Origin of the sequence: Candidatus Electronema sp. JM (assembly GCF_048287415.1) — a bacterium.
In the GTDB taxonomy this organism is placed as follows: Bacteria; Desulfobacterota; Desulfobulbia; order Desulfobulbales; family Desulfobulbaceae; genus Electronema.
In genome coordinates this window covers 1-57079 of sequence record NZ_JBLWEN010000007.1, presented here as the reverse complement: position 1 = coordinate 57079, position 57079 = coordinate 1, and the positions used below count along the sequence as shown (strand labels likewise).

The window sequence follows — 57079 nt, the reverse complement described above, 5'->3', positions numbered from 1 at the left end:
CGTAATTTTAATGCCGTCCCCGCATGTCAGGCCAGAACAGTTTTTGAAGCGCAAGAATAACACATCCCGCCGAACCCTGACAATGAGCCGAGCAGCTCATTCTTCTGGGCATCTGACCTTACGGCTTGGGCAAAATCCTATTCCTTCAGCTTCAGCCGCAGCTCGCCCTCCCGCACCTGAAGGCTTTCCACGCCTGCGCCCAAACTCTGCCAAAAACCAGGCTTGCCGCCAAATTCCCGCATCAGATCAATATGTTTTATTCCGCCCAGCCACGCATTGGGCAGCGGCACTCCCATCAGGGATACACCTTTCAAGATCACCACAGGCCGCCCGTCGCGATAGGCGAGTTCAGCGCCGGCCCGCAGCCGCAGCGTTTTGCCACCCAGCACCGGAAAATCAGGATCAAGCGGCAGCAGCAGGCGCAGGCTGACTAAATTTTCGGCGAAATCCACCGCCAGCTTTTCGGCCAAATCGGTGTTTTTCGCCAGCAGCCCGTTGATTTCCCGTTCGCTGAACACAATTTCTCGGCCTGCACCTTCCTCAGAGTATGGCTGAGGCTGAAGCGGGCCATGTTCTGCATTTTCAAACGGAGCAGCAACAGCCCCAAGTTGTTCCAGCTTCCTTTCCAGCTGCTGCGTTTCTTGTCCGCTGAGTTTCACCGGCTTGAAGGGTTGAGGAAAAAGCCAAATTTTAATAACAAGGGCTGCACCAACGGCAGTGAGCAGCATCACGCCGACGGCGACGGCCAGCAATTGTTTGAACGTGAATCTTTTTTCGGGCGCAGAATTCATTCAGGCTGTCCTCGATGATGGTAATTTATGAGTGACAAAACGAACCGCACTTGAACATAAAAAAGCTGTGCGATGTCTAAAGAGAAATTCTTTGAATAGTTCAAAGAAAAAAGAAGAATTACTGCTGCGGAATGGCGGATAATTGACGGACTTCTTTATGAAGGGCAGGAATTGCGATATTTTTAAAAAACTTCAGAGCTATGCAAAAAAATCAAGGAAGTTATGGCGAAAAAAACAGAGAACAAAAAAATTATAGAGGCTGACGAAATGCGAACATCTGTCGTAAATAAAGAAAACTGCATATGGCTTGCTGCTGAAAAACTGCCCTGTCTTACAGAGAGATATACCCTATAAAAAAGAGAGGATGCCAGAACTGTCGTGTATCATGACATCATATCAGGAAGCTGAAACGAAACTTTTTCCTCATCACCGGCCATCTCAGTCACGCTGACCGCGCCGTGCTGCCGCAGCCAAGAGATTGTTTCTGTGACCAGATGCTCTGGCGCAGAGGCTCCGGCAGTCAGGCCGATCCGCCGCACTCCGTTCAGCCACGCTGAATCAATCTCGTGCGCATCATCAATCAGATAGGCTGGAATGCCTTGACTTTTCGCCACTTCACGCAGGCGATTGGAATTGGAGCTGCTTTTTGAGCCGACCACCAACACCAGTCCAACCATGCCCGCCAGCCGCCGCACCGCTTTTTGGCGGTTGGTGGTGGCAAAGCAGATATCTGTCCGTTCCGGCTCGGCAATAGCCGGAAACCGCCGCCGAATTGCGGCGAGAATTTCCGCTGTGTCATCAAGACTGAGAGTGGTCTGGGTCACGCAGCCAACCTTGGCCGGGTCGGTCACGGTCAGCGTCTCCACTTCCTCAGGCGAAGAAAGCACTTGCACTGCGCCGTCAGCATGGCCGCAGGTGCCTTCCACCTCAGGATGGCCTTTATGGCCGATCACCAGCACATCATAATTTTTTTGATTCAAGGCGATGACACGGCGATGCACTTGGGCCACCAGCGGACAGGTCGCGTCAATCGTGCGTAGTCCAAGCATGGCGGCCCGCTCAACGACAGCGCGGGACACGCCGTGCGCACTGAAAATCGTGACCGAACCGGCAGGCACATCCTCAAGCTGCTCGACAAAAACTGCGCCGTTGGCGGTCAGCTCATTGATGACATGCGTGTTATGCACAATTTCATGCAGCACGTAAACTGGCGCGCCGTGCAGCTCCAAGGCCCTGCTGACTATGCTGATTGCCCGCTTGACTCCAGCGCAAAAACCGCGCGGACGGGCCAGCACTATCTCCATCAGAGCACCATTTTCACTGCCGGATGTCCGGCCAGCGCGAGATGCAGGCTGCGCCGCTGCTCATCGCTGTCCACGCTGACCTCAAGGTTCATGCTGAGGTATTTGCCGCCGCCTGATTGGCGGGAGTCAGACAGCGAATACGGGGCATCGCCAAGCTGGGCCGCGACAGCAGCCTGCAAGGCCTGCCGGTCTGCGCCGATCAGTTTGTACTGCCAGACGCAGGGGTAATCAATCTGCGCTTTGCAGCGTGCAAAAGCATCCATGCTGCATCAATTCCCGGACGGACCGGTCTGACCTGCCGCCGCTGTTGGCTGGAATTGCACCTGATGCGCTGCGGCAGAATGCGCCCGTGTCTCCGCCGGGGGAATTGCCGCATCCAGCTCTGGCGCAGGCGAAAGCTGCGCCGCCGGAGCCTGCTCGCGGTGCAGGAAAAAAGAGAACGGATTCCAGCCGGTATAGAGGCAGAATCCGGTAAGGAACAGACCGATCAGCAAAAAAATCAGAAAGACCAAGCTCAGGGCAGAGAGATGGGCAGGTTCGGCGAGTTTTTTAGCGGATATTGAACAGGTTTTGCCGCTTTTCTGCTCGTTGAGCTGCTGATACCGCTCGCGTTCAGCAATAAATTTTGCCGCTGCCTCAGCCCCGTCTGTGCCAAGCAGCTTGGCGTAAATAGCCACTTGCCCCCGGATGAAGGTGTTGGCGGGCAGATCGGCATAATTTTCATGCTCGATGGCCACAAGATTGGAAGCGGAGATGTTGGTCTCCTTGGCCGCGTCGCGGATGGTGATGCCTTTTTCTTGGCGGAGCTGGCGCAGCATCGCCCCGACTGTGCTGTGCTCCGTCTTCCGCACTTGCTGCTCACCGCTGGCGGCGGCCTGTTTCTCCGGGCCGCCCTGCTCTTGCTTGTTCATGAAATTCTGCTGAGGGTTATGGTGATTGCTCTGCGCCGTGCCGTTATAATATCTTGATATAGGCACTGCTGCGGATTTCCTCAATCCACTTTTTGTAGCGCGCCTCCAGCTCCTGCTTGCGCAGGATGTCTTGAATTTCTCCTCGAACCGACTCATACGGAGCCTTGGCCGCGTCTTGGCCAGACGACAGGAGCTTGAACAGCATGAAGCTGTCCTGCGTTTCCACCACCGGACTGATGCCGCCGGGCTGGAGCGGCAGCACAGCCTCCCGCATGTACGGAGCCATTTCCTCGGCCTTAAACACGCCGATGTCGCCGCCGTCCGCCGCTGAAGGCAGCTCGGAACGCTGTTTGGCCAAGGCTTGGAAATCTTGACCGGAAAGAGCCAGCCGCCGCGCCTCGTCAGCCTTTTGTTTGGCGGCCAGCTTTGAGCTGCCGAAGGCAAAACCTAGTTGCAGGAGATGATAACCGGATGCCTTGGCGGTGTATTTTTTTTCGTAATACTCCCGAATTTTTTCTTCCGGCACCACCACCTTGGAGCGCACCGCGTAGCCGATCAGCTTGGAGCTGAGTATCTGCTCTTTCAGATTTTCCCGGTACTGCTGCTCGGTCAGGCCCATCTTGGTCAGCTCGGCCTTGAACTCCTCCTCGCCTGCGCCGCTGCGCTCCAGGATATCCTTCCGGGCCGCCTCGATTTCCGCGTTGCTGATAGAAATTTTCATCTGCTCGGCCTGCTGGAGAATCAGATGCTTTTCGATCAGCTTGTCAATTGCGCTCCGCCGGGCTTGGCGCATGGCTTCGTCCCGCTGACTGACCGGCACTTCCGCCTTGATCCGTTCAAGAACCGGCCTGAGCATTGCCTCGACTTCAGACACGGTGATGACATCCTGATTGACCACGGCGGCGCAGGAATCTACCACCTCGCCAGCCCCGGACGGCATGGCCCGTAGGAGAAAACACAAAGCCAGCACGACGCACAAACGCCTCATCATTTTGCCACCTCCTGTATCAGCGCGAAGCCAGCCGGGGCAATCCCGGCAGCTCAGATTGTTTCCTCTTCCAGCACCGCCTTCCGGCTCAAACGGATGCGGCCCCGGCTGTCAACTTCCAGCACCTTGACTTTGACCTTGTCGCCCTCTTTAAGGACATTCTCAACCTTGGCGACCCGGTGCGAAGCCAGCTCAGAGATATGCACCATGCCGTCCACGCCGGGCAGAATTTCAACAAAGGCTCCGAAATCCTTGATCGTTTTCACGGTGCCGTCATAGACCCTGCCGACCTCTGGCATCGCAGTCATGCCCTCAATGCGGGCGAGCAGAGCGGCGGCGGACTCGTTGCTCTTGGCGAAAATTTTCACCGTGCCGTCGTCGTCCACGTCAATTTTCGCGTCAAACTCCAAGGTCAGCTCGCGGATGATCTTGCCGCCCGGCCCGATGATGTCACGGATCTTGTCCTGACTGATCTTGGTGGTCACGTATTTGGGCGCATGGTCGGCGATTTCCTTGCGCGGCACACCGATGACCTCCTGCATTTTCTCCAAAATATGCAGACGGCCCGCCTTGGCCTGCGCCAGAGCGTTGCCCATGATTTCGCGATCCACACCGTCAATCTTGATGTCCATCTGGAGCGAGGCGATGCCCTGGCTGGTGCCGACCACCTTGAAGTCCATGTCGCCGAGATGATCTTCGTCGCCAAGAATGTCGGTCAGCACGACAACTTTGCCGCCTTCTTTGATCAGGCCCATCGCCACGCCGGAAACCGGAGCCTTGATCGGCACGCCTGCGTCCATCAAGGCTAAACTGCCGCCGCAGACCGTGGCCATTGAGGAAGAGCCGTTGGATTCCAGCACCTCGGAGGTGAGGCGCAGGGTGTAAGGAAAGCCCGCCGGATCAGGCAGCACCGCTTCTATGCCGCGCCGGGCCAAGGTGCCGTGACCGATGTCGCGGCGGCTGGGGCCGCGCAGGGCGCGCACTTCGCCGACGCAGAACGGCTGGAAGTTGTAATGGAGCATGAAGCGGCGGTACACATCGCCGCTCAGGCCCTCCACGTGCAGCTCGTCGCGCTCGGAACCCAGCGTGGCCACCACCAGTGCCTGGGTTTCGCCGCGTGTGAACAGGGCCGAGCCGTGCGCCTTGGGCAGCACGCCAACCTCGCAGCTGATGGGCCGCACCTCGTCATGACGGCGGCCATCCAAGCGGATGCCCTGCTCGACGATGCGGTCGCGCATCACCTTTTTCTTGTATTCATCGAGCAGCTCGGTCACTGCATTTTTGCTGTGCTGCTCCAGATCAATCCCAGCCAGCACCTCGTCCACCAACGCGTCGTAGCGGCTGTAGCGCGCCATTTTCTCCCGCGTGGCAACGACTTCCTCCATGCCTGCGGCGGCCAGCTGCTCGACCTTGGCTTTCAGCTCCTCATTGACCGCAGGCGGAGTCACGCTGCGTTTCGGCTTGCCTGCCGCCGCCTGCAATTCTTTCTGCGCGGCGATCAGCGGCTGCACCTCGCGATGGACGAAGAAAATAGCGTCCAGCACCAGCTCCTCGCTCACTTCCTGACTGCGGCCTTCCACCATGACCACAGCGGTTTCCGTGCAGGCGACGACCATATTGAGCACGGAGCGTGCCATCTGGCTTTTGCCGGGATTGAGGACGTATGCGCCGTCCACATAACCGACGCGGGCGGCGGCCACCGGCCCGGCCCAGGGCACATCCGACAGAGCCAAGGCGGCGGACGCGCCGTTCATGGCTAAAATGTCGGGATCAACCTCCGGCTCCGCTGAAAACACGGTGGCGATCACCTGGGTTTCCGCCCGCCAATTTTGCAGAAAAAGAGGCCGCATCGGGCGGTCAATCAGACGGCTGGTGAGGATTTCTTTTTCCGAAGGCCTACCGATCTCACGGCGGAAATAGTTGCCTGGAATCCGGCCTGCGGCGTAGAGCCGCTCCTGATATTCCACGGTCAGGGGCATGAAGCCGATGTCATCTTTGGCTTTTTTTTCCGCCACTGCCGTGACCAGCACCATTGTGTCCCCGCAGGAAACCACCACCGAGCCGCTGGCCTGCTTGGCCAGCTTGCCGGTTTCAAAGGCCATGCTCCGACCGCCGACTGCAACCTCTATCCTTTTGTACATGCAAACTCCTTTGCGTTCAACGTCATCCCGGACTGCTGGCCGGGTCTTTTTTCTTTCTGTGACAAGATCAATTTTCTGCGTCTGGCACTGCGTCCTTCTGCTTAAAGAGCAGCGAGGCGGCCACACCGGCGATGAGCGCGGCGGCGATGATGCCGAGCGACAAGCTGGTCGGGATGGGATAATGATGGGAAAGTATCATTTTCACGCCGACATAAGCAAGGACAAAGACCAGACTGATTTTCAAGTAATGGAACATGCCGATCATGGCGGCCAAGGCGAAATACAGCGAGCGCAGGCCGAGTATGGCAAAAACGTTCGAGGTGAAGACAATGAACGGATCGGTGGTGACGGCGAAAATGGCGGGAATAGAATCCACGGCAAAGAGCACGTCGGTGCTTTCAACAATCAAAAGCACGAGAAACATCGGCGTGATCGCTTTTCTGCCGTCAGCAAGCACGGTGAAAAATTTTTCGCCTTCAAAATTTGGCGAGACTGGAAATATCTTTCTCGCCACTTTGATCAGGATATTTTTCTCAGGATCAATCTCTTCGTCACCAGAAAAAAGCATCTTGCCTGCGGTGAGAATCAAGAAGCCGCCGAAAACGTAAATCATCCAGCTGAAGGTCTGAATCAGAGCAGTTCCAGCAAGTATCATCGCCCCGCGCAGAATCAAGGCACCTAAAATGCCCCAGAACAGCACCCGGTGCTGATATTTCCCCTCCACTTTAAAGTAAGAGAAAATCATCGCGATGACAAAAATATTGTCTAAGCTGAGGGATTTTTCAATGATGTAACCGGTAAAAAATTTCAGAGCCGCATCTTTCCCGGATTTCAGAGCCGATTCGTTAAGACCAATGCCCAGCCAATTGCGGCTGTAGGCGTAATAAATAAAAACGTTGAAAATTAAAGCAATAATTACCCAAAATCCTGTCCACAGCAGGGCTTCCTTCGCGGAAATGACCTTATCTTCTTTATGGAAAACGCCCAGGTCGAGAAAAAGCAGGGACAAAATCAGCAGGATGAAGAGGAACCAAGGAAGTATCGTCATAGAAAAGATATGGTAATCTGTTACAGAGTCCTCCTTCATCTGCCGTATTATGGCAGATGAAGGAGGACTGAATGAAGCGTCCTACTTCCTGATGCCCAAAGCCTGAATCACGGTGCGGTAGCGGCTGATGTCCTTCTTCCGCAGATATTGCAGCAGGCTGCGCCGCTGGCCGACCAGCTTGAGCAGACCCCGGCGGGAATGATGATCCTTGGCGTGGGTCTGGAAATGCTCGGTCAGATAGGCGATCCGGTCGGAAATCAGGGCGATCTGCACTTCCGGCGAGCCGGTGTCGCCTTCGTGGGCCGCAAATTTGCCGATGATTTCTTTTTTCTTTGCTGTGTCTTGCGCCATGATTGGTCTCCGAGAAGGTGCGTCCTTCCGCTGTCGGCAAAGCCTGTTGTTCCTCAGCCTCGCCGGAGTCTGGATACATAATGCCTGCGGTTCCGCATCCGAGGAATGAGTTGCGGCAGGCAACGCTGCTCCGCCCTTTGCGGAACAGCTGTCTTGTCGAACTGAACGAAGAATTTTTCGTCTCTACGCTGTCTTGGATAGAGCCTGCTCCACCGGCAGCATTTTGTCACGCACTGCGGCCAGCACATCTTCATCGCCAGAAAAAAGCCGCGCTCCGTCCACTGCCTCCTCCACGGCAAAACTGCTGCTGCCAGTGCGACGGAGCGCGGCCAAATGCGCTCCGCAGCCGATTCTGCGGCCTATGTCCGCCGCCAAAACCCGGATGTAAGTGCCTCGGCTGCACGAAACTGTCACCGCCAGCCGGGCCGCCGCCGCATCATACCCGTTCAGGTCAAGGCTGTAAATTTCAATCGGCTTGGCTTCTTTTTCAATCGTGATGCCTTGGCGGGCGTAATGATACAAAGGCTTGCCCTGATGCTTGGCCGCTGAATATGCCGGAGGTGCCTGCATCTGCGGGCCGAGAAATTCTTTCAGCATGGCCGCAAGCCTGTCGTTGTCCAGCTCCGGCACCGGCCTCACCGCTGTCACTTGGCCTTCCGGGTCGAGAGTGTCGGTCTCCTGCCCCAGCTGAAGGACGGCCTGATAGGTCTTCCGGCCCGTCATGAAGCGGTCAATGTGCTTGGTCGCCTCCCGCCCGACGCAGAGCAGCAGCAGGCCGCTGGCAAAAGGGTCAAGCGTGCCCGCATGGCCGATTTTTTTTACGCCCAGCAGACGGCGCAGCTTCTGCACTATGGCAAAAGAAGTCGGGCCGACAGGCTTGTCAATCAGGACAACTCCACCGACAGCGACGGCGGCAGATTCGGCCCCGCTCACTGCGCCAAGGCCTTTTCCAGCACCGGCAGGAGCAGATCGCGCACCTGCTCCATGCTTTGCCCATGCAGGCGGAATCCCGCCGCATTTTTATGGCCGCCGCCGCCGAACTGGGCCGCCGCCTGCGCCACGTCACAGTCGCCCTTGGCGCGGATGCTCACCGAAATCTCGCCGTCCTCGCGCTCCTTGAGGAAAACTGCCGCCCGCACCCCTTTGATCGAGCGGGGAAAATCAATCAGACTGCCGCAGTCCTCATAATCCGTGCCGGTGGTTTCCAGCATTTTGCGGGAAACTTGAATCACCGCCACCTGGTCGTCGAAAAAGGTCTGGAGAGTGGAGAGCACAAGCTGCATGAGCTGGAGGCTGCCGAAAGAGGCGTTGTCATACAGCCGCTGGCTGATGACGGCGGGCCGCACTCCTCTGTTCAGCAGCCGTCCGGCGACAGCGAAGGTGTGCGCCGTGGTGCTGTCGTACTGAAACGAGCCAGTGTCGGTGACAAGGGCGGTGTAGAGGCATTCAGCCGCCTCGAAGGACAAATTTTCGGCAGCTCCCAGCTCGACCGCCAGATCATAGACCATCTCGCCGGTGGAGGAGCGGCCCGGCTCGATCCAGTGCAGATCGCCGAAGCCTTCGTTGCTTTGGTGATGGTCAATCACCGCAAAGGGCCTGATCTCGCGCAGCGCAGGCCCGTTTTTGCCTAAGCGGGCCATGTCGCCGCAGTCCAGACAGATGCCCATGATGTCCGCGCCACAAGCCTGAACAACGGCGCGGACGCGCTCTATATCCGTCTCAAGGCGCAAACCTGCACCGAGCACGCTGTGCAGCTCCGGCGGCGGCTCTTCCAAATAGCAAAGGGCCTGTTTGCCCAGCCCGGTAAGAATTCTGGCCAAGCCGAAGAGCGAGCCGAGCGCGTCGCCGTCCGGGCGGACATGCGTGGCCAGCACGAAATTCCCTGCCGCCTGAATCGCTTGCGCAATCGCCTTTTTACCCACGTTCGCCGCTGTCCTCCGCGCTGGTCTGCTCGTCATGGCTGCGCAGTTCCCTGAAAATACGCTCCAACCGCTCGGCCTCCTCGCTCTGCCGGTCATGATAGAAGAGCAGATCGGGCGTGCGGCGCAGGTTCAGGGTTTTGGCGAGATGGGAGCGGAAAAAGCCGCTGGCGTGCTGCAAGGCCTTGAGCGCGGCGGCGGCATTGGCCTCCTCCGGCACTGTGAACCAAATTTTGGCCAGCTTCAGGTCAGGCGAGACCTGCGCTCTGGAAAAAGAAACTCGCTGGAGCCGGACATCGCCCGCCTCCTGGCGCAGGAGCATGGCCAGCTCCTGCGTGACCGCTTCAGCTATCCGGTCTGGGCGCGAGCTTTTCGGCTTGCCCAGTCCGGGCAGGGTGAAATTGAATTCCTGCCTCATCGCGCAGTCCTGCTCAGGTTAGAGGGTGGCGGCGATTTTGTCCACATGGAAGGCTTCCAGCGTGTCGCCGACTTTGACATCATTGAATTTCTCGATGCCGATGCCGCATTCGTAGCCAGCCGCGACATCTTTTATGTCGTCCTTGAAGCGGCGCAGCGAGGCGATCTTGCCGGTGTAGATCACCACCGACTCACGCAGCACCCGGACATGCGCGCTGCGCTCGATTTTGCCCTCGCTGACAAGGCAGCCCGCGATAGTGCCGATCTTGGGCACGGAGAATATCTCGCGCACCTCGGCAGAACCGATGACCCGCTCGCGCAGCTCAGGATCGAGCATTCCGGCCATCGCCTTCTCAATGTCCTCAAGGGCGTGGTAGATGACATCGTAGGTGCGGATGTCCACGCCTTCGCGCTCGGCCATGTCCTTGACTTTCGCCGTGGGCCGGATGTTGAAGCCGATGATCACCGCATCTGAGGCCGAGGCCAGCAGAATGTCGTTCTCAGTGATCGCGCCCGCGCCCTCATGGAGCACGCGCACCCGCACCGCCTCGGTGGAGAGATTTTCCGCCGCCTGACCAAAGGCCTGCAAGGTGCCCTGCACGTCGGCGCGCAGCACCACCTTCAGCTCCTTCACGGTCTGCTCGGCCATCTTCGCAAAGAGGTTGTCGAGCGAAACCTTGGTGGCTGAGGCCAGCTCAGACTCGCGAACCTTGAGCTGACGGGCATCAGAGAGGGCTTTCGCCATCTTCTCGTCCTTGAGCACCATGAATTCGTCGCCCGCCTGCGGCACGCCGGACAAGCCCTGCACTTCGACCGGAATGGACGGCCCGGCCTCAGTAATCAGCTCGCCGCGCTCGTTCATCAGGCTGCGCACCTTGCCGCTGTACTGTCCGGCGATGAACCACTCGCCCACCCGCAGCGTGCCTTCTTGCACCAGCACTGTGGCCACCGGCCCCCGGCCCTTGTGTAGCTGGGCCTCGATGACCGTGCCCCGCGCCTTGCGCTTGGGATCAGCAGTCAGTTCAAGGATTTCCGCCTGCAATTGGATGCTTTCGAGCAGTTCGGCAATGCCGATGCCTTTTTTGGCTGCGGTCTCGCAGAAAATCGTGCTGCCGCCCCAAGCCTCCGGGATCAGGCCGAAATCGCCCAGTTCGCGGATGACTCGGGCTGGGTCGGCGTTGTCCTTGTCAATTTTGTTAATCGCCACCACAATCGGCACCTCAGCGGCCTGCGCGTGGGCGATGGCCTCCTTGGTCTGCTCCATCACGCCGTCATCCGCTGCAACCACCAGCACGACGATGTCCGTGACCTTGGCGCCGCGCGCCCGCATCTCGGTGAAAGCGGCATGGCCTGGCGTGTCAACAAAGGTGATGTCGCCGGACGGAGCCTGCACGTGGTAGGCACCGATGTGCTGGGTGATGCCGCCTGCCTCGCCTGCGGCCACGTCCGTGCGGCGGATTGCGTCGAGTATTGAGGTCTTGCCGTGGTCAACATGGCCCATGACCGTGACCACCGGGAAGCGGGGCACACGCTCGCCGCCAGTCTCCTCGGCCTGCAAAGCCTCCACGCCCAGCTCCTCGGTCATACCCTGCTCGACCTCGTAGCCGAAATCAGCGGCGACCAGCGCGGCGGTGTCCACATCCAAGGACTGATTGAGCGTGGCCAGCACACCCAGCTTCATCAGCTTGGCAATGACCTCGCCCGCTTTGGTGCCCATCCGTTTGGCCAGCTCGCCAACGGTGATGGTCTCAAACACCGTGATCCGCCGCTTGATGGCCTTGGTCTCGCCCACCGGCGGCGGCAGCGGCTTGCTTTTGGGCCGTCTTTCTTTTTTGCGGCGGCCCTGATAGGGCATATCATCACCCGTGCCAATGTACGCCATCGGCTGACGGCCACCACCGCCACCTCCGCCGCTTTTGCTCCGGCTGCCGCCCTTGCCGCTTTTCGCACGATTTTCCTCTTCAGCAGAGCCGCCGCGCCTGCCGCCGCCGCTTTTCTTGGCAGAGGCTGCGCCGCCTCTGCGGGCCGGATCAGATGCTGGAGCCGGAGCGGCAGCCGCGCTGGCCGCCGCTGGCCGGACTGGTCTGGACGAAGAAGAGGACTGCGGACGAGCCGCGCCACCGCCTTGCCCCTGCGGCCTGCCGCCACCGCCTGAACCGCCGCCCGGGCGACCGCCGGAGCCGGAACGTCTCGGCTCCTCGGTCGGCACAGGAATCACCACTTGGCCGATAATCCGGGCCAGCCCTTTGGCCCGTTTCGGTGGCTGGGGATTCTGCGGCCTTTCGCCTGCCCCTGCTTCCCGGCGCGGTTTATCGGCTGCTGGAGCAGTTCCGGGCGCAGCGCCCGGCTCCGATCCCGCAGCGTGCCGTTCCTCTTCCGCCTTTTTCTTTGCTGTCTGCTCCGCCGCTCTGGCCGCCGCATCTTCAGCCTGTTTGGCCAAATGCTCTTTCTGATCGCGGGACCTGCGCCGGACTACCGACGCGCCGCCCTTGTCTGGCATATCCGCACCTCTGTGTTTTGCGCCGATGGGTTTCTCCGTCATCTCAGCCGTCGCTTTGCCCAAGACCTTGCGGCGGATGTCGGCAGCCATGTCATCATCAACTGTGGAACTGGCACTCTTGATCGGATAACCCATTGCCGCCAGCTTGTCTGCCAGATCTTTGCTTTTGAGACCGGCTTCTTTCGCCAGATCGTAGATGCGGATCCTGCTCATCAATTGCTCCCGTAACCTTGCTTGCCCGTAGTATAACTGCAATTCGCAGCGGCTTAAAGACGAAACGCCCGTCTCAAGCCTTTTTTGTTCTTCTCCAGCCGGAGGCGGCACACGCCGCCCGGACAGCACCAAACCCCGCGCCCTGGCAGGCATCTGCCGCTGTCCTCAGTCACGCCGCCGTCCGCAGCCAGCGTCAGGCGGATCAGCTCCCCTGCCGGACGCTTCTGTCCGCAGCCTTTGCAGGTGCGGATCGGGACATGTCCCCGCCGCATGGCCGGATCAGTCTTCTGTCTCGTCCTGCGGCAGGCCGGAGACCGGCTCCGCTTCTCCCGCCTTCGGCTGCTTCTGTCCGGCCTCAGCGGCCTGAATTTTCAGCAGCGCGGCCTGATCCTCGTCCATGCCGGTCAGCCTGACGATCTCCGCCAGCGGCGCGGCAGCCAGCTTTTCGGCTGAATCAAAGCCAGCGTCGGCCAGCCGCTCGGCCTCGTCCTCGTCAATCCCGTCCAGCTCCAAAAGGCTCTGATAGCCCGGACTGCTCATTTTGCCGAAATGCTTCTCGCTTTTCACGTCAATCCGCCAGCTCAGGAGGCGGGCGGCCAAGCGCACGTTCTGTCCCTGCCGACCAATGGCCAAAGAAAGCTGATCATCTGGCACGATTGCCAGCAAGGAGTGATTCTCCTCGTCAACCATGACCTTGGTCACTTCAGCCGGAGCCAGCGCGTTGGCCACGTAGCGGGCTGGATCAGGACTCCACGGCACGATGTCAATCCGCTCGCCCTGCAATTCCTGCACCACGTTCTGCACCCGCGCTCCCCGCACGCCGACACAGGCACCGACCGGATCCACATCCGACTCGCTGGAGGTCACGGAAATTTTTGCCCGGAAGCCCGGCTCACGCGAAGCCCCCATGATCTTGACGATGCCTTCGGCAATCTCCGGCACTTCGAGTTCAAAGAGCTTGATCAGAAACTCGTTGCAGGTGCGGCTGAGAAGCAGCTGCGAGTCGCGGGCATCATGGCGGACTTCCTGCAAATAGGCCCGGATGCGGTCGCCCTGCTTGTAGGAACGCTTCGGTATCTGCCCCTCGCGCGGCAGCACTGCGTCCGTGCGGCCCAAGTTGATGATCATCTTGCCGCGCTCGAAGCGCTGAACGATGCCATCCACGATGGTGCCTTCGCGGTCGCGGTACATGTCGAAGACCACTTCGCGTTCCGCGTCGCGCATTTTGTGAATGATCACCTGCTTGGCGGACTGGGCGGCGATGCGGCCCAGCTCGGCGACGTTGTCCAGCTTTTCGCCGAGGTCTTCCTCCAGCTCAATGTCCGGTGCCAGCTTGCGGGCCTCGTCAATATGAATCTCCGATTCCTCGTCCCAGACATCATCCACCACCGTGCGGTAGCGGAAGACCTCAATCTCGCCCAGCGTGTCGTTGAACTGCACCTCCACGTCGCGCTTGCCGCCGTATTTTTTCCGCACCGCCGAGCGCACGGCCTCTTCGATCGCCTCAATCACCAGAGTGCGGTCTATGCCTTTGTCGCGGCAGATCTGATCCAGTATCTTTTTTAATTCTGACATGTCCTCTCCTCTCGGCCAGCCGCCCGCTACAGGCAGAGCCTGGCCCTGGCCACTGCGTCCAGCTCAATCGTCATCGGCCCGCCCTGTTCGGCAGCCAGCGTGATCTGCTGTTGTTCCGTGTCTGCCGCTGCCAGCGTGCCGAAAAAGGCATACTCGCCGTTGACCGGCTCCTTGAGTTTTATTTTGACCCGGCGGCCTGTGAAGCGGATGAAATCCTCAATCCGTTTGAGCGGACGTTCAGCTCCGGGCGAGGAAACCTCCAGCGTGTAGGCATGGCTGATGACATCCTCGGCCTCCAAGCGCGCCGCAAGCTGGCGGCTCACCGAGGCGCAGTCGTCAATGCCCACGCCGCCTTCGGCGCGGTCAATAAACAGCCGCAGCACCCAGCCGCCGGATTCCTGCCGAAACTGCGTCTCGACCAGCTCCAGCCCCATTTCTTCCGCAATCGGACGGGCAAACTCCTCTGCCGCCTTGACAACCCGGTCTCCGCTCACAAGCCGCCTTCCTTTCTCCGCCAGCCTTTTTGGGCAATACCAATAAAAAAAGCGGGCCAAGCCCACTTTCACAAAACCTCAGCGATGCGTCCGTTTCCGCCGCAAGGCAGAAACGGCGGGCTGACACGTCTGCGAACATGGAGCGGGTAACGGGGTTCGAACCCGTGGCCCCAAGCTTGGGAAGCTTGTGCTCTGCCAGCTGAGCTACACCCGCTCATCACATCCAGCACGCATTTTGGGCAGCGGCAGTCCGAAAAAAGAGCCTGCCAAGCTGTCCGAAACTGTCAGCCTGTTTGGACAGTGCTTTATATAGCCAATATCTTTTTTTCTGTCAAGCGGCAATGCGCAAAGACGGCACATTGACTGCCCGGCAGCGGCGCGGTATCCTTGGTGCAGACAGCAACCTTTTTCCGGTGCATCCTCATGACCCGCATTGTCAAAATTGCCGTTCTGACTGTTTGGCTGCTTCTCCTGCTTGGTCTTGCGCGGCGGGATTTTTTCATCGCCCGGCTGGACAGCGGCGAGCAGACCGCTGTGCTTCAAGCGGCAAAATATCAGCAATATTATGGCGTTCATCTCAACGGCAAGCGCATCGGCTGGGTGATGGAAGACGTGCGGCCCAGCAGCAGCGGCTTCAGCATCCGCCAGCAGGCCGCGCTCAAGCTGAAAGTGCTTCAAACCGTCCAGCCGGTGAACATGGACCTCAGCGCGGAGTTAGACAGCGGCATGCGGCTGAAAACCTTCCAGTTCACATTTTCCTCGGCCTTCTACAGCACCAAGGCGGAAGGCCGTACAGAAGGGAAAAAAGTCTTTTTCGCCTTGAACACAGGCCGGACTGTCATCAAAGATGCCGTCACCCTGCCAGACACGCCCTTTTTGCCGCTCAACCAGCGCGGCTATCTCTTAGCCAAGATGACCAGAAAAGGAGACAGGGTAAAACATGCGTTTATTGAGCCGATGACGTTGACTCCGCATGAATCCGTCATCACGTACAACGGGCGAAACAAAGAACTGATCGGCGGGCGAGTGTATAATCTCCATGAATTCACTGAAACATATTCCGGCATGAAAACTCGCTTCTGGATGGATGACAAAGGAAAAATCATCAAAGAAGAATCGCCTGCCGGTTTTGTCTATGAGGCCGAAGCGAAGTTCAAGGCGATGGATATTCAAGACAGCGGTGATGAGCTGCTGGCTGCGGTTGCGGTGCAGTATTCCGGCAGCCTGCTGCCCGAAGGCAGCAAAACCGCCGCCTACCGCCTGCGCTTTCCGCCGGAAGCGCAGGTGGAGCTGAACGGCGGGCGGCAGCAGTTTGCTGAGGGCAAACTGCGCATCAGCAGAGATGTCTTTCCCCCTGCCTTGCCCGCTTCTCCAGATGCCGCCTGCGCCGAGAAGAAGTACCTGAAGCCCAGCCGCTATGTGCAGGCCGATGATCCGAAAATTGTCGCCAAAGCGAAAGAAATCGTTGGCACAACAACAGACCCGGCGCAGCAGGTCAGGCTGCTGACCGACTGGGTGTATGAACATATTGAAAAACGGCCCGTGATTGGCCTGCCTGACGCGCTGACCACTCTCGACAGCCGTCTGGGCGACTGCAACGAGCACGCGGCCCTGTTTGCGGCTCTGAGCCGAAGCCTTGGTCTGCCCACCGCCATTGCCGCCGGAGTCACGATGCAGCGCAATGCCTTTTATTATCACGCCTGGAATGAGGTCTGCCTTGGCGGCCAGTGGGTCAGCGTGGACACCACGACCCGGCAGCTGCCCGCTGATCTGTACCACATCCGCTTCACCCGCGCCGATGTCGAAGGGCAGATCGCCATCGGCGGGCTGCTCGGCAAGCTGGAAATTGAGATTTTGCCGCCACAGTGACCAGCCCGGGCGATTTTTTTTCGCCCTTGCTGGCACTATTTTCCTTCCGGCAGCTTCAGCTCTTTCACCTCAGCCGCCAGCAGGTCTTTGAACGGCTCCAGATTTTTGCCAGTCGCGGCCAAAAGCTGATGCTGGGCCTGACAATAGGCGACGATGGCCTGGGCCAGCCTGCCGTGGGTGGCGGTCAAATCACGCTGGGCCTCGTTGAGCGTGGTCAGCGAAGCGGCTCCGGCCTCGTACTGGCTTTGCGCCAGCTTGCGGTTTTCTTTGACTAACTCAACGCTTTCCTGCTGGAGGCGCACCTGCCTGCCCGCTGCGGCCAGCAGCGTCGCACCTTGGCGGATTTCTGCGGCAATGCTGTTGCGCAGGTCGGCGTACCCATAGGCCGCTTCCCGCTTCGCCTGCCGCGCTTCCGCCGCCGCTGCTTCAACTGCGCCGCCGGAATAAAGATTCCAGCTCAGGCCCAAGGACAAGGCCGCATTCAAGTCGCCGCTTTCCGGCAGCAATTCTTTTTGACTGAGTGCGCCAGCTTGGCCGGTGAGCCGCACTTTCGGCGCATTCTGCGCTTCCGCCATATTCACTCCGGCTGCAGCCGCCTTCACCTGCAAAGTCAGCCGCTTGAGATCAGGCCGGGTCTTCAGAGCCTCACGGATCATCGCCTCCGTGTCCGCCGTCAGGCTCTCATCTGAGGGAGAAAAATTTTTCTCCAGCTCGGCCAGTTCAGGCAAGGCGGCATCTTCAAGACCGAGCAGGGCGGCAAGGCCATAGCGGGCCGCCTCATGCTGCCGACGGGCGGAAATGACATTGTTTTTAGCCGTATTGACCTGCACCTTAATGTTCAGGACATCGCCCCACGAACCAGTGCCCGCCTCAAAGCGATGCTGGGCATCTTTGAGCTGCTGCTCATAAAATTCCTGATCCGCCGTTGCAATGTCCAACGAGGCCTTGGCAAGCTGGGCATTAAAAAAGGCATCGGCCACCGCAGCGGCCAGCAGACGCTGACTGTTCCGCTTGGCTTCCACGGAAGATTTTTCGCCGTACTCAGCCTGCTCCTGCTGGAATTTTCGGGCATAGCCGTCAAAGAGCAGCCACGAGCCTTGCAGGCCGATGGTGCTGTTTTTGCCCAGCTCGTCCGCATCCTTCTGCCCCTGCACGCCAACATTGGCAATTGCGTCCAGAGCAGGCCGCTGCGTGGCAATGACCTGCTGAATTTTCGCCTTGGCCTGCTCAATTCTGGCCTGCGCCGCGCCGATGCCGGGATTGCCCTGCAAGGCCATGCGCTGGGCGTTGGCCAAATCCAGGGTCTTGGCGTTGACTTCAGCAGGTGCGGCAGCGGCAGGAGCCGCAGGCGGAGTGGTCTCCGCCGCTGGAGCAGACTCAGGCTGCTGCGCCGCCGCCTTTTTTTCTTCCGCAGGCGGTTTTTTAGCCGTCTTTTCTTTGCTCCACGCTGGGCTGACGGTCAAACAGACCGCAAGGGCGGAAAGAACTATTTGTTTTTTCATATCTTCTCCGGGTGCTCTTCTCAGACGGTGTGATTGTGGGGAAGTTCTGGGCTGATCTGTGCGCTGCAACCGCAGTCTTCCTCTAGAGGAGGGCTGTTATGCGGAGCGCAGGCGGCAAAAGCCAGCGACAGCAGCAGTGCTGCAAGAATTTTCTTCATAATATGTTCTCCTTGGCAGATTGGCGTTGATTTAAACAACAGGAGGCCGTTCGCCTCTTCGCCTAAGGATACCGTCTCCGCTTTCTTCTGTCCATGCTGTTCTTGACTGCGGTCGGTTTTGCCGCTCAGACCTGCTCCAGCACGCCATCTGCCGAGCTGACCAAGTACAGACTCACCGGCAGACCAGAGCACTGCTCCGCATACTGCTTGGCCCGCAGGCAGACCGCCCGCACCAAGTCCGTCCTGCCCTGCGCTTGCAAGAGCTGCAAAATTTCTCTGGAGGTGTTGGCAAGAGCTAATTGGGCCGCAGTTTCTTGCTCTACGCCAAGCTGGGCCAACAGCTCGGCCGCCTGCCGCATGGCCAAGGCACCATGCCGGACATGGGTTTGCGGAATGCCGAGAGCGCATTTGACGATTTTCCCCCACATCCCGGCAAGATGAATGCGCCTGAAGCCGTGCTGCCGCGCCGCGTTGAGCGCATATTCCAAATAATCGCCCATCATCACCTGCGCCTCGTCCGGCAAAGCAAGCAGCCGCTGCGCCGCCGCCTCAGAAGTGCGGCCCGTGGAAAGCAGCACCTCGTCCAGTCCAGCGGCACGGGCGACATTCATCGCCGCCTCAATGGTCGCTGTCCACGCCTCAGCAGAAACCGGGCGGACGATGCCCGTCGTGCCGAGAATCGAAAGCCCTCCAATGATGCCCAGCCGTCGGTTGAGGGTTTTTTCGGCCAGCCGCTCGCCATCGCGCACGCTGATGGTGACAGTCAGGCGCAGGTCGGGGCTGTCTGCCTCGCACAAGGCCTCCAGCACAGCGTCTCGAATCATCTGCCGGGGCACCGGGTTGATCGCTGGTTCACCAACCGCCACTGACAAGCCGGGCTTGGTCACCGTGCCCACCCCATGCCCTGCTTGAATGGCAATCGTTTCGCCTGCGCCACCGGATTCCTGCATCGTGACCAAGGCAATAATTTCCGCGCCGTTAGTCACATCGGGATCATCCCCCGCATCCTTGAGGATTGAGGCGGAAGCGCAACCGCTCTGCGCCGAACAGCTATGCAAAGGAAAACTGCGGCGCGTATGGTCAGGAAAGGGAATTTCCACAGCAGCAGATGTTTGGCCGCGCAGCAAGACCATGACCGCGCCCTTGGCGGCGGCGGCGGCACAAGCACCTGTGGTGAAGCCGGAACGGAGGCGGGACATTTGATGCAGATCAGTGAGCCTGCAACATTACAAGCTAATCCAAGCAGGAAAAAAGATCATCCAGCGCAACCGAAAATCCGGCAAGCAGGACAGACTGCACTGCGCCGCGTTCTTCAGCCTCCTGATGCAGCTGAAATTTTTTGCCGCTGGTGCAATAGACTTCCATGCTTCGCCGTTCAGGATCAACAATCCAATATTCCTGCACGCCAGCCCGTTCATACGCCCGGAACTTGGTGCGCAGATCGTGATAGGCTGATGACGGCGACAGCACTTCAACGACAAGATCAGGAGCGCCCTCGATGATTTTCTTGCCGATAATTCCCAAATTTTCCTGGCGAATAAAGAGAATGTCCGGCTGAACGACATGATCGTCGTCAAGGGCGACATCAAGAGGCGCGCTGAAAACTCGGCCTGCTTTCTTCTCTTTGACGAAGCGCAGCAACTGCAAGGACAATTCCAGAATAATGGCCTGATGCAGAGGAATAGGCGACGGACTCATGATGATTTCTCCGGCAAGAAGCTGACAAGGAGTGCCTTCAGGCAGGCTGAAAAACTGCTCGCGCACCGTCTGGCGTTGTTCATGCTGGCTGCTGCTGCGCTGACGGGCCGCATCTGGCAGTGACTTGGTGGGCGTTTTTCGGAGTTCTGGCCGCATGGAAAACTGAGGCATCTCAAAATAGGTCTTCCGGTGCATCTTCTGTCTCAGGAAAATCATCGTCAAGCGGCTTCCATTGCGGCCAGCAAAGCCGCAATGCAGCCCTGACAACCTCTGTTCCTTGCAGCTCAAACTCACGCAGAATGCGAACAGCTTGGCTGCGTCCGTTGCGGAACAAGCGGACACGTCGTTCTGGCTGCATGTTTTGTCTCCTGCTTTCGGTGCGCTGGAGTCTGAAGCCATTTGCCCTTGCAGAAGTGCTCCATATATATGAGCCTTCTTCACTATTAATCCGCAGCGGCTTAGAGATGGGATTGCGCAGAACGTATGCAGCAAGAGGGTACAATATCGGCAAAAAGAAAATTTTGCCAGAGAAAACTGAGCAACAGGCGGGAATTCCAGCGTGGATCACTTGCGGCAGAACGCCGCCACCTCATCATATCGACAACCGCTGCCGCCGAAGATGTCCAGCGCGCTGCCGACAGTCGCATCAATCCTGCCTTGACCAACGCGCCGGATCAGCTCCAGATCAGCCATGCTGCTCACCCCGCCCGCGTAGGTGATCGGCGCTGGCGCATCAGCTTCGGCGAGCAAGGCCAGCAGCCGCTCGTCCACGCCCATGCACTTGCCTTCCACATCCACCGCATGAATGAGGAATTCGGCGCAGCTTGCCGCCAGCTCGGCCAGCAGCTCCGTGCTGACGCGCAGCCGCGTGAATTTCTGCCAGCGGTCAGTGACGACATAATAGCCGTCCTCACGCCAGCGGCAGCTCAGATCCAGCACTAACCGCTCTTTGCCAATCAACTGACGCAGGTTTTCTAATCGCCCGAAGTCAAGCTGGCCGTCATGGAAGACGTAAGAAGTGACGATGACGTGCGAGGCTCCGGCCTCCAGCCACTGCCCGGCATTGGCCGCTGTGATGCCGCCGCCAAGCTGCAAGCCGCCTGGCCAGGCCGCCAGCGCGTCCAGAGCCGCCGCCTCATTGCCGGGGCCAAGCATGATGACATGGCCGCCAGGCAAGTTGTCGCGCTGATAGAGCTTGGCATACCACGACGCAGGCAGTTCAGAAGAGAAGTTGGTGCGCAGGTCAGCGGCGGCAGTGTCGCTGAGGGTGGAGCCGACGATTTGTTTGACCTTGCCTTGGTGCAGGTCGATGCAGGGACGGAAACGCATGGCGGGAAGGAAGGATCGGCGAAGGTACGAGAAACCTTCGCCGACGGAACAGATTTGGCTCGGTTATGCCTGCTTGACCATCATGGTGGCAGGATCAAGGCAGAGGTGGCTGCTCTCCGCCGCCTTGCTGCCCTTGTCGCGGAGGATTTGCAGCGCGACATGATCCTGCTCCGGCTTGAGCAGGATGACGTTCTCAAAAAGATCGTCCAGCTCATGACAGGGCGCGGGCACGCCGGACGGCGAAACGCGGGCATCGTCGCGGTGGCTGGTGGCGGAGAACCAGGTTTGCAGCTTCAGCTCCGCCATCAGCGCCCGGATGCCTTGCAGCTTGGCGTGATCCGTGGCGGCGAAATCAAAGCCGTCAATCACCACGCAGTCCGGCGTGAAGATGTTCTGCTGGATCAGATCGTGCAGCCGCTCCTCCAGCCGCTCGCGGTCAAAGGCGCCGACCTTGAAGGTCATGATCATCCGGTGCTGCCGGACCAGGTCAATCAGCTCGTGCGGCCTGGCCACCGGGCATTCATGCAGCACCGCCTGCAGCATGTCGTCGTACCAGAGCTTGGTCTTGTCCAAGCTCTCGCCGATGCTGATGTGCAGCACCCGGTTGCCGCGCAGGATGGAGTCCAGCGCGATCTGCACCAGCAGGGCCGTCTTGCCCAGGCCGGTGCGGGCCATGATCAGGCCCATCTTTCTGTCGTTGCCCAGCTTCAGCGCCCGCAGGGGGTTCTGCTTGACTAACGGTTCATATCCCATGATGCACCTCTTCTTGGTTGTCAGTTCTTCTTGGAGGCCTCAAAGTCCTTGATCAGCTGCTCGGCCACGCCCTTCGGCACCTGCCGGTAGGCGGCGAACTCCATCGTGAACTCGGCCTTGCCCTGAGTGAGCGAGCGGAGGACGGTGGAGTAGCCGAACATCTCGGACAGCGGCATCTCCGCCTCAACCACGGTGTAGTTCGCTTCCTCCGTGGTGCCGATGATCATGCCGCGCCGCTGGTTGAGGCTGCCCATGATCGAGCCTTGGAATTCGGACGGCCCTTCCACAGCCACCTTCATGATCGGCTCCATGATCACCGCGCCGGCCTTGCGGTAGGCCTCTTTGAACGCGCCTTTCGCCGCCTGCTGGAAGGCCATGTCCGAGGAGTCAACCGTGTGGTAGCTGCCGTCGTTGATCACCATGCGCACGCCGTTGATCGGCGCGCCGATGAGCAGGCCCTTGTCCATCGAAGCCTGGAAACCCTTGTCGCACGAAGGGATGAACTCGCGGGGAATCGAGCCGCCGACGATCTCGTCCACAAACTCGTAGTTGCCCTCTTCCAGCGGCTCCATGTAGCCTGCCACCCGTCCGAACTGGCCGGAGCCGCCGGTCTGCTTCTTGTGGGTGTAGTCGAAGTCCGCCCGCTGAGTGATGGCCTCGCGATAGGCGACGCGCGGCGCGCCGACTTCCACTTCCGCCTTGTACTCGCGCTTCATCCGCTCGATGTACACATCCAAGTGCAGCTCGCCCATGCCGGAGATGATGGTCTCGCCGGTCTCATGATCGACAAAGGATTTGAAGGTCGGGTCTTCCTTGCAGAAGCGGTTCAATGCCTTGGAGATGTTGTCCTGGGCCTTGGTGTCCTTCGGCTTGATCGCCAAAGAAATAACCGGAGCCGGAATATGCATCGAGGTCATGGACCAGTTGATGTCGCCGCCGCAGAAGGTGTCGCCGGAGGCGCACTCTACGCCGAAGAGGGCGATGATGTCGCCGGAACCAGCCTCGTCGATCTCCTCCATCTCGTTGGCGTGCATCCGCACTAAACGGCCCACTTTGACCTTTTTGCCGGTGCGGGTGTTGACGATGAAGTCGCCTTTCTTGATCTCGCCCTGATAGGTGCGGACATAGGTGAGCTGGCCGTAGCGTCCGTCCTCCAGCTTGAAGGCCAGTGCTACCAGCGGATCAGCCGGGTTGTTGCTGACTTTGACCTCAGCCTCGTTGTTGTCAAGGTCAAGGGCGATGTTCTCCACCTCAGTCGGGCTGGGCAGATACATGTTCACGCCGTCAAGCAGCTCCTGCACGCCCTTGTTCTTGTAGGCGGAACCCATCATCACCGGAGCCAATTGCAGAGACAGGGTGCCCTTGCGGATCGCGTCGTGGATCAGCTGCACGGGAATGTCGCCCTCTTCCAGCATGGCTTCCATCAGCTCGTCGGAGAACATGGACACCGCATCCAGCAGCTCCTCACGCTTGGCCTTGGCCTGATCGAGCAGATGAGCCGGGATTTCGGCGCGGCGGATGTCACGGCCCTGCTCGCCCTCAAAATACACCGCCTCCATCGTCACCAAGTCCACCACGCCGTCGAGATCGTTCTCAAGGCCGATGGGAATCTGGAGCATCACCGCGTTCAGATTCAGCTTCTCGCGCAGCTGGCGGACAACGCGCTCCGGGTTCGCGCCGGTGCGATCGCACTTGTTGATGAAAGCGATGCGCGGGACGTTGTAGCGGGTCATCTGCCGGTCAACCGTGATCGACTGCGACTGCACGCCGCCCACTGAGCAGAGGACAAGAATTGCGCCGTCCAGCACGCGCAGGGCGCGCTCCACCTCAACCGTGAAATCCACGTGGCCGGGGGTGTCAATGATGTTGATGCTGGTGTCCTTCCACGAGCAGTAGGTGGCGGCGGACTGAATGGTGATGCCGCGCTCCCGCTCCAGCTCCATCGAGTCCATGGTCGCGCCCACGCCGTCCTTGCCGCGCACCTCGTGGATGGCGTGGATGCGCTGGGTGTAGAAAAGGATGCGCTCGGTGAGCGTGGTCTTGCCCGAATCGATATGGGCACTGATGCCGATGTTCCGCACGAACTTCAAATCTTTGTTCATCTCTGGTTCCTCTGCCTCCTGACCGCTGCCCGGCCTGCCCTGGACGGAACGCAGCCGTCTGACTGCAAACGTCAGTTGAAAAATAAAAAAGGAGTCACAGTATCCCCTGCAACCCCTTGACACGTTTCCTCATGCCATGCTGCCGGGCCGACAGCAGCAGCAGACAACAACAACCCTGCGACGCAGGGTTAGACAGCACCTGCTTGGAAAAAATACGTTTATATACACTGAATCGGACGGCCATGCAAGCCAAAACCAGCACGGGCGGGCCAGGAAAATGCAGCGGGCTGGGAATGGGGCGGCAGGTGGGCGTTAGAGTGTTTCAGCTTTTCGTTACGCCGCGCCTGATGGCACATTGCCGATTATCAGCGCAGCAGGTAGGGGCGAAAAATTTTTCACCCCTGCATCAAGCAGATGCTTGCATGACTTTTTCCTGTTCGTTAAATCCTTCGACAGCCTCACGACACCCAGTCAACCAGCCGCTGGATCAGCTCTGGCTGCTGCGCTGCCGCTGATCAGCTCTTCGAGAATTTGCTTGTACCGGGCCAGCGTCAGCGCGTTGCCAAACTGGCCTTCGAGCAGGCGGGCCTCGCAGAAATGCCGCCACCGCTCCTGTTCTTTCGCATCCAGAGACTCCGGCCAATTGCGCGCCCGCCAGCGGAACAAAATTTCAGATTAGAAATTTTTAATGCAAAATATACAATTTTTGCTTGACAGCAATATATGGGGGGGGGGTAAATTTAATCCTTAAAAAATCTTTTTTTATTCATCAACAGAATAAAGTGGAGGTTATCATGAAATGGTCTTTTGCAGTCATCAGTTTAGCTTGCTTGCTGATTCCAAGATATGCGACAGCCAAAGGATATAGCGATCAAGTAAAGGCGCAGCTTGCTTTAGTCAAGCTTGCTGGAAGCACCGCTGACTTCGAAGAAACCCATAATGACAAGTTCGATAATATGAGAGACGGAGAAGAGGACTCGTTCAGTTTTACACTAAGAAAAGGTATGCAATATAAAATAGTCTCAGCTTGCGATGAAGATTGCTCAGATCTTGATCTGGCAATGTACGACGACAATGATGAAAAAGTTAGTGATGACTTAAAAGATGACAGCCTTCCTGTTGTCAGTGTGACCCCAAGAAGGACTGGAAAATTCACGCTTAAAGTGAAAATGGTTTCATGCAAATCGAATCCTTGCTATTACGGAATAAGCATTCTTGGCAAATGAATTCAGGCGGAATTTGACTTGGGCATGTCATGAATATGCGCCTACCCAAATGGATAGGCATATCCATAAGTTGCCTTGGTCAAATTCTGATTTTTGGACAGCCTCACGACACCCAGTCAACCAGCCGCTGGATCAGCTCTGGCTGCTGCTCTGCCGCGCCGCCGCTGATCAGCTCTTCGAGAATCTGCTTGTACCGGGCCAGCGTCAGCGCGTTGCCGAACTGGCCTTCGAGCAGGCGGGCCTCGCAGAAATGCCGCCACCGCTCCTGTTCTTTCGCATCCAGAGACTCCGGCCAATTGCGCGCCCGCCAGCGGAAATAGAGCGTCCGCAGGCGTTCATCGGCAAAGGGCGGCGGCTGCGCCGTAAGCTGGTCTGCGCTTTTATGCAGCAGTTCATCGCACAAGCGGCGGTCTGCGTCAGCAATCAGCCCGTCATATAAGGCTGCGTCCGCGTCCGGTGCCTGCGTGTCAGGCCGCTTTTTGCTGTACAGCAGTGCCAGCCGCTGCAGCAGCGTTTTGTCCGCCAAAAGCTGCTGCCGATGCTGCTGCGCCTGCCGCCAGTCAATCTGCCACTTCGCGGCCAATTCGGGCGTGAGCGTGCTCACCGGGGCGACAATCGGCGATTTGTTAACATGCACCCCTTTCAAGGCCAGCCGCTCGAAGCCTTCCTCCTGCTCCTCGCTGCGGGCGTAGAGGTTCGCCTCCATTTCCTCCGGGGTCATAGCCAGCAAAAGCTGCGGCGGCTGGCGCAGATCATACACAATGATCTCGCTTTTGTTGCGCGGATGCTGGAGCAGCGGAATCACCGGCGCGATGCAGCCCTTGACCGCCGGATACATCCCGCTGATATGCAGGACTATTTCCCGCTCCTTCAGGTTGAGGAGCTTGGCAGCTTCGTTTTTTTGCCGGAGATTGAAGCAGTACTCGTACAAACGCGGCTTCTGCCGTTTGAGCAGGCGGGCGAGTTCGAGCGTGGCCCGGACATCGCTTAAAGCCTCGTGGGGATCATGGGGAATGCCGTTGGCGGCTGCCAGCAGCTCGAGCCGGAAGCTGGCAGCACCATCCTGCATTGGCCAGTTGAAGTCCTCCGGGCGGAGGGCATAGGCGGTGCGAAGCAAATCAATGATATCCCAGCGCGAGCAGCCGTTCTGCCATTCGCGGGCGTAGGGATCAATAAAATTGCGGTAGAAGCCAAAGCGGGTCACTTCGTCATCAAAGCGGAGGCTGTTGTAGCCGGTGCCGCAAGTGCCGGGCCGGGCCAATTCCGCGTGGACACGGCGAAAGAATTCGGCCTCATTCAGTCCTTTTTTACTGACCTCCTGCGGGGTGATGCCGGTCAGCAGCACGGCGCGTGGATCCGGGAGCGTGTCACTTGCCAAGCGGCACCATAACACAAGCGGTTCAGCCAGTTCCTCCAGCTCAAGATTCGTGCGCAGGCAAGCAAACTGGGCAGGCCGGTCATTGCGCGGATCAAGGCCCCATGTCTCGTAATCGTGCCACAGCAGGGTGCATTCGGTCATTTGCTTCTCTTGCGTGCAACGTTATTTTTTATAAAAAAACCAAGGTGTGACCTGCAAGATACTAAATCACTCATATAGTGAGGCATCATCTTTATCCGAAAGCGCATCGCATCAGCATTCAGTGTGATTAAATAAATATTTTCTTTTTATCTGGACTTACGGCATTAAAAAACTATTTTGCAGGCCCAACTTGGGTAAACAGACAACCGCAGGAACAGGCAGGGGAGACCTGCCCCCTGCGATTGTCTGAAATACGGTTTTAAAGGCTTTGCTTTGCGCGGCACACTGCCCAAAATCACCGCGCCCAGTTGAGCAACCCACCCGCAGCAATAATCTCCCGGTGGCGGGCGGACAGCTCGCAGCAAGCCTGCACAGCTCTGCCGCCGATTTCCACAGTCAGCGTCTCCGCGCCGGAGAGCACCGCCTGGCGCAATCCTTTGATGACGATCTCCGCGCCTTGCTCGATGCGGTCGTAGTCCGCCGGATCAGCAAAGGTCAGCGGCAGAATGCCGAAGTTGATCAGGTTGGCCTTATGGATGCGGGCGAAGCTCTTGACCAACTTCACCTCAACGCCGAGATAGCGCGGGGCCAAGGCGGCGTGCTCACGGCTGGAGCCTTGGCCGTAGTTGTCGCCGCCGATCACCGCGCCAGCAAAGCCCTCAGCCATCGTGGCCTGCATGTCGCGGGCAAAGCTCTCGGTGATCTGTGAGAAGACGTATTCGCTGATCGCCGGGATGTTGCTGCGCAGCGGCAGGATTTTCGCGCCCGCAGGCATGATGTGGTCAGTGGTGATGTTGTCAGCCAGCTTGAGCGCGACCTTGCCCTTCCATGTCTCCGGCAGCGGCGCGAAGGTGGGGAAGGGCGCGATGTTCGGCCCGCGCACGATCTCCACCTTCGCGCTCTCATCCGGCGGCAGAGGCCGCTCAATGCGCTCGTCGCCGGGCAGATAGCGTTCCGGCAGGGTGAAGGCGGGATATTCGCCCAGATCACGCGGATCGGTGATCACACCTTTGATGGCTGAGGCCGCCGCCACTTCCGGGCTGCACAGATAGACCAGATCGCCCTTGTTGCCGGAACGTCCGGGGAAGTTGCGCGAGAAGGTGCGCAGGGAGATCATGTTGCTGGGCGGTGCTTGACCCATGCCGATGCAGCCCAAGCAGCCGGACTGATGGATGCGTGCTCCGGCTTGCAGCAGAGGCAGTATGCCGCCCTGCGCGGTGAGATTCTCCAAGGCCTGACGGCTGCCGGGATTGATCTCAAAACTGACATCAGGATGCGCCGAGCGGCCTGCCATGATCTTCGAGACCGCAGTCAGGTCGCGCAGCGAGGAGTTGGTGCAGGATCCGACCAGCACCTGCGCCACCGGGCGGCCCGCCACTTCACGCACTTTGACCACGTTATCCGGCGAGGAGGGGCAGGCGATCATTGGTTCCAAGGTGGAAAGATCAATCTCCAGCACCTTGTCGTATTCAGCGTCCGCGTCCGCGCTCAATTCGCGCCACTGATCTTCCCTGCCCTGCGCGGCAAAGTATTTGCGCGTCTGCTCGTCCGACGGGAAGACTGAAGTTGTCGCGCCCAGCTCCGCGCCAAAGTTGGTGATCGTCGCCCGGTCAGTGAGGCTCAGTTCGGCCACGCCCGGCCCGAAGTATTCCATAATATAACCAACGCCGCCCTTGACTGTGAGCTGGCGCAGCACCTCCAAGAGCACATCGCGCGCCGCCACCCAAGGCCGCAGTTTGCCAGTCAGTTTAATGCCATAAATCTTCGGCATGATCATATAGAAGGGTTTGCCCGCCATGGCCATTGCCACATCCAAGCCGCCCGCGCCAATGGCCAGCATTCCCAAGCCGCCGCCGGTCGGGGTGTGCGAGTCCGAGCCAAGCAGGGTCTTGCCCGGAATGCCGAAGCGTTCCAGATGCACCTGATGGCAGATGCCGTTGCCGGGCGGCGAGTAGTGCAGGCCGAACTTGCGGGCTGCGCCTTGCAGGAAAATGTGGTCGTCAGCGTTCTTGAAGTCAGATTGCAGCATGTTGTGATCCACGTAGCTGACCGACAGCTCGGTCTGCACGCGGGGAATGCCGATGGCCTCGAACTCCAAGTAAGCCATAGTGCCGGTTGCGTCCTGGGTCAGGGTCTGATCAATGCGGATGCCGATCTCGGCTCCCTTCCTCATCTCGCCCTCGACCAAGTGGGCGGCGATGATTTTTTCTGCGACGGTTTGTCCCATAGCGTCTATCTCCTCGAAACAGAGTGGAAAAGGCTGAAACTCGTTCAGCGCGGGTTTGCTGCGCCCATTGCAATTGATTGGTCAGAAACTATAATTTCCATTTTTGTCCCTTTGCTGTTGCAACAAGCTCCTCCTCAAAATGACTGAACGCTGTTAGCTGCCGCAATGGTTCAAAACTGTCAATCAGCTCGGCGACACGAATTGCAAACCCGCTGATATCAGTTCTTCTTCTGCGGCTGGTTTGCCCGCTTGCCAACAGCAGCAGTTGATGAAGAACTTGTTTTGGATCAGGCAGATTTTCAACACTGGTCATCTTTGGCAATGCCAGCGGCTGCCTGCCATTGGGATTGCCCGCAGCCTGCCGGATTGCTTGTTCATCATGCAGCAGCCATGCTTCTGTCATTCTCACTGGCACCACGCAGACTATCGGCGGATGATCAAGTTCGTTCAAAGCGTTTTTGATCTCCTTGATCCGCTCTGTCCATGCCGCCTTTTCAGCATCTCTGTGAACAAACAACACATCGCAGGGATAAAGTTCAATGCTGCACCTGATGCGGTCGGCCAATTGTTTAGGTTTTGCTGGAAGCCTGGATAAGTCCGCCCATTCACGCTGAATGGCGAACGCAGGACAATGCTGACGTAAAAGCCATGAAATGATCGGCAGCAATGCCCTGTCCGAGCTGCCGTCTGTCAGGAGCGTGCAACGTATCTCTTTCATTTTTGAACGAGACCTGGCAACATAAGCTGCATCCTGTCAATGACCCTGCGTCCGGCTGAGGAAGGCTCGTTTTTTTGAGCGGCTTCTTCCTCCCTGCTTTCAATCGGATTGAGGTAAGAAAGAAGTTTCCCTTTAGAAATTATTCTTGGCTTCTCTTCTGATTTAGACCGCCAAGTTTTATCCAAACAACTTAATGACAGTCCTTTCCCTCGCCTTCCTTCCCTGTCTACATATTCTCTGGATTCGGCCACAAGGAGGCTGTGATCCGGTATTTGCGCCACAACTGCCGGAGAATGCGTATTAATGATGACTTGATTCAAAGGATTGTCTGCGCCCAACTCCTTGTCCGTGTCGGTTGCAATATTTTGCAGCAGACGCAGCATCGCCGGAATGCGTTCAGGATGAATACCGTTCTCAGGCTCCTCCAAGCAAAGCAGCCCCTTCTCCTCTCTGTCCATGCCGAGTATTGACAGAGCCAAGAAGCGCAGGGTGCCATCCGACAAAGAGCGGGCCGGATGTGCAGTGCCGTCTCGGTCAACCACCTCCAAAGTCAGCAGATCGCGTTTTTCGTCACGATCCACCTGCACTTTCTGCACATCATTAATCAGCTCTGAAAGCTGGTTCGCCAATTCCGCATAAACTTGACTTGCTGTATTTTCATCCGCGTTTTTTTCGATCTCTCCAGCCAGCCGATGCAAGGTCGCAGGCAGATGGGCACCGTCAGCCCCCAGCCGCCTCGGTGCGGTGATTTCATCCGGCTTGCGGAGAGCCGACGGTTCAAGCTGGAGCAGCCGCCACGCCTGCATTTCTCTTCTGACCAGCAAGGCGGTTGGGCTTTCCACAGCATTGGTTGCCGAAGAAAGCACTGTCCGAGGCAGAGTGGCGGCGCGAAAGGAACGCCCGCTGCCACGCGACCAGTTTTCTTTCTTTCCGCCACCTTTATCCTGATGCATCTGAATCATTTTGTCGGCACTGCTGGCCGTGTCTTTGGGCATGGTTGAGATGAAAGCACCGCCTGAACGCCGCCCCTTAACCGCAGATTTTCTCCACGTTCCTGCTTTATGCTCAAAGAGGAAATTTCTGTTCGCCTCACCAATTTTCATTGGCTCAAGTGTTTCATGAAAAAGCTCAATTCTTCCTTGAGAATGCTCGCTATTCTCTTTCCGATAGGCAAGAACAAGTTTATATCTAAGCGACGTTATGCTGGCCATAGCTGTTTGGCCGTAATCATCTGTCCCTTCAGACGGGATAATCATTTCAACTTCAAACGACATAGTGTCGATGTATCTGTCACCATTTCTATGAAAAAGATGGCGCACGTCCGCAGTCCGACCGCCTTCGCCACGAACATACATGGCTGCCTCAATAAATGTTTTTTCAGCAAGAGCACTCAGGAAAGTGATGGCATCAAAAAGGTTTGACTTGCCGACACCGTTTGCGCCCGCAATGCAGGTGAAAGGACCGAAGCGCACATCAAGTTCAACAATGTTTTTAAAGCCTGATATTTTCATCCGAGTGATCATGTTCTCACCTCTGGCGGGCTTGTCTAAAATTTGACCTTAAAAATCGTGCGAAACAGATTGCTGACACCCTCGCTTTCAACGATATGCGCGGCGATGATTTTTTCTGCGACGGTTTGTCCCATGATTCTGTCTCCTTGCAACAAGAAAAAGCTGAAGCGCGTTCAGCGCGGATTGGCTGCGCCCATTAAACCTGATCAGGCAGAAAAAAGCCCCGAAAAAATCGGGGCTGGTCAGATGAGGGAAGGTCAGCCTCTATGCAACTGTGTAATCAGCAGTGCGTTGACCCGCAGGCCAGCATCTGCTCGTTCAGCCGCTGGGCTTGCAGGCAGAAGGCCTCCATTCGCGCCTCGATCAGCTGCGGGAAGGGGTTGCCGTCGGTCTCAATGGCCAGGAAAGGCAGCTTGCGTTCCTTAGTCAGAATAGTCTGCCACGCCACGCTGTTGTGGAGCTGAATTTTCTTCTCGGCAGTGGTGAATTTTTCACTCAGCACCGCCTCCGCCACCCGCGAGGGCATGCAGCCGAACGGCCCGATGGAGATCACGCCACAGGAGGGATGCAGAATCTCGTGCAGGGCCGCGCCGACAGTGAGGATGGTTTCCACTGTGAACTGCCGGGAAACGAACGGCTCGCCCGCCTCAATCACCGGCTCAATCGGCGCAGGCGTGCCGTCATAGAAGAAGAGGCCGGACGGCGCGAGCCGCTTGCGGATGGCCTGATCAAAGTACTTCTTAATCTGCCGCCGGATGGCGAAGCCCGGTGTCGCCTCGCCTTCGATGCCTTCGCCGATCAGCCAGTCCACGTACTTCATCCACTCGCCGATGGAGGCGGTGCGGGCGACAAAACCCCGGTCCGCCAGCCGCTCGATCAGATTTTGCAGGGAAATTGGATCGTGGCGGACGTATATCTCGCCGAGCAGGGAAATCTTCGGCATCTGCGCGTAAGGAATCTTCAGCTCAATCCGGCGCAGGCGGGCTGCACTGCGGGTGAGCTGATCGGCCAGCACCGGCCAGCGGCGGTGGACAACTTCCTGAATGGCTCGATATTCCTCGTGAAAAATCCGCAGGCCCTGCTCCCGGTCTTTCGCACCAGCCAGCACCGCAGGCCACATCTCATCAAAGAGGTCGCCGATGATCACCGCCCGCCACGCCGCCCGCAGGAAGCTGTCGCTGAGGTTGCAGTAGCCGTTCATCGCCGTGGGGGTGAACATCGCCACATCCGGGATGCGCTGCTGTTCCACCACCCGCTTGGTGTACACGTGGTACTGACCGAAACGGCAGGGGCCTTCCGCGCTGGCCATGTAATAAACCAGCACCTCGCCGGGCTTGCGCTGCTTGACACGGTTGAGCAGCGCACCGAGCGTGGTTTGCAGCGGCAGGCATTCCTTGCAGGAGGCGTTGCCCCGGCCCAGCTTGAGGACTTCCTCATCCGCAGGCGGCATGACTTCAGCCTTGATGCCCACTCTGGCAAATGAGGCGGCCAGCAGCGGGGTGGCGTAGCGGCTCATGGCCGGGACTAAGAGCCGCACCCGTGCATCTGTCAGGGGCAGCCAGCCGCCGTCCGAAGTCCGCACGCCAGTCACGCCGTTGCTGTCCTCAATTTCCGCCAGCCGGAATGCGCTGCCGCCAGCGCGCAGCGTCTGGCTCTTCTTCTGAATCTCCCGGTAATAGCGGATGATATCCAAGAAGGCTTCGATCCTGGTTTCCAAGCCAGCATCAGCGGTGTGGCTGTCCAGCTCCAAGGTCAGCGAGGGCTTGCGGCCCATGATGCTGCGGAAATAGCTGACAATGAAGGAGTCCGGCCCGCAGGAAAAGTTGGTGATGTAGGCCCCGTAAAGCTGCGGGTGCTTCTCAACAAAACGTGCGCCCTTGAGGATGATCTGGCCCATCACCCAGTACATGTTGGCGTCGTCGGCCAGCTTCTCCTCCCAGTAGGGCAGCATGTCAAAGGGAATGATCAGGATGCCCCGGCTGGCGAACTTGGCCGGAATGCCCTTGTTGGCCGCGCTGGCAAAACTGTTGTAAGGCCGGCCAAAGACCACCACGCCGAACTTGTCCGGGTTCTGTTCAAGATCAGCAAGAGCCTGCCTGCCCATTTCGCGGATATCTTTGGTGAAGGCATCTTGAGCGGCAATGGCGGCCTGCAACGCAGCATCCGCCTTGGCCGCATCCATGCCAAACTGCTTGGCCAGCTCTCGGACAGCAGCCCGGTCAGCGGTGTAGCCTTTGGCAAAATCCAGCACCTGATAAATGACCTTTTTGTTCCTTTCCAGCTCTGGGAACGCGGTGCGCAGGTAGTACGGCTCGCCCTGCACGAGCACGCAGGTGCAGGAAGTCTTGTCCTTCTCGCCCAGATCAAAACCTTTGAGCTGGGGCATGAAGATGTAATCCGGCTTCTCGGCAATCAGGGCGGCGGCGTAGTTGTGGGCGATCTCCACCGGATAGCAGAAGGAGGAACCCTGCTGGTCCGCTCCTCTGGGGTCTTGGGCCGCAGGCAGGGTCAGACGGTAGCCCAGCGCGGCGAAGAAGGCGTTGAAGAAAGGGAAATAGGTGTTGAGCAGGAAGGAGCGGTTCATGCCCACAGTCGGGCGTTTGTCCTCTGCGCTGGCCGGGGCGAGGTCGCGGAAGACGCGCCGCTCGCGCCGGATGACTAAATCGTAGTCGCCAGCCTCCACCTTGCGGTTGTGAATCAGGTTGTCGTAGCGGTTGCAGATGCCGCCAAAGGGATAGACCTTGCCCTTGATTTTGATGCGGGCAATCTCGCAGCCCCGGTCGCAGTCCTTGCCGCCGCCGCACTTGAACGGCTCGCCATATTCCACATCGCGGCTGATCAGCTCCTGCAAGTCGTACTGCTCGGATTGAAGCAGGCCCTGCTCCATCCGCCGCTCGACCTCCAAAGCCACGCCAAAGGCACCCATCAGGCCCGCTTCAGAAGGAACGACAACTTGTTTTCCTGTCAGTCCAGCCAAGGCCGCAGGCACCGCCTTGTTGTAGCAGACTCCGCCTTGAACAAAGACCTTTTTGCCAACCGGCCTGCTGCCTTTGACCCGGTTGTTGTAGTTCATGCCGATGGAGTAGACCAGCCCGGCGACGATGTCTTCCAGCGGCACGTTCTCCTGCACCGAACGCTTGATGTCCGAGCCGATGAAGGCCGCGCACTGGTCGCTGAAGTTGGGCGGGGCTGTGGCGCGAAGGGCGGTGTCGCCGATGTCCGTCACTTTGATGCCAAGGCTTTCCTTGGCCGCTTCCTCCAAAAAGGAGCCGGTGCCTGCGCTGCACGCCTCGTTCATGGCGTAGTCGCTGGGCACACCGTTGGTGATGTAGGTGTATTTCGCGTCCTGGCCGCCGATTTCAAAGATGGTGTCCACTTCAGGATCAAAATGCACCGCCGCAGTGGCATGAGCGACGATCTCGTTGATCACGCCGTCAGTCAGGGCGTGCAGTCCGGCAATCTGGCGGCCAGAGCCAGTCACGCCCAAGCCCTCAATCACCACCGGCACCTTGACCTGCTCTGCCAAGGCCCGATAAACATTCTTTGACGCGCCGATGGGGTCGCCGTTAGTGCGCAGATATTCAGCAGCAACAATCGCCTTGTCGCTGCGCCGCATGAGCACGCCTTTGGTGGTCGTTGAGCCGACATCAAGGCCGAGAATAACCTTGTCCCCAGCCGCAGCAATGCCGCGCTCCTGGTGCTTGTAATCCACCAGCTTCTGGCATTCGGAGAGCGGCGGCAGGGTTGCCAGTCCGGCCCGGTGTTCCGAGAAGATGCTGTCCAAGGAGACAAAAGGCTTGCACTGGTGGTCAAAGGCCCAGAGCGCCGCGCCGACCGCCTCAAAGACAGCGGCCTGCTCCGGGATGCGCAGACTGGGCAGCTCCTCGCTCAAATAGTGGGTCATGGCCTTGTTGCCTGCGCAGCCGCCCACCAGCACTGCTGAGTCCTTGGGCAGCTTCTTCAGCAGCTCCAGCACCTTGCCGGACATCATCTTGGACAGGCCCGCCACCACCTGATCTTTGGCCACGCCCTTGTTGAGGGCATGGGTGCAGTCGCTCTTGCAGAAGACCGAGCAGCGGCCCGACACCTTGTGCGGCTTCTCCGGCAAATCCATCATCGCCACTTCGTCGAGGGTGATGGACATCCGGCCCAGCTGCTGGAGGAAGAATTCGCCGGTGCCGGAAGCGCATTTGCTGCCGGTGTGGATTTCGCTGACCTTGCCGTCCTCATCCAGAGAATAGACGATGGTGGTCTCGCCGCCTGCGCTGATCACCACCCGGCAGGACTGATCGTGCAGGAGAAAGGCGGCGGCCAGCTCCACAGCCTCCGGCTCGGCAATGCCGGAGAAGTTGAGCATGTTGCGGAACTTCCGCCCGGTCACGGCAATCTTGAAGTCGTGCAGATGATCAATCTGGCCGAGCAGCTCGCGCAGCGTCCGGCGCGGGTTGCCATCATGAGCTTGGGAGCGGGAAAAGAGGATGTGGGTGCCTGAGGCGTTTTTTTCCAGTCCCGCCAGGGAGATGCTGGATGCCCCGGCGCAGATGCCGAGCGATTTCATAAGAGCACTGAGGTTCGGTTGATCTGCCGCGAGGCGGCTGCGCCGCTGCGGAAAAGTAGAAGGAGGCGCGGAGGGCGGTCCTGTCCCTTATGACAGGAAAACATGTTCCGCCTGAACAGGCAAGAGATTTCTTTATGCGGCGGAGGCGGACGGAAGGGACGGACAGAAAGGATCAGGGGCACAGCGCATCGTGCCCCTGCGGCGCACATCAGATGGAAAAATTACTTCTTCTCAGCAGCAGGCTTCTCTTCAGCTTTCTCTTTCGCCGGAGCAGTCTTTTCCTTGGGAGTGTGAGCTGTTTTCTCCTTAGCGTGAGCAGGCTTCGCCTTATGGGTCTCAGCAGCTTTTGCCTTTTCTTTAGCCTCGGCAGGTTTTGCCTCAGGTTTCGCCTCAGCAGCAGGAGCCGCTTCCTCTTTAGCCAAAGAGAGCATCCATGTGGCGATGGCCTTGGCATCAGCCTCGCTTACAGCGGGCTGCGGCGGCATCATGGAGTTCTCGCCCCATGCGTTCTTGCTGCCGTTCTTGAGCACGCCTTCAATCTTCTTCGCGCCTTCAGCGTCCTTCTTGTACTTGGCGGCCACCTCTTTGAAGGCTGGCCCCATCGCCTTTTCCTCCACCTTATGGCAGATCATGCAGTTGTTCTTCTTGACCAGTTCCTCACTGGCGAAAGCGGTGCCGGAAACCAGCAAAGCTGCGGCGGCGAAACCAATTACTGCGCACTTCATGATACATCCTCCGTACTGCAACATGGGTTGAAGAGTGATTACGATGCAAGCCTGCGCCGAGCTGACAGCAGTCCGGCGCAGGTTCAGAAGATATGATACCACACCGCCGGTCTTTTTCGTAGCGCTTGTCAAAGAAAAAAGCAGCGCAGCAATTTTTTCGTTCCCCTTCACCGGGCTTCGCCAACATTGCTTTTGACAAGCCGCTGACATCGTTCTGCAACTTTTTGATTTAAAAAGTAAATGCCAGGCCTTGCCGAAAAACGTTCAACGATTGACACTTCTTGGAATATTTTTTTGCAAGATACCTTTTTTCATCTTGTCCGAAACAATGCCGTCCGTTCCGGTCTGATCAAATTTGTACAGACTCCTAACATTTTCTGAATGTTCCCGATGTATTTTCTCTGAAAGACGGCGGTTCCCTGTCCGGCAAGGCAACCAGCGCAAACTCCGGCGTTGTGCTGCGGCAGGGAATTGCTTCTGTTCTACGCGATTACTATTTCAGGGAGAGAGAGATGAAGAAACTGTATGTCACCGGCATTGCCGGAACTGCATTGTTTGCCGCCTGCACTGGCGCGTCCGCTTTGGAAGTCAAATCCGGCAACGACAAGGTGCAGGTCAAGCTTTACGGCCACTTAGCCAGAGCGGTGCTGCTGGCTGATGATGGCAAGGAGAGCAAGGTCTTTCATGTGGACAACACCAATTCGGAAAGCCGGATTGGATTGGACGGCAAACTTGAGGTGTCTGAGACCATCAATGTCGGCAGCAATTTTGAGCTGCAATGGCAGTCGAATCCATCTGACAAAGTGTCTATGGAAGAGGAGAGCATCTCCGGCAAATTTGAGGAGCGGCTGCTGGATATTTACGCGGACTCAAAGTCGTATGGCACGTTTTCCTTAGGCCGGGGCAAAATGTCCTCCGAGGATAGTGCTGAAGTTGATCTCTCCGGCACCGATCTGGCAGGCAATGTCGGCGTGGCCGATGTCGGCGGCGGTTTCAAATTCAACGGCCCAGCCTCGCTTGGCCCGACAACGGACAAGGACGGCAAGGTGGTGGACAAGCGGCTGTCTGTGAGCAATGTTTTTGACCAGATGGACGGCCTGAGCCGGAGAAACCGCGTCCGCTACGACACGCCCAAGTTTGCCGGTTTCGGGCTTGGCCTTTCCGCCGGAGAAAAAGACATGGCTGATGCCACGCTGACCTATTCCGGCCAGTTCAGCGGCACCAAGGTGCAGGGCGCGCTGGCATTTGTCAATCCCGGCAGCGGCAAAGACTACAGCCAGATTGACGGCTCGCTGTCTGTGCTGTTTGATCTCGGCCTCAATCTCACCCTCGCTTCCGGCAGCCGCGACCTGAACAAAATGCCTGTCGGCGGCGACGACCCGGTCATGACCTACGGAAAAATTGGCTGGAAGTGTGAGAATCTGCTGCCGTATGGCTCCACTGCGTTCTCGTTTGATTATGGCGTGTATGAGAACGTCAAACATCAGGACAAGGGAGAGGAAGGCACCGCCTTTGGTGTGCAGCTCGTGCAGAAACTCTCTGATTACGGCACCGAGCTGTACGCCGCCTGGCGCAGCTATGAGCTGGAGGATACAACCGGCGCATCCTACGAAGACATTTCCATGCTTATGGCTGGGGCGCGGATTAAATTCTGAGTGCTGTTCCGGCGCGGGATGCTGCTGCGAAGGCAGGCGCAGGGCATCCGTGCGCCATTTCACCGTCTTTGCGGCGGCCAGCTCCTGTTTTTTCTCGCAAAAGCAGGGGCGGCGAGGTATTATGCGGCAGGGCACGTATGCGCATCGCAACTCATTTCCGCAAGAGGGGAGAAATCATGAGTACCAATCTGCCGTCAGCAGGCGCACTGAGCCTGACCGCCGCCGCAGTTCTGCTTGCCGCCGCCAGCGCGTCTGCGCTGGAGATCAAATCCGGCACTGACAAAGTGAATGTCGAGCTGTATGGCCAGCTCAACCGGGCTGTCATGTATGCCGACGACGGCAAAGACAGCAAGTTTTTTCATGTGGATAACGATAATTCCAGCAGCAGAGTTGGCCTGAACGGCAAAATAGATGCAACCGAGTCGTTGACCATCGGCAGCAATTTTGAGCTGGAATGGCAGGCAAATCCATCGAATCTGGTTTCGATGGAGCAAGAAACCATTTCCGGCGAGTTTGAGGAACGGCTGCTGGATATTTATTTTGCCTGCAAAAAAACCGGCAAATTTTCCATCGGCAAAGGGAAAATGGCCTCTGAGGACAGTTCTGAAGTTGATCTGTCCGGCACATCGCTGGCTGGTCTGTCCGATGTCGCCAAAGTCGGCGGAGGAATAAAATTCAATGGCCCGGCCTCACTTGATCCAACTGTGGACAAGGACGGCAAAATTGTGGACAATCGGCTTTCTGTCGGCAGCGTCTTCAACAATATGGACGGACTGGCGAAGAAAAACCGAGTACGGTATGACACGCCCAAATTTGGTGGATTTTCGTTGGCCGCTGCGGCAGGCGAAAAGAGCATGAATGACGCTGCCCTGCTTTATGCTGGCGACCTTGCCGGAACTAAGGTGGAAGGCGCACTGGCATGGGGCGATTTTGGTGATGACAAGCCGTACAGCCAAATCAACGGCTCGCTCTCTGTTCTTTTCCCGATGGGGCTGAACCTGACCTTCGCATCTGGTTCCCGCGACTTGGATAAAATGCCTGCTGGCGGTGATGATCCCAAGTTTATGTACGGCAAGGTTGGATACATCTGCAACAATATCTTCTCTGTTGGCTCCACGGCGATTTCTGCGGACTACAGTGTGGATGAGAACATCAAACGGCAGAATAAGGACGAGAAGGGCACGGCATACGGTGTTCAGTTCGTGCAGAAACTGTCTGCATACAGCACTGAGCTGTTTGCAGCGTACAAGAACTATCAGCTTGAAGACAACACCAACGTAGACTATGACGACATCGTCGTAGTCATGAGCGGTGCGCGTTTCAAGTTCTGATTTACCCGCCTTCATGCTGAAGATGCTCCTCGGCATCTTCAGCATCCTGCCTTGCCCGTCCGTTTCTTCAATCTTATCTCATGGCGAAAGAAAAAATTCTGCTGGTTGAGGATGCAGAGGATATTCTTGAATTAGTCCGCTACAATCTGACCAAGGAAGGTTTTCAGGTGCGCTGCGCCATGTCCGGCGAAGAAGCGTTGAACGCTGTCCGCCAGACTGATTTTGACCTGCTCCTGCTGGATTTGATGCTGCCTGGTTTGGACGGGCTGGGAATTTGCCGCAGGCTGCGGCGTGATGCGGCCACAGCCCAGCTTCCGATCATCATGCTGACAGCCAAAGGCGAGGAGACCGACATTGTGGTCGGCTTGGAGCTGGGCGCGGACGACTACATCACCAAACCCTTCAGCCCGCGTGTGCTGACCGCCCGCATTCGGGCTGCCCTGCGGCGGAGGGGACAGAGCAGCGATGCGGAGGAGCAGGCGGATATTGTCACCGTCGGCGAGCTGCGGATTGACCGCTCCCGCCATGAAGTTTCGGTCAAGGGCGAGCTGGTGCGCCTGACCGCCACAGAGTTCGGCATTCTCCTCTGTCTGACCAAACGGCCCGGCTGGGTCTTCAGCCGCTATCAGATCGTCGAGGCAGTGCGCGGTGAGGATTGGAATGTCACGGACCGGGCGGTGGACGTGCAGATTGTCGGCTTGCGCAAGAAGCTCGGCAGCTTGGGTAGTTGCATTGAAACCGTGCGCGGGGTCGGCTACCGCTTTAAAGCGCAGGAAGAGCTTGTTTAACAAGAGAAATTTTGCTGCTTCATTTCATATTCGCCGGATTGAGCCGTTCGGCATTCTTCGTTTTTTCTTGACAGAATCCGCCCTGCTGTCTAATCTGCTCCACAGAGTCCGCAAGCTCACCGTCAATCCTCCTTCGCTTGCGATGATCATCTGAAATTCTTGCATTTCCCATGCGCCGCCGCTGCTGGCATGGTAAGATTGAGCATCTTAGCTGACAGTGCCGAACCGGCCATGCTGCATTCCTCTTCGGATTACTTTATTAAAACAAGATTATGAACGTAAACAAAATCGTGCTCGCCTATTCCGGCGGCTTGGACACCTCAGTTATTCTCAAATGGCTGGCAGAGGAGTACGGCTGCCCGATCATCGCTTATTCAGCGGACGTAGGCCAGCAGGAAGACTGGGACGCAGTGCGCAAAAAAGGCATGGCCACCGGCGCGGAAAAGGTGATCGTCTCTGACCTGCGCGAAGAGTTCGCGCGTGACTACATCTTCCCGGCCTTCCGCGCCAATGCCATCTATGAAGGCTCCTATTTGCTTGGCACTTCGCTGGCCCGTCCGCTGATCGCCAAAGAGCAGGTGCGCATTGCGCAAGAGGAAGGCGCGGACGCGGTCAGTCATGGCGCAACCGGCAAGGGCAATGATCAGGTGCGCTTCGAGCTGACCTATCTCGCCCTCAATCCGAAGCTGAAGATTATCGCCCCGTGGCGTATTTGGACGCTGAACTCCCGCACCAAGCTGATGGAGTTCGCTGAGAAGCACGGCATCCCTGTTCCCACCACCAAAAAGAGTCCGTACAGCTCGGACGAGAACCTCCTGCACATCAGCTTTGAAGGCGGCATCCTTGAAGACCCGTGGAACGAGCCGGAAGAATCCATGTTCAAGCTCTCCGTTTCCCCGGAAAATGCCCCTGACCGTCCCACCTATATCGAGATGGATTTTGAGCAGGGCAATCCGGTGTCTATTGACGGCGAGCGGCTTTCTCCAGCAGCCTTGCTGGCCAAGCTCAACCAGCTGGGCGGCGCGAGCGGCATAGGCCGTCTGGACATGGTGGAAAACCGTTTCGTGGGCATCAAGTCACGCGGCGTGTACGAGACTCCTGGCGGCACCATTCTTCGCGCCGCTCATCGTGACCTTGAGACCATCACCTTGGATCGCGAGGTGCTGCGTCTGCGTGACAGCCTCGTGCCCGAATACTCCAAGCTGATCTACAATGGATTCTGGTTCTCGCCGGAGATGAAGCTGCTGCAAGGCGTGATGGATGCAAGCCAGGCCACGGTCAACGGCACGGTGCGGCTGAAGCTCTACAAAGGGAACTGCATTCCGGTCGGGCGCAAGTCGGCCAATTCGCTCTATTCCGAGGCGCATGCCACCTTTGAGGCGGATCAGGTCTATAATCAGGCTGATGCGGGCGGCTTCATCCGGCTCAATTCCATGCGCCTTCAGATACAGGCCCTGAACCGGAAATAACACGATGGCTGATCAGACACATTGCCCGCAGCAGCAATGCTCCGGCAAGCTCTGGGGCGGGCGTTTTGCCGCGCAGACCGCCGCCTCAGTGGAAAGTTTCACCGAATCAATCAGCTATGACTGGCGGCTTTACCGGCATGACATCATGGGTTCCAAGGCCCATGCCAAGATGCTGGCCAAGCAGGGGCTGATCAGCGGCGATGAGCGTGATGCGATCATCGCGGGCCTGAGCGAAATCGAGCAGGATATTCAGGCAGGCCGCTTCCAGTTCCGCGTGGAGCTGGAAGATATTCACATGAATATCGAGAAGGCCCTGACTGAACGGATCGGCGCGGCAGGCGAGAAGCTGCACACCGCCCGCAGCCGCAACGATCAGGTGGCCTTGGATATCCGCCTTTACCTGCGTGATGAAGCGGCGGAGCTGGACAAGCTGCTTGCCGATGTGCAGCGGGCCTTTGTCCGGCAGGCGCGGGCCAATCTTGACGTGATCATGCCGGGCTACACCCACATGCAGCGGGCGCAGCCGGTCTTGCTGGCGCATCATCTTTTAGCTTATGTCGAGATGTTCGGCAGGGACCGCGAGCGGCTGGCTGACTGCTGCAAGCGGCTGAACCTGCTGCCGCTCGGCGCGGCGGCTTTGGCGGGAACCGGCCTGCCGATAGATCGGGAATTTGTCGCTCAAGAACTGGGCTTTCCGGCTGTCACGGCCAATTCAATGGACACCACCGCTGACCGCGACTTTGCCTTGGAATTCCTCTTCTGCCTGAGCGTGACGCAGCTGCATCTCAGCAGGATGGCGGAAGAATTCGTCCTCTGGTCTTCAAAGGAGTTCGGCTTCATCAGCATCGGCGACCAGTACTGCACCGGCTCCTCGATCATGCCGCAGAAGAAGAACCCGGACATCCCTGAGCTGATCCGGGGCAAGAGCGGCCGGGTTGCAGGTGCGCTGGTCTCCTTGCTGATGACCATGAAGGGCCTGCCCATGACCTACAACCGGGACATGCAGGAGGATAAAGAGCAGCTCTTTGACGCGCTGGACACCGTCAAGGCCAGCCTGAGCATCACTGCCGAACTGCTGGCGCACAGCCGCTTCAACGGCGGGCGGATGCAAGAGGCCACGCACGGCGGCTTCATGACCGCAACAGACCTGGCTGATTACTTGGTGAAGAAGAACCTGCCCTTCCGGCAGGCGCACCGGGTGGTCGGCGAGATCGTCGCCCTCTGCCAAGAGCGCGATATTGAGCTGACTGAGCTGGGTCTGGCCGAACTGCGCCAGTTCTCAGAGCGGATTGATGATGATGTGTTTGCAGTCCTTTCCGTGGAAGGCTCGGTCAACAGCCGGGTCTCCACAGGCGGCACCGCCGGGGTCAGAGTTGCCGAAGCCCTTGCGCGTGCGGAACAACAACTGGGGATAGCATGATGAAACTGCCTTTGCTGCTGCGAATTTCTGTTTTGTCCGGCCTGCTGCTCGGCGGCTGCGGCTACAAGACCCTGCCGGTGGCCCCGTCGGCCATGATTCCCCGGCCTGTGACCAATCTCAGCCACGAGCTGACCGGCAACGGCGCGGTGCTCCGCTGGACGTTCCCAGACCGCACTGTGAGCGGCGAAAAGCTGGCTGAAATAGACAGCTTCCAGCTCTACCGGGCGGAAGTGCCTGCGGATGCCTACTGCGAGAGCTGCCCGGTGCCTTTCGGCGCGCCTGTCAGCGTGGCGGGCGGCAGCCTGCCGAACAAGGGCAGCAGGCAGGGCAGTTACGAGGAAAGCCCGCTGCGGCCCGGCTATATCTACTTCTTCAAGCTGCGCAGCCGCAGTAGCTGGCTGTCCGAATCAGAAGACTCCAACCTGATCTCCTTCCGCTGGGAGAAGCCCTCCGCCGCGCCGAAGCACAATGCAGCGGTAAGCCCTGCGGCTCCAGCAGACCGGACTCCGCCACAGGTGCCAAGCAATGTCACGGCGGCCCGCACTGCGTTGGCAGTCAAAATTTTCTGGGATGCGGGCGCGGACAAGGACTTGGCCGGGCATAAAATCTATCGCCGTATCGGCGAAGGACAGCCGGAGCTGCTCGGCGAGGTCAAAGTGCCGTACAACCTGTTTGAGGACAAGAATCCCCCGCCGAAAGGCGCAAAAGTCTTCTATTCGGTCAACAGCTTTGACCAGAGCAGCCCGCCCAACGAAAGCAAGCCGTCTGCTGAGGCCAGCCTGAGGTAAGTTCCGCCTCACAGATGCAGGGTGCTGGACAAGGGTCGCAGTTCACTGCGGCCCTTTTTCTGGCAATGGTGAATTATGAGTGATAAAACAGAATACCCTTAAAAATACATTGAATTTATTATAAAATAATAAAATTCCGAACTTTGGCTCTATACTCATCGCCAGCTTCGGCCAAGGCCCAAGGCGCAGATTTATTTTTTATGTATGGAGAAAAAATAATGCAATGTCAAAAATGCGACTCTTTGAATATTGTCAGGAATGGTTCCATAGCAAATGGAAAAAAGAAGTTTTTATGTAAAGAGTGTTCACGTCAATTTATTGAAAATCCAGAAAGAAGGTGTATTGCTGATGCCGAATGGAGCATAGCAGACAGGCTTCTTCTTGAAAAAATATCTATGGAAAAGTTTAGGAAAATAGCCCGGACAGTCCTTGATTTTTCCTTAGACCTTTTGCAAACTGCCCCTGCGTCGAGCAGCTACTTGATGTAGCAGGGGCGAAAAAATTTTCGCCCCTGCCACTTGCGCAAGAGGCATCTTCAAACCCGCAGCCTTCTATTCCTCATGACCAACTTCACCATCGGCTCCGTCCATCACGGTTTCATCCTCCGGCGCAAGGAGCATGTCGCCGACATCAGCTCCGAGGTCTATCTGTTCGAGCATGAGCTGCTCGGCACACCCGCCTTGGCGATCAAGAACAGCGACCCGAACAAGACCTTCTGCTTCGCCTTCCAGACCATCCCGCAGGACTCCACCGGCGTGGCTCACATCCTTGAGCACGCGGTGCTGATGGGATCGAAGAAATATCCGGTGCATGATGTCTTCGGCGAGATCCACAAGGGCGGACTGATGACATTCCTCAACGCCATGACCGGCGCGGATGTGACCTGGTATCCGTTCGCCACGCGCAATCTGGCCGAGTATTTCAGCATCATGGATGTTTATTGCGATGTTGCGCTGAATCCGCTCATGCAGCGCAGCACCTTTGAGCAGGAGGGCTGGCATTATCACAAGGAAAGCAAGGACGAGCCGCTGCAATTCCAAGGCGTGGTGCTGAATGAGATGAAGGGGGCGTACTCTGATCCCATCCGGGCCATTTTCCACAACACCTTCAGCGGCCTGATGCCGGAGTCCACCTACGCCCACGAATCCGGCGGCGACCCGGCCTGCATTCCTGATTTGACCTACGAGCAGTTTGCCGAGTTCCACGCCAAGCATTATCATCCCTCGAACGGAATGCTCTTCTTCTACGGCGACGCGGACTTGGAGCAGGAGCTGGCCGCTGTGCAGAACAACTTCCTCTGCCATTACACCGAACGCGGCAGCCGGGCCGCAGCAATGCAAGGGCCGGGCATCAAAGAGCCAGTCTTCATTGACGACAGCTACGCGGTGCAGCCAGGCGGCAGCTTGAAAGGAAAGACGTATCTGGCAGTGGGCGCGTCCGTAGCCACCATCCTTGATCAGGAGCTGAACACCGCTTTCCAGGTCATCGCCAACATACTGTATAACTCCGATGCCTCGCCGCTGAAAAAGGCGGTGCTGGAGGCTGGCCTGTGCAAGGACTTCGGCGGCATGTTCCTTGCCGACCACTGCTTCCAAACCGTCATGCTGACCTACTTGGTTGGCTCGGATGCGGACAAGCGCGACCGCTTTCTTGCTCTCTATCGCGAGGTGCTGACCCGCATGGCCGAGCAGGGTCTTGACCGCGACCTCATCCTTGCCGAGCTGAACAGCTACGAGTTTTCTGTCCGCGAAGAATTGACCGCAGCCCAACGCGGCTTGGACTTGATCGGCAAGGCCCTGCCTGCTCTTCAACACGGTGCTGATCCCTTTGCCGCCTTACGGATTGAGGAGCTGTTCGCCGCCCTCCGCGTCAAGGCACTGGAGGAGAGATATTTTGAGCGGCTGATCAAAGAACGGCTCTTAGACAATCCCGCCTTTGCTGCTGTCACCCTGCGCCCAGACCCGGACAAGGCCGCCCGCGTCATGCAGGAGGAGCAGCGCAGGCTGGCGGAATATGAGCAAAGCCTCAGCCCGGAGCAGATTGAAGAGCTGATCGCCAAAACGCAGGAGCTGATGCGGCTTCAGCAAACTCCGAACAGCGAGGAGCAGCTTGCCCTGCTGCCGCGCCTGTCCCGGCAGGATTTAGAGCGCAAGCCCAAACTGCACGAGGCCCAAGCGGAAGATGGCTGTATCAGCAGCGAGCTGGAGACCGGCGGCATCGCCTATGTCCAGTTTGGTCTGGACTGCGCGGCGGTCGGGCCGGCGCTGCTGCCTTGGCTTGATTTGTTCGGCACCATCGCCACCGAGATCGGCACCAAACAGCGCGATTATGTCCGTTTCGCCAAGGACATCCATATTCATACCGGCGGCCTCAGCCACTCTTTCACCACCTACACCCATGTCAGCGGCGCAGAACCGCTGCGGCCTGTGCTCTGGTTCCAGACCAAGGCTCTGTCCGCCTCGCTGCCAAAAGCCTTGGAACTGGTCTGCGAGGTGTTCGCCGAGCTGGATTTGAGCAACCGGCGGCGGATCAAGGAGATAGTCCTGCGCGAATTCGCTTGGGCCGAGCACGCGGTGCAGAGCGAAGGCTGGCAGCTGGCCGCCTCGCGGGTCTTCGCTCATCTCAGCCAGGCCGGGCTGGTCAACGAGCATGTCAACGGAGCCACCGCCTATCTTCAGCTGAAAGACTTGGCCGCCCGCTACGACGAACTTGAGGAGGCTTTCCTTGCCAAGCTGGAGCAGTTGCGTCAGACTGTGTTCCAAGCCAAGGGCCTGCTGCTCGCTGTCACCGGCTCCGGCGCGGATATTGAGAAAATCAAGGCCAATGCCGGAGCAGTGCGCGGCAGTTTGGGCAAAGACGCATTGCCGCCAGCCGCGCTTGATTTCCCGGCCTTTGCTGCCCGCCAAGCCTTTGTCACTTCTGCCGATGTGGTTTACAACGCCCAAGGATGCAGCCTCTTTGACGGCTTCAACCAGCACAGCGGCGCGTTCGAGGTGCTGAAAACCTGGCTCTCGCGGGATTATCTCTGGAACACCGTGCGCCAGCAGGGCGGGGCTTACGGCTGCTTTGTTCAGTTCCACCCGGTGTCCGGCAATTTCGCTGTGATCAGCTACCGCGACCCGCATGTGGCGAGAACGTATGCCGCTTATGAGGCCATCGCCAGTGCGGTGCACGGCCTGGATCTCAGCCGGGCCAAGCTGGATCAGCTCATCATCGGGGCTTACGGCACGCTCGATCCGCTGCGCTCGCCTGCCGCTGAGGGCGTGAAGGCCCGCGACGCATATCTGACCGGCATCACCTTGGCGCAGCGGCAGCAGATTGTCCAGCAGACGATTGATGCCAAAGCCGAGGAGCTGCGCGATTTCGCCCCGCGTTTCGAGCGGCTGACAGCAAAGACCTTCCGGGCGACCATCGGCAGCGGCGAGAAGATCAAGGCGGACAGCGGCCTGTTTGACGAGGTGACGGAGCTGTAGAAATATTTTTCACTTGCCGGGCTTGACAGAATCCTACGTGGTGGGGTATCAGTCAATATTGTGTCCGGCAAAGAGCTTGCCGCTGACTGAGCAAACCTAAAAAGGAGGAGAAGATGATGCGTGCAAAAAAGGCAATCCTGTTCAGTGTCTTGGTGCTGGCGTTCAGCGGTGGCTGTCGCGCAGGCAACGCTGAAAATCCCGCAGCGGCGGCAGCCAATCCGGCGGCTGGAGATGTTCAGGCTGCTCCGCTGTCCGAGGCCGGAGACAAGAAGGTTGAAGTCACGGATGCCTCATTCCGTTGTCTGCACGAGATGAAAAAGGTGCGCAGCATGTATGTGGACAACCTGCTTGGCGATGTGCAGGGAACGCTGGCGGTTGCCAATGCCGCAGACGGCGGTTCATATCCTCCAGGCTCAGTGCTTCAGCTTTTCCCCGGCGAGGTGATGGTGAAGCGGGAGAAAGGAGCCAATCCTGCCAGCAACGACTGGGAGTTCTTCATGCTGGATGTGACTGCCGACGGTGCCAAGATCAAACAGCGCGGCTTTGAAACAGTGCGGAACATGTTCGGCACCTGCGTTTCCTGCCACAGCCAGGCGGCCCCCAAATGGGACATGGTCTGCGAGAAAGGCCATGGCTGCCCGCCGATCAATTTCCCAGGCGGCATCAACAGCGCAGTGCTCACCACCGCCCTGCAAAAAACGGACAAACGCTGTCCTTCCCCCGATCCTCTGAAAGCAGAAGAAATGGCGGAACTGGGCAAACTGAAAAAACTGCTTGAGGCGCAGGCCGCAGCTCACGCCGGGGCCGCTGCCCCGACCGGCGGCCAGCGATAATTCCTTCCCCAGAACTGCATCATGCAGGCCGTTTTCCTCCGGGAAAGCGGCCTTTCTTTTTGCAGCAAAACCGGCGTGGTTGGCCTGAGAGCAACGCCGCCTCTTGCGCATTGTTCTTGCAGGAGTTATGCTGTGCTGATGACAATCAGCCCGCCGCGCATTCAGCCATGACCGCCGATTCAGCCGCTTTTGACCGCCAGCATCTCTGGCATCCCTACACCTCCATGACCGCGCCGCTTCCCGCACAGCTGGCGGAATCGGCCAGCGGAACGCGCATCCGGCTGCGCGACGGGCGCGAGCTGATTGACGGCATCTCTTCGTGGTGGACAGCGGCGCACGGCCACAGCCATCCAGCGATTATCGCTGCTGTCCGCGCTCAGGCGGAGAAAATGGCGCATGTCATGTTCGGCGGCCTGACCCACGAGCCTGCGGTCGCGCTGGGCCGCCTGCTGCTGGATTTGGCGCCTGCCGGACTCGACAAGATTTTTTATTGCGATTCCGGCTCAGTGGCCGTGGAAGCAGCGATGAAAATGGCCCTGCAATATCAGCAGGCGCAGGGGCTGCCGGAAAAATGCCGCTTCCTCACCGTGCGCGGCGGCTATCACGGCGACACCTTCCTTGCCATGTCGGTCTGCGACCCGGAAGGAATGCACAGTCTTTTCAGCCGCGTTCTGCCGCCGCAGCTCTTTGCGCCGCGCCCGCAATGCCGCTTTGAGGACGACTGGCAGCCGGAGGCCATCGCCGGGCTGGCCGCGCTCTTGGAACAGCATCGCGATGAAGTCGCGGCGGTGATCATTGAGCCGATTTTTCAAGGCGCAGGCGGGATGTGGTTCTATCATCCTCAGTACCTGCGCGAGCTGCGCCAGCTCTGCGACCAGTTTGGCGTGCTGCTGATTTTTGATGAGATTGCCACCGGCTTTGGCCGCACCGGCAGAATGTTCGCCGCCGAGCACGCCGGAGTCAGCCCGGACATCTGCTGCATCGGCAAAGCCCTGACCGGCGGGGTCATGACCTTGGCCGCCACGCTCTGCGCTGACCGCGTCGCCCGCGCCATTTCCGAAGGCAGGCCGGGACTGTTCATGCACGGCCCCACTTTCATGGCCAATCCGCTGGCCTGCGCGGCGGCGGCGGCATCCGTCACGCTGCTGACAGAAAGCGGCTGGCAGGAAAAGGTGGCGGCGATTGAACAGCAGCTCCGCCATGAGCTGGAACCGGCCCGCAGCTTGGACAGCGTCGCCGATGTGCGGGTGCTGGGCGCAATCGGCGTGATCGAAATGCGGCAGCCGGTGAACGCCGCCGCCTTGCAGGAATACTTCATCGGGCAGGGCGTGTGGCTGCGGCCCTTTGGCAGACTGATCTACCTGATGCCGCCTTTCATCAGCAGCACGGCTGATCTGACACGGCTCTGCTCCGCCGCTGTCGGCGCGGCGCAGCGTTCTTCCAACCAATCCTTCAGCAGGGCAAGGACATGGCAAACACCGTAGGCATCCGCCGGTTCACCCGGATCAATTTTGAGCAGGATGTGCTCTTGGATTTCGGGGAGACACACTATGAACAGAGCACCTGCAACCTCAGCTTGGGTGGTATTTGCGTCAGAGGGCATTTTGCGCAGGAGCTGGGCGATTGCTGCAAAATTGAAATGCGGCAGGCAGGAACTTCCGGGCCGACAGTGGATTTTCAGGCCAAAGGCAAGGTGGTTTGGATCAGCAGTGAAAACATGGCCGTGGAATTCACGGAAATGCAGTACGACAGCTTTCTTTTCCTCCAGACCGCCCTGATTTATCAGGCCGAAGACCCGCTGCTGGTAAGCTGCGAATTCTGTCGGGATGTCACCTTTCAGGTCGTGGAGGAGGATCACACCACCTGATACTTACGGTTTGGCGATGACTGCCATTGCGTCGCCGTAACTGAAAAAACGATATCTCTGCGCGACAGCCTCAGCGTAGGCGGCCAGCAGCCGCCCGCGTCCGGCCAGCGCGGAGACGAGGAAGAGCAGCGAGGACTGCGGCAGATGGAAGTTGGTGATCAAATTGTCAACGGCCTTGAACTGCCAGCCCGGATATATGTAGAGACCGCAAAGGCCCGCCAGCGGCTCGACGCGGCCAGTTCGTGCTGCCGCAAATTCCAGTGTTCTTGCCGTGGTGGTGCCGACCGCCCAGATTCTCCCGCCAGCAGCCCGCGTTGCATTCACCGCCTCAGCCGTTTCGGGCGGAACGTGGACAAATTCTTTATGCAGCTCGTGCTGGCGGATATCCTCGCAGCGCACCGGGGCAAAAGTGCCGTAGCCGACATGCAAAGTGACTGCGGCCTGCCGCACACCCTGCGCCTCTAACTCGGCCAGCAGGCTGCGGCTGAAATGCAGACCGGCGGTCGGCGCGGCCACTGAGCCGACATGCTTGGCGTATTCAGTCTGATAGCGGAGCGCGTCAGCAGGCGTGCTGCCCTCCGGCCTGCGGATGTAAGGCGGCAGCGGCAGCTGGCCATGCCGCTCCAGCAGAAGGACCAGTTTCGCTTCAGGGGGATAGAGCAAAGTAGCGCGGACTTTGCCGTCTGGCAGCAGCTCCTCAACCCTCGCCTGCAAGTCGTCAGCAAAATGGAGCAGGCTGCCGGGCTTGGGCCGCTTCGAGCTGCGGAGCAGGGCCAAAGCCGCTGCTTCGCCTGCCTGCCGCGTTTCAGGATAATGGAGCAGCAGCAGCTCGACTCGACCGCCGCTGGCCTTGCTGCCGAGCAGCCGGGCCGGGAACACCTTGGTGTTGTTCAGCACCAGCAGATCGCCGGGCCGGAAAAGCTGACCGATTTCTGTAACATGGCGGTGCGCGGTTGCGCCTGCAACGCAGTCCAGCACCAGCAAACGGGCTGCCTCGCGCCGGTCAGCAGGCTGCTGGGCGATCAGCTCTTCGGGCAGAAAATAGTCGTAAGAAGCCAGCCGGTATTCCGGCTGGAGTTCATGTTCTGTCATGAAGCGGGAAGCAATGCGTTGGAGGGAAAGGCTGCCGGACAACACAGCGCGTCCGGCAGCTTGCGAACAGGTCAAGGCGCGGGAATGATATAGCCGCCGCCTTCTTCATAGACTGTCTGGCCGTCCGCCGGGCCGACATCGCTTGGCAGATACGGCTTGTCGTAGCTGATCTCGCCGCCGCAGAACGGCTCGCATTCCTCGCTCCGGCTGCTTTCAACACTGACTCGGCTGTCCGCTGTGCCGTCGGCGTTCGTCATCACCGAGATGTTGATCTTGGTTCCAGCTTGGCTGCTGCTGCGCCCTGCAAGCGGCACTGGCTCGGCCAGCACGGTGATGGTCCGTTCGGCAACCAGACTTTTCGCTTTGTTCCGGTCAACTGTGATACAGGAGATGGTTTTGCTGCCGGGTGAAACAAAGGTGAACACAGCGTCAACCGACCGCTGCTCATTCAGCCAGCCGGAAATTGACTGCTCGCGGCTCGCATCGCTGGTCCAGCACTTCACCTTGACCTGATCGCCGTCAGGGTCTGCGCCGGACAGCACCGGGATATATGCAGGAACATTCACCCGGACTTCAGCCGGATTGGAGCTGATCTGCGGCGGGCTGGGTGCCCGGTTGGGCCGTTCGGCCACTCGGATGGTGCGGCTGGCCCACGGACTGGAGCAGCAGCGGCTTCTCGCCTTGCAGAAGATGGTTTGCGTGCCCGGTTTGGTGAAGGTGAACGGGATCATCACAGTGCGGTCAGAAGTCAGCCGGTCAGAGTCATAATAATTGCTATGCTGCTGATTTTCATCTTCAGCAAAGCATTGCAGCTGCATCCAGTCACGGCAGCGGCCTGTGGTCACAGCGACGAGCAGCTCCTCGCCGACTACGGCAGCGGCAGGCACGCGGTCCAGCCGGGGCCGTTCCAAACCGACACTGTTTTCATAGGCGGAGAAGCGTGCCACGTCCTGCTCCTCCTGAACCGGCATGTAAATTTGCTGCGGCAGCTCCGCCGCTTCGGCTCCAGCGATTTTCAGCGGGCCGACCCACGCATAGCCGTAGCTGTTGAACAGATAGGCATAGCAGTCCTGCCCTTGCCTGATGTTGTCCAGCCGGACTGACAGGCGGGCTGAACTGCTGCCGAGCTGAACGATTTCCGAGGCGGCCAGCGGGCCGCTGTAGCTGCCGGTGCGGATGGAGACGCTGCTTTCGCTGTTGAAGGGCAAGCCGTCTTTCTTGCGGACGGTGAAACGGACGGTCGGGCCAAGCAATTCCGCCGACATTTCAAGAATGGATCCCCACGTGCCGCCGCCTTCTCTGACTGGGCCGTATCCGGCAGCCGCGCTGCCTATTGTTCCAATGAAAAAGGAAATACCTGCTATCAACGCAAACAGGAACTGCCCTTTGCGTGCCGCTGCTTCACTGCGGGAAAAGATCATGACCGGCCTCCTTATGGTGATGAAATTGGCAAACAGCTCTGTGCTGCCGGAACATACTTCCTCTGTGCATTATACCCTGAGACAGAAAGGCGCGCATAGCCTATTCTTTGCAAGCCGGAGGGCGCGATGACAGTCCTTGTGACAGCGGCGACTGCCTTTGAAATGCAGGCCCTGGACGAAGCAGGCGGCCTTGCTGTTCCAGTTCACCGTTTGATCACCGGTATTGGGCCGACGGAAACCGCCTTTGCCCTGACCGCGTTCCTCTGCCGTCATGCGGGGCAAATCCGGGCTGTGCTGAATTTTGGCATCGCTGGAGCCTTTCCTGCCAGCCCAGCCAATCTGCTTGACATTTGCCTGGCTGACCGGGAAATTCTCGGCGATTTCGGCGTGCTGCTGCCGGAACGGATAGAACGCTTTGCCGAACGGGGCTTGGCTGTGCGCGACAGCTTCATGCTGGATGCCGAATTGTGCTCGGCAGCAGCGCGGCATCTTGCAGAAGCAGGCATACGCTGCCACCAAGGAACCTTTGTCACCGTGAGCTGCGCCAGCGGCACCGCAGCGCGGGCGCAATGGCTGGGCAATGAGCTGCACGGCTTGTGCGAAAATATGGAAGGTGCGGCGGCGGCACGAGTATGCGAAGCCTTCCAGCTGCCGCTGTTGGAACTGCGCTGCATCAGCAACATCGCCGGAGAACCGGATAAAAAAAATTGGCGGCTGCGGGAGGCGTGCAGCAGGGCGGGACAGGCCGCTGCCCTGCTGCTCAACAACGAGCGGCTGTTCAGCCGTTTTTGATCATAAGGGTGAGACCGGGCCGAAGCGCCTCTTTTTCGCCCAAGCTGTTCCAGTTTTTGATTTCCTTGGCGGAAATCTGGAGTTTTTTGGAGATGGACCAGAGCGAGTCGCCGCTGCGCACCTTGTAGTAGCTGACGGCAGCCTCTTTGCCGCCCGCTTTCACTTTTTTGCTGCCAGCAGACAGCACAGTCACAGCTTCAGCTTGTTTTTTCTCCGGGACAGGATGCTGCCATGTTTCCGCCGCGCTGGGCTTCTGCTTGATATTGACCGCCGTCAGCTCGACAATGCCTGCTGTCGGCAGCGTGGCAGCTTCCTGCTGAAGAGCCGTCTCGGCAGCAGCCTGCGCTGTCTCCTGGTTTTGCTGAGAATGGACAACCAGCTCCTGTCCAGCCTTCACGTTCGCCGCCTTGCTGATGCCGTTCCATTGCATCAGCGCAGTCAACGACACGTCGTATTTTTCCGCCACTTCTGACAGGGTTTCCCCTTTCTTCAGCTTATGTGCAACCTTTTCCGCCGGTGCTTGCACCTCTGCCGCAGCGAGCGCCGGTTGTTCGCTGCGCTTCACCAGCGCAAGCTCCTCGCTGCTGCCGGAAGCTACAGGAATGCGCAAGGTCTGCCCGGCCTTCAGGGCGGCTGCCCGGACATTGTTGACCTTGAGCAAGGCGGTCATGCTGATGCCGTATTTCTTGCTGATCTGCTGAAGGGTTTCGTTCTTGGCCACTTTATGGCTGGTGTAGTCAGAACCAGACGCGGCAGCAACTTGCACTGCTTTCGGCAAATTGGCAGCCACCAGCGCACTGCGGCCAGCAGGCACTTTGAGCAGCCAGCCGCCTTTTTTCCCGCTTGGCACTTCGTCTTTGAGCAAATCTCTGTTAAGGCTGCGAAGCTGCTCTACGCCCATAGCGGCACTGGCGGCCACGGTCTTCAGTGTGGTACCAGCCGGAACCCGCACGAACTCATAGGGAACAGGCCGCAGCTGTCTGATGCCGCTGAAGCCATATTGTTCAGGGTCGCGCGCGATCAAGACTGCGGCGATTAGCTGAGGCACGTAGCGTTTGGTCTCCAAACGCAGATAATCTTCTTGAGCCAAGTCCCAAAAATTCCGCACCTTATGCCGTTTCAGGCCGCGATCCAGCGCACCTTCTCCGGCATTGTAGGCTGCCACGCTCAAATGCCAGTCGCCAAACTGCTTGTACAAGGCCTGAAGATAATTGACAGCAGCCTTGGTGGATTTCTCCGGGTCGCGCCGCTCATCAACCGAATCATCCACCCGCAGGCCAAAATTGCGGGCGGTGCTGGGGATGAACTGCCACAAGCCGCCAGCTTGGGAGGGAGAATAAGCGACAGGATTGAAGCCGGACTCTATCATGGCCAGATAGGCGAGTTCTTGGGGCAGCTTGGCCTTTTCCAGCTCACTGCTGATCAGCGGCATATACAAGGAGGCTCGCTCCAGCCAGTGCGTGAAATTCTTCCGCTGTTTGCCTTGGAAAAGGTTCAGGTAAAACTGCACTTGCCGATTGAGCACCACCGGAAAACAGGATGCGCCGCCACGCGCCGTTTTGCCTGTGACCGCTCCAAAGGTCTCGACGGGCTGGGGCAGCGGCGCGTCAACTAACGGCACCGCCGGTCTGTCCGGGCTGTCAACAACCGCTGTTTTGCTTGAAGGGAGCTGGCATTGAATCTTGCTGCCGTCCATGCCCTCAGCCTTCCAGTCACCGGTTTTTTTCAGCTCATCCAGCTCTTCCTTCAAGTCTTCTTCCGATCCGACCAGAGTTGGCTCCGGCTCTGCTGCATCATCCTGAGCTGCCGCTGCGATTTTCTGCGGCGCAGCGGCTTGGGCCTGCTGCTGCGGCTGAACAGCGGGTTGCGGCAGGGCCGCCTGTTTCTCTTGCTCTTGGTGTTCGAAATAGCGTTCCACAATCAGCCGTAGCTGTTCCGCTTCGTTGTCTGCCTGCGCTTTTTTTTGATCAGCGGCTCCCTGCACCCCAGCAGTGCTGACCGGCGAACAGCCCGCAGGCAGGGAAAACGGCACCAGCAGCATGATATATGAAATGACTTTTTTGGTTTTCTTCATAAGACCGAACGCTCCAAAGCGGATTAAAGGTGCCCTGCCGTCAGGATATCCTGCGGAATAATGGATTTTTTCACGACGAGTCCAACGGGCGCGGACAGCGGGTTGCTGCCTATCTTCCTCTTGTACCATGAAATGACATTTTTTTACAAGGAAAAACATGCTGTTGATCAACAAAATGACAAACGGTGATTTTTTGCTCATATTTCAGCATCTTCTGTCCGCCTCCCTTGCCATCCATCACTTTTCTAGACAGCGTTTGAATGCCGGAGTAAAAAGGCTGAGAAAACAACGATTTTTTTCAAACCCTGTGAAATATGAGCACGATCACTCATCTGGCGGAGGAAGTATAGTCCGGCCTGCGGGCCGTTCTGCCCGGAATCCTCTGCATAAGCTCAGTTTGTGCGCGGCGGCGGTGTTGGGAGGAGTTCAGAGCTGAAAGATCGTAGCAGTCCTTCGAGGGGTAGTGAACTATAGTTAAAGCAGTATAAAATGACTACACTGTGCGTATGGCCTGCTCAATAGATTTTCGTCGGAAGGTTTTGGAGATCAAAGACCGGGACGGCCTGAGCTTTGAAGAGACGGCTCCGCGTTTCGGAGTCAGCAAATCAAGCGTGAGCCGCTGGGCGAAGCGGCTTGAACCATGCCTGACAAGGAGCAAACCCGCGACAAAGATTGCTGCCGAGCGTCTCGTCAGTGATGTGGAGCAGCATCCTGACGCCTTTCAGCATGAGCGTGCGGAGCGGTTTGGATGCAGTCAGCGCGGCATATGCGAGGCATTGAAGCGGCTGAAGATCAGCCGGGAAAAAACTTTTTTCCATCCGAAAGCTGATGAGGAGGCACGACGAATTTTCAAAAAGAAGGTCATCGTCTATGAATTGATGCGTATTCCTTTCAATTTATATTGATGAAATTTGCTTTTCCAGAAGACATGCCAGGAATATTCAGTTATGCGTCGGCAGGAGTGACATGCTTTGGAAAGCATGACTCAATGTCGAAACGGCGGACTGATGTTGCTGGCGCATTGACCGAAGACAAGATGCTGACCCCAGCTCTCTTTGACGGCTCCGTCAATACAGATGTTTTTGAAGCATGGCCGCAGCAGGATATTCTGCCTGCGCTTCCAAACGGAGCTGCTGCTGTCATGGACAACGCCTCGTTCCATAAATCTGAGAGAATTCAGGAGGCGGCTCAAGCTGCCGGCTGCCTCGTTGAGGCATCTTCCGCCATATTCTCCTGATGTTAACCCCATAGAGCATAAATGGGCGCAAGCGAAGGTGCTCAGAAAAAAACTCGGCTGTTCAACCGATGAGATTTTTCAGCAACCATGCTTGCAGTCAATTTATTGTGCTGCGGCTATAGCATCTCAATTTTCAACATCCTTTCCTTCAACAAAGTTATCCCTTTTCCGCTGCCATGAACGATACAAACACGCCGTCCGCCGCCAAATACGACCTGCCCAAAGCCTACGAGTTCGCTGAAGTTGAGGAGCGGTGGTATCAATACTGGCTCGATCACAAGACCTTCAGCGC

At 58.2% G+C, this 57079-nt stretch carries 49 protein-coding genes and 1 tRNA gene; 17 read left to right on the top strand and 33 right to left on the bottom strand.

Annotated features, from left to right (window positions below; genetic code table 11):
• Nucleotides 1–137: 137 nt before the first annotated feature.
• From ACNKH6_RS01550 to ACNKH6_RS01475, 16 genes are all read right to left on the bottom strand, one after another.
• Nucleotides 138–791 (bottom strand): arginine N-succinyltransferase, encoded by a 654-nt coding sequence (locus ACNKH6_RS01550; RefSeq protein WP_417913789.1) that lies wholly within the window; start codon nucleotides 789–791, stop codon nucleotides 138–140.
• 383 nt (nucleotides 792–1174) lie between these two features.
• A complete protein-coding gene (ispH, locus tag ACNKH6_RS01545) occupies nucleotides 1175–2095 on the bottom strand; it encodes a 4-hydroxy-3-methylbut-2-enyl diphosphate reductase (protein WP_417913788.1) in 921 nt (306 codons plus the stop codon).
• The gene (locus ACNKH6_RS01540) at nucleotides 2095–2358 is read right to left on the bottom strand and encodes a DUF493 domain-containing protein (protein WP_417913787.1); all 264 of its coding nucleotides are present in this window, start codon (nucleotides 2356–2358) and stop codon (nucleotides 2095–2097) included. The genes ispH and ACNKH6_RS01540 overlap by 1 nt, the downstream gene beginning before the upstream one ends.
• A gap of 6 nt (nucleotides 2359–2364) precedes the next feature.
• On the bottom strand, nucleotides 2365–3006 hold the full coding sequence (locus ACNKH6_RS01535) for a helix-turn-helix domain-containing protein (RefSeq protein ID WP_417913786.1): 642 nt from the start codon (nucleotides 3004–3006) through the stop codon (nucleotides 2365–2367).
• Between the two features lie 43 nt (nucleotides 3007–3049).
• Nucleotides 3050–3997: a SurA N-terminal domain-containing protein gene (locus ACNKH6_RS01530; RefSeq protein ID WP_417913785.1), complete on the bottom strand. Its 948-nt coding sequence runs from the start codon at nucleotides 3995–3997 to the stop codon at nucleotides 3050–3052.
• Between the two features lie 50 nt (nucleotides 3998–4047).
• On the bottom strand, nucleotides 4048–6135 hold the full coding sequence (gene pnp / locus ACNKH6_RS01525) for a polyribonucleotide nucleotidyltransferase (protein ID WP_417913784.1): 2088 nt from the start codon (nucleotides 6133–6135) through the stop codon (nucleotides 4048–4050).
• Between the two features lie 67 nt (nucleotides 6136–6202).
• Nucleotides 6203–7183: a TerC family protein gene (locus tag ACNKH6_RS01520; RefSeq protein ID WP_417913783.1), complete on the bottom strand. Its 981-nt coding sequence runs from the start codon at nucleotides 7181–7183 to the stop codon at nucleotides 6203–6205.
• 81 nt (nucleotides 7184–7264) lie between these two features.
• Nucleotides 7265–7534, bottom strand: a complete 270-nt coding sequence (gene rpsO / locus ACNKH6_RS01515; protein WP_417913782.1) for a 30S ribosomal protein S15 — start codon at nucleotides 7532–7534, stop codon at nucleotides 7265–7267.
• Nucleotides 7535–7717: 183 nt separating this feature from the next.
• Complete coding sequence (gene truB, locus ACNKH6_RS01510; RefSeq protein ID WP_417913781.1) at nucleotides 7718–8467, bottom strand: tRNA pseudouridine(55) synthase TruB; 750 nt, start codon at nucleotides 8465–8467, stop codon at nucleotides 7718–7720.
• On the bottom strand, nucleotides 8464–9492 hold the full coding sequence (locus ACNKH6_RS01505) for a DHH family phosphoesterase (protein WP_417913780.1): 1029 nt from the start codon (nucleotides 9490–9492) through the stop codon (nucleotides 8464–8466). The genes truB and ACNKH6_RS01505 overlap by 4 nt, the downstream gene beginning before the upstream one ends.
• Nucleotides 9449–9871 (bottom strand): 30S ribosome-binding factor RbfA, encoded by a 423-nt coding sequence (rbfA, locus tag ACNKH6_RS01500; RefSeq protein WP_417913779.1) that lies wholly within the window; start codon nucleotides 9869–9871, stop codon nucleotides 9449–9451. Before rbfA ends, ACNKH6_RS01505 begins: the two co-directional genes overlap by 44 nt.
• Nucleotides 9872–9889: 18 nt before the next feature.
• Entirely contained in the window at nucleotides 9890–12583 is a 2694-nt protein-coding gene (infB, locus tag ACNKH6_RS01495; RefSeq protein WP_417913778.1) for a translation initiation factor IF-2, read from the bottom strand.
• Nucleotides 12584–12636: 53 nt separating this feature from the next.
• On the bottom strand, nucleotides 12637–12855 hold the full coding sequence (locus ACNKH6_RS01490) for a YlxR family protein (RefSeq protein ID WP_417913777.1): 219 nt from the start codon (nucleotides 12853–12855) through the stop codon (nucleotides 12637–12639).
• Between the two features lie 7 nt (nucleotides 12856–12862).
• Nucleotides 12863–14158, bottom strand: a complete 1296-nt coding sequence (nusA, locus tag ACNKH6_RS01485) for a transcription termination factor NusA (protein WP_417913776.1) — start codon at nucleotides 14156–14158, stop codon at nucleotides 12863–12865.
• Between the two features lie 26 nt (nucleotides 14159–14184).
• On the bottom strand, nucleotides 14185–14652 hold the full coding sequence (gene rimP, locus ACNKH6_RS01480) for a ribosome maturation factor RimP (RefSeq protein WP_417913775.1): 468 nt from the start codon (nucleotides 14650–14652) through the stop codon (nucleotides 14185–14187).
• 138 nt (nucleotides 14653–14790) lie between these two features.
• Nucleotides 14791–14866, bottom strand: a tRNA-Gly gene (locus ACNKH6_RS01475).
• Between the two features lie 209 nt (nucleotides 14867–15075).
• Here ACNKH6_RS01475 and ACNKH6_RS01470 point away from each other — a divergent pair.
• Nucleotides 15076–16521 carry a transglutaminase-like domain-containing protein gene (locus ACNKH6_RS01470; protein ID WP_417913774.1) on the top strand — a complete coding sequence of 482 codons (1446 nt, stop codon included), beginning with the start codon at nucleotides 15076–15078 and terminating at the stop codon, nucleotides 16519–16521.
• A 35-nt stretch (nucleotides 16522–16556) separates the two neighbouring features.
• On the opposite strand, the gene ACNKH6_RS01465 is transcribed toward ACNKH6_RS01470, so the two are convergent.
• From ACNKH6_RS01465 to ACNKH6_RS01430, 8 genes are all read right to left on the bottom strand, one after another.
• A complete protein-coding gene (locus ACNKH6_RS01465; protein ID WP_417913773.1) occupies nucleotides 16557–18023 on the bottom strand; it encodes a TolC family protein in 1467 nt (488 codons plus the stop codon).
• Nucleotides 18024–18043: 20 nt separating this feature from the next.
• A complete protein-coding gene (locus ACNKH6_RS01460) occupies nucleotides 18044–18181 on the bottom strand; it encodes a hypothetical protein (protein WP_417913772.1) in 138 nt (45 codons plus the stop codon).
• A 125-nt stretch (nucleotides 18182–18306) separates the two neighbouring features.
• Complete coding sequence (cbiD, locus tag ACNKH6_RS01455) at nucleotides 18307–19380, bottom strand: cobalt-precorrin-5B (C(1))-methyltransferase CbiD (RefSeq protein ID WP_417913771.1); 1074 nt, start codon at nucleotides 19378–19380, stop codon at nucleotides 18307–18309.
• A gap of 34 nt (nucleotides 19381–19414) precedes the next feature.
• Nucleotides 19415–20278: a Uma2 family endonuclease gene (locus ACNKH6_RS01450; protein WP_417913770.1), complete on the bottom strand. Its 864-nt coding sequence runs from the start codon at nucleotides 20276–20278 to the stop codon at nucleotides 19415–19417.
• A 165-nt stretch (nucleotides 20279–20443) separates the two neighbouring features.
• Nucleotides 20444–21208: a phosphoribosylformimino-5-aminoimidazole carboxamide ribotide isomerase gene (hisA, locus tag ACNKH6_RS01445; protein WP_417913769.1), complete on the bottom strand. Its 765-nt coding sequence runs from the start codon at nucleotides 21206–21208 to the stop codon at nucleotides 20444–20446.
• 63 nt (nucleotides 21209–21271) lie between these two features.
• Nucleotides 21272–21961, bottom strand: coding sequence for a hypothetical protein (locus ACNKH6_RS01440; RefSeq protein WP_417913768.1), 690 nt, complete (start codon nucleotides 21959–21961; stop codon nucleotides 21272–21274).
• 20 nt (nucleotides 21962–21981) lie between these two features.
• A complete protein-coding gene (gene fusA / locus ACNKH6_RS01435; RefSeq protein WP_417913767.1) occupies nucleotides 21982–24063 on the bottom strand; it encodes an elongation factor G in 2082 nt (693 codons plus the stop codon).
• Between the two features lie 471 nt (nucleotides 24064–24534).
• Nucleotides 24535–24729: a hypothetical protein gene (locus tag ACNKH6_RS01430; RefSeq protein WP_417913766.1), complete on the bottom strand. Its 195-nt coding sequence runs from the start codon at nucleotides 24727–24729 to the stop codon at nucleotides 24535–24537.
• Nucleotides 24730–24857: 128 nt separating this feature from the next.
• On the opposite strand from ACNKH6_RS01430, the gene ACNKH6_RS01425 reads away from it, so the two are divergent.
• Entirely contained in the window at nucleotides 24858–25289 is a 432-nt protein-coding gene (locus ACNKH6_RS01425) for a hypothetical protein (RefSeq protein ID WP_417913765.1), read from the top strand.
• A 103-nt stretch (nucleotides 25290–25392) separates the two neighbouring features.
• On the opposite strand, the gene sbcB is transcribed toward ACNKH6_RS01425, so the two are convergent.
• From sbcB to ACNKH6_RS01395, 6 genes are all read right to left on the bottom strand, one after another.
• Complete coding sequence (gene sbcB / locus ACNKH6_RS01420) at nucleotides 25393–26808, bottom strand: exodeoxyribonuclease I (RefSeq protein WP_417913764.1); 1416 nt, start codon at nucleotides 26806–26808, stop codon at nucleotides 25393–25395.
• A 295-nt stretch (nucleotides 26809–27103) separates the two neighbouring features.
• Nucleotides 27104–29035 (bottom strand): aconitate hydratase, encoded by a 1932-nt coding sequence (locus ACNKH6_RS01415; protein ID WP_417913763.1) that lies wholly within the window; start codon nucleotides 29033–29035, stop codon nucleotides 27104–27106.
• Between the two features lie 88 nt (nucleotides 29036–29123).
• Nucleotides 29124–29753 carry a hypothetical protein gene (locus ACNKH6_RS01410; protein ID WP_417913762.1) on the bottom strand — a complete coding sequence of 210 codons (630 nt, stop codon included), beginning with the start codon at nucleotides 29751–29753 and terminating at the stop codon, nucleotides 29124–29126.
• Entirely contained in the window at nucleotides 29750–31276 is a 1527-nt protein-coding gene (locus ACNKH6_RS01405) for an AAA family ATPase (protein ID WP_417913761.1), read from the bottom strand. Before ACNKH6_RS01405 ends, ACNKH6_RS01410 begins: the two co-directional genes overlap by 4 nt.
• Before the next feature lie 268 nt (nucleotides 31277–31544).
• A complete protein-coding gene (locus tag ACNKH6_RS01400) occupies nucleotides 31545–35822 on the bottom strand; it encodes an acyl-CoA dehydratase activase (protein WP_417913760.1) in 4278 nt (1425 codons plus the stop codon).
• Nucleotides 35823–36043: 221 nt separating this feature from the next.
• Nucleotides 36044–36547, bottom strand: coding sequence for a c-type cytochrome (locus ACNKH6_RS01395; protein WP_417913759.1), 504 nt, complete (start codon nucleotides 36545–36547; stop codon nucleotides 36044–36046).
• A 512-nt stretch (nucleotides 36548–37059) separates the two neighbouring features.
• On the opposite strand from ACNKH6_RS01395, the gene ACNKH6_RS01390 reads away from it, so the two are divergent.
• From ACNKH6_RS01390 to ACNKH6_RS01335, 12 genes are all read left to right on the top strand, one after another.
• Nucleotides 37060–38202: a porin gene (locus ACNKH6_RS01390; protein ID WP_417913758.1), complete on the top strand. Its 1143-nt coding sequence runs from the start codon at nucleotides 37060–37062 to the stop codon at nucleotides 38200–38202.
• A gap of 176 nt (nucleotides 38203–38378) precedes the next feature.
• Nucleotides 38379–39533: a porin gene (locus tag ACNKH6_RS01385; protein WP_417913757.1), complete on the top strand. Its 1155-nt coding sequence runs from the start codon at nucleotides 38379–38381 to the stop codon at nucleotides 39531–39533.
• An 80-nt stretch (nucleotides 39534–39613) separates the two neighbouring features.
• Nucleotides 39614–40321, top strand: coding sequence for a response regulator (locus ACNKH6_RS01380; RefSeq protein ID WP_417913756.1), 708 nt, complete (start codon nucleotides 39614–39616; stop codon nucleotides 40319–40321).
• A complete protein-coding gene (locus ACNKH6_RS01375) occupies nucleotides 40314–40475 on the top strand; it encodes a hypothetical protein (protein WP_417913755.1) in 162 nt (53 codons plus the stop codon). The genes ACNKH6_RS01380 and ACNKH6_RS01375 overlap by 8 nt, the downstream gene beginning before the upstream one ends.
• A gap of 118 nt (nucleotides 40476–40593) precedes the next feature.
• Complete coding sequence (locus ACNKH6_RS01370) at nucleotides 40594–41790, top strand: argininosuccinate synthase (RefSeq protein ID WP_417913754.1); 1197 nt, start codon at nucleotides 40594–40596, stop codon at nucleotides 41788–41790.
• A 4-nt stretch (nucleotides 41791–41794) separates the two neighbouring features.
• A complete protein-coding gene (gene argH, locus ACNKH6_RS01365) occupies nucleotides 41795–43210 on the top strand; it encodes an argininosuccinate lyase (protein WP_417913753.1) in 1416 nt (471 codons plus the stop codon).
• Complete coding sequence (locus ACNKH6_RS01360; RefSeq protein WP_417913752.1) at nucleotides 43207–43998, top strand: hypothetical protein; 792 nt, start codon at nucleotides 43207–43209, stop codon at nucleotides 43996–43998. Before argH ends, ACNKH6_RS01360 begins: the two co-directional genes overlap by 4 nt.
• A 200-nt stretch (nucleotides 43999–44198) precedes the next feature.
• Complete coding sequence (locus ACNKH6_RS01355) at nucleotides 44199–44486, top strand: transposase-like zinc-binding domain-containing protein (RefSeq protein WP_417913751.1); 288 nt, start codon at nucleotides 44199–44201, stop codon at nucleotides 44484–44486.
• Between the two features lie 72 nt (nucleotides 44487–44558).
• Nucleotides 44559–47471, top strand: a complete 2913-nt coding sequence (locus ACNKH6_RS01350; RefSeq protein WP_417913750.1) for an insulinase family protein — start codon at nucleotides 44559–44561, stop codon at nucleotides 47469–47471.
• A 113-nt stretch (nucleotides 47472–47584) separates the two neighbouring features.
• The gene (locus ACNKH6_RS01345) at nucleotides 47585–48304 is read left to right on the top strand and encodes a hypothetical protein (RefSeq protein ID WP_417913749.1); all 720 of its coding nucleotides are present in this window, start codon (nucleotides 47585–47587) and stop codon (nucleotides 48302–48304) included.
• Nucleotides 48305–48471: 167 nt separating this feature from the next.
• A complete protein-coding gene (bioA, locus tag ACNKH6_RS01340) occupies nucleotides 48472–49788 on the top strand; it encodes an adenosylmethionine--8-amino-7-oxononanoate transaminase (RefSeq protein ID WP_417913748.1) in 1317 nt (438 codons plus the stop codon).
• Nucleotides 49773–50171: a PilZ domain-containing protein gene (locus ACNKH6_RS01335; protein ID WP_417913747.1), complete on the top strand. Its 399-nt coding sequence runs from the start codon at nucleotides 49773–49775 to the stop codon at nucleotides 50169–50171. The genes bioA and ACNKH6_RS01335 overlap by 16 nt, the downstream gene beginning before the upstream one ends.
• 3 nt (nucleotides 50172–50174) lie before the next feature.
• Here the strand turns inward: ACNKH6_RS01335 and queA are convergent, their stop codons facing one another.
• Nucleotides 50175–51263 carry a tRNA preQ1(34) S-adenosylmethionine ribosyltransferase-isomerase QueA gene (gene queA, locus ACNKH6_RS01330; RefSeq protein WP_417913746.1) on the bottom strand — a complete coding sequence of 363 codons (1089 nt, stop codon included), beginning with the start codon at nucleotides 51261–51263 and terminating at the stop codon, nucleotides 50175–50177.
• Between the two features lie 71 nt (nucleotides 51264–51334).
• On the bottom strand, nucleotides 51335–52684 hold the full coding sequence (locus ACNKH6_RS01325) for a hypothetical protein (protein ID WP_417913745.1): 1350 nt from the start codon (nucleotides 52682–52684) through the stop codon (nucleotides 51335–51337).
• 126 nt (nucleotides 52685–52810) lie between these two features.
• Between ACNKH6_RS01325 and mqnB the strand changes: the two genes are divergently transcribed.
• The gene (gene mqnB, locus ACNKH6_RS01320; RefSeq protein ID WP_417913744.1) at nucleotides 52811–53476 is read left to right on the top strand and encodes a futalosine hydrolase; all 666 of its coding nucleotides are present in this window, start codon (nucleotides 52811–52813) and stop codon (nucleotides 53474–53476) included.
• Here the strand turns inward: mqnB and ACNKH6_RS01315 are convergent.
• Nucleotides 53463–55550, bottom strand: coding sequence for a LysM peptidoglycan-binding domain-containing protein (locus ACNKH6_RS01315; protein WP_417913743.1), 2088 nt, complete (start codon nucleotides 55548–55550; stop codon nucleotides 53463–53465). The genes mqnB and ACNKH6_RS01315 overlap by 14 nt on opposite strands.
• A 506-nt stretch (nucleotides 55551–56056) precedes the next feature.
• Between ACNKH6_RS01315 and ACNKH6_RS01310 the strand changes: the two genes are divergently transcribed.
• Nucleotides 56057–56455, top strand: coding sequence for an IS630 transposase-related protein (locus ACNKH6_RS01310; protein ID WP_417913742.1), 399 nt, complete (start codon nucleotides 56057–56059; stop codon nucleotides 56453–56455).
• A complete protein-coding gene (locus tag ACNKH6_RS01305; RefSeq protein ID WP_417913741.1) occupies nucleotides 56455–56787 on the top strand; it encodes a transposase in 333 nt (110 codons plus the stop codon). The genes ACNKH6_RS01310 and ACNKH6_RS01305 overlap by 1 nt, the downstream gene beginning before the upstream one ends.
• The last annotated feature ends 292 nt before the right edge of the window (nucleotides 56788–57079 follow it).

What these genes read in the sequence shown, in the direction of transcription:
- ACNKH6_RS01550 (WP_417913789.1), bottom strand. Translation starts at nt 791, where the DNA reads ATGAATTCTGCGCCCGAAAAAAGATTCACGTTCAAACAATTGCTGGCC.
- ispH (WP_417913788.1), bottom strand. Translation starts at nt 2,095, where the DNA reads ATGGAGATAGTGCTGGCCCGTCCGCGCGGTTTTTGCGCTGGAGTCAAG.
- ACNKH6_RS01540 (WP_417913787.1), bottom strand. Translation starts at nt 2,358, where the DNA reads ATGGATGCTTTTGCACGCTGCAAAGCGCAGATTGATTACCCCTGCGTC.
- ACNKH6_RS01535 (WP_417913786.1), bottom strand. Translation starts at nt 3,006, where the DNA reads ATGAACAAGCAAGAGCAGGGCGGCCCGGAGAAACAGGCCGCCGCCAGC.
- ACNKH6_RS01530 (WP_417913785.1), bottom strand. Translation starts at nt 3,997, where the DNA reads ATGATGAGGCGTTTGTGCGTCGTGCTGGCTTTGTGTTTTCTCCTACGG.
- pnp (WP_417913784.1), bottom strand. Translation starts at nt 6,135, where the DNA reads ATGTACAAAAGGATAGAGGTTGCAGTCGGCGGTCGGAGCATGGCCTTT.
- ACNKH6_RS01520 (WP_417913783.1), bottom strand. Translation starts at nt 7,183, where the DNA reads ATGACGATACTTCCTTGGTTCCTCTTCATCCTGCTGATTTTGTCCCTG.
- rpsO (WP_417913782.1), bottom strand. Translation starts at nt 7,534, where the DNA reads ATGGCGCAAGACACAGCAAAGAAAAAAGAAATCATCGGCAAATTTGCG.
- ACNKH6_RS01505 (WP_417913780.1), bottom strand. Translation starts at nt 9,492, where the DNA reads ATGACGAGCAGACCAGCGCGGAGGACAGCGGCGAACGTGGGTAAAAAG.
- rbfA (WP_417913779.1), bottom strand. Translation starts at nt 9,871, where the DNA reads ATGAGGCAGGAATTCAATTTCACCCTGCCCGGACTGGGCAAGCCGAAA.
- infB (WP_417913778.1), bottom strand. Translation starts at nt 12,583, where the DNA reads ATGAGCAGGATCCGCATCTACGATCTGGCGAAAGAAGCCGGTCTCAAA.
- ACNKH6_RS01490 (WP_417913777.1), bottom strand. Translation starts at nt 12,855, where the DNA reads ATGCGGCGGGGACATGTCCCGATCCGCACCTGCAAAGGCTGCGGACAG.
- nusA (WP_417913776.1), bottom strand. Translation starts at nt 14,158, where the DNA reads ATGTCAGAATTAAAAAAGATACTGGATCAGATCTGCCGCGACAAAGGC.
- ACNKH6_RS01470 (WP_417913774.1), top strand. Translation starts at nt 15,076, where the DNA reads ATGACCCGCATTGTCAAAATTGCCGTTCTGACTGTTTGGCTGCTTCTC.
- ACNKH6_RS01465 (WP_417913773.1), bottom strand. Translation starts at nt 18,023, where the DNA reads ATGAAAAAACAAATAGTTCTTTCCGCCCTTGCGGTCTGTTTGACCGTC.
- ACNKH6_RS01460 (WP_417913772.1), bottom strand. Translation starts at nt 18,181, where the DNA reads ATGAAGAAAATTCTTGCAGCACTGCTGCTGTCGCTGGCTTTTGCCGCC.
- cbiD (WP_417913771.1), bottom strand. Translation starts at nt 19,380, where the DNA reads ATGTCCCGCCTCCGTTCCGGCTTCACCACAGGTGCTTGTGCCGCCGCC.
- ACNKH6_RS01450 (WP_417913770.1), bottom strand. Translation starts at nt 20,278, where the DNA reads ATGGCTTCAGACTCCAGCGCACCGAAAGCAGGAGACAAAACATGCAGC.
- hisA (WP_417913769.1), bottom strand. Translation starts at nt 21,208, where the DNA reads ATGCGTTTCCGTCCCTGCATCGACCTGCACCAAGGCAAGGTCAAACAA.
- ACNKH6_RS01440 (WP_417913768.1), bottom strand. Translation starts at nt 21,961, where the DNA reads ATGGGATATGAACCGTTAGTCAAGCAGAACCCCCTGCGGGCGCTGAAG.
- fusA (WP_417913767.1), bottom strand. Translation starts at nt 24,063, where the DNA reads ATGAACAAAGATTTGAAGTTCGTGCGGAACATCGGCATCAGTGCCCAT.
- ACNKH6_RS01425 (WP_417913765.1), top strand. Translation starts at nt 24,858, where the DNA reads ATGAAATGGTCTTTTGCAGTCATCAGTTTAGCTTGCTTGCTGATTCCA.
- sbcB (WP_417913764.1), bottom strand. Translation starts at nt 26,808, where the DNA reads ATGACCGAATGCACCCTGCTGTGGCACGATTACGAGACATGGGGCCTT.
- ACNKH6_RS01415 (WP_417913763.1), bottom strand. Translation starts at nt 29,035, where the DNA reads ATGGGACAAACCGTCGCAGAAAAAATCATCGCCGCCCACTTGGTCGAG.
- ACNKH6_RS01410 (WP_417913762.1), bottom strand. Translation starts at nt 29,753, where the DNA reads ATGAAAGAGATACGTTGCACGCTCCTGACAGACGGCAGCTCGGACAGG.
- ACNKH6_RS01405 (WP_417913761.1), bottom strand. Translation starts at nt 31,276, where the DNA reads ATGATCACTCGGATGAAAATATCAGGCTTTAAAAACATTGTTGAACTT.
- ACNKH6_RS01400 (WP_417913760.1), bottom strand. Translation starts at nt 35,822, where the DNA reads ATGAAATCGCTCGGCATCTGCGCCGGGGCATCCAGCATCTCCCTGGCG.
- ACNKH6_RS01395 (WP_417913759.1), bottom strand. Translation starts at nt 36,547, where the DNA reads ATGAAGTGCGCAGTAATTGGTTTCGCCGCCGCAGCTTTGCTGGTTTCC.
- ACNKH6_RS01390 (WP_417913758.1), top strand. Translation starts at nt 37,060, where the DNA reads ATGAAGAAACTGTATGTCACCGGCATTGCCGGAACTGCATTGTTTGCC.
- ACNKH6_RS01385 (WP_417913757.1), top strand. Translation starts at nt 38,379, where the DNA reads ATGAGTACCAATCTGCCGTCAGCAGGCGCACTGAGCCTGACCGCCGCC.
- ACNKH6_RS01380 (WP_417913756.1), top strand. Translation starts at nt 39,614, where the DNA reads ATGGCGAAAGAAAAAATTCTGCTGGTTGAGGATGCAGAGGATATTCTT.
- ACNKH6_RS01370 (WP_417913754.1), top strand. Translation starts at nt 40,594, where the DNA reads ATGAACGTAAACAAAATCGTGCTCGCCTATTCCGGCGGCTTGGACACC.
- argH (WP_417913753.1), top strand. Translation starts at nt 41,795, where the DNA reads ATGGCTGATCAGACACATTGCCCGCAGCAGCAATGCTCCGGCAAGCTC.
- ACNKH6_RS01360 (WP_417913752.1), top strand. Translation starts at nt 43,207, where the DNA reads ATGATGAAACTGCCTTTGCTGCTGCGAATTTCTGTTTTGTCCGGCCTG.
- ACNKH6_RS01355 (WP_417913751.1), top strand. Translation starts at nt 44,199, where the DNA reads ATGTATGGAGAAAAAATAATGCAATGTCAAAAATGCGACTCTTTGAAT.
- ACNKH6_RS01350 (WP_417913750.1), top strand. Translation starts at nt 44,559, where the DNA reads ATGACCAACTTCACCATCGGCTCCGTCCATCACGGTTTCATCCTCCGG.
- ACNKH6_RS01345 (WP_417913749.1), top strand. Translation starts at nt 47,585, where the DNA reads ATGATGCGTGCAAAAAAGGCAATCCTGTTCAGTGTCTTGGTGCTGGCG.
- bioA (WP_417913748.1), top strand. Translation starts at nt 48,472, where the DNA reads ATGACCGCCGATTCAGCCGCTTTTGACCGCCAGCATCTCTGGCATCCC.
- ACNKH6_RS01335 (WP_417913747.1), top strand. Translation starts at nt 49,773, where the DNA reads ATGGCAAACACCGTAGGCATCCGCCGGTTCACCCGGATCAATTTTGAG.
- queA (WP_417913746.1), bottom strand. Translation starts at nt 51,263, where the DNA reads ATGACAGAACATGAACTCCAGCCGGAATACCGGCTGGCTTCTTACGAC.
- ACNKH6_RS01325 (WP_417913745.1), bottom strand. Translation starts at nt 52,684, where the DNA reads ATGATCTTTTCCCGCAGTGAAGCAGCGGCACGCAAAGGGCAGTTCCTG.
- mqnB (WP_417913744.1), top strand. Translation starts at nt 52,811, where the DNA reads ATGACAGTCCTTGTGACAGCGGCGACTGCCTTTGAAATGCAGGCCCTG.
- ACNKH6_RS01315 (WP_417913743.1), bottom strand. Translation starts at nt 55,550, where the DNA reads ATGAAGAAAACCAAAAAAGTCATTTCATATATCATGCTGCTGGTGCCG.
- ACNKH6_RS01310 (WP_417913742.1), top strand. Translation starts at nt 56,057, where the DNA reads ATGGCCTGCTCAATAGATTTTCGTCGGAAGGTTTTGGAGATCAAAGAC.
- ACNKH6_RS01305 (WP_417913741.1), top strand. Translation starts at nt 56,455, where the DNA reads ATGAAATTTGCTTTTCCAGAAGACATGCCAGGAATATTCAGTTATGCG.